Annotated in this window: 41 protein-coding genes and 3 pseudogenes (2 of these 44 running past the window's edge); 14 read left to right on the plus strand and 30 right to left on the minus strand. The window is 72.9% G+C overall.

Annotation, left to right across the window (positions count from 1 at the left end; translation table 11 throughout):
* From OG357_RS35615 to OG357_RS35655, 9 genes are all read right to left on the minus strand, one after another.
* On the minus strand, nucleotides 1-1,580 hold the 5' portion of the coding sequence (locus OG357_RS35615) for an MMPL family transporter (protein ID WP_329625031.1). Its footprint begins 661 nt before the window's first position; only the first 1,580 of its 2,241 coding nucleotides appear in the window; it begins with the start codon at nucleotides 1,578-1,580; the stop codon falls past the left edge of the window.
* Between the two features lie 124 nt (nucleotides 1,581-1,704).
* The gene (locus OG357_RS35620; RefSeq protein WP_329625032.1) at nucleotides 1,705-1,920 is read right to left on the minus strand and encodes a ferredoxin; all 216 of its coding nucleotides are present in this window, start codon (nucleotides 1,918-1,920) and stop codon (nucleotides 1,705-1,707) included.
* Between the two features lie 4 nt (nucleotides 1,921-1,924).
* Nucleotides 1,925-3,169, minus strand: coding sequence for a cytochrome P450 (locus OG357_RS35625; RefSeq protein ID WP_329625033.1), 1,245 nt, complete (start codon nucleotides 3,167-3,169; stop codon nucleotides 1,925-1,927).
* Between the two features lie 38 nt (nucleotides 3,170-3,207).
* A complete protein-coding gene (locus OG357_RS35630; RefSeq protein ID WP_329625034.1) occupies nucleotides 3,208-3,999 on the minus strand; it encodes an ABC transporter permease in 792 nt (263 codons plus the stop codon).
* Nucleotides 3,996-4,973, minus strand: coding sequence for an ATP-binding cassette domain-containing protein (locus OG357_RS35635; protein ID WP_329625035.1), 978 nt, complete (start codon nucleotides 4,971-4,973; stop codon nucleotides 3,996-3,998). Before OG357_RS35635 ends, OG357_RS35630 begins: the two co-directional genes overlap by 4 nt.
* A 115-nt stretch (nucleotides 4,974-5,088) precedes the next feature.
* Entirely contained in the window at nucleotides 5,089-5,925 is an 837-nt protein-coding gene (locus OG357_RS35640) for a DUF4097 family beta strand repeat-containing protein (protein ID WP_329625036.1), read from the minus strand.
* A 69-nt stretch (nucleotides 5,926-5,994) separates the two neighbouring features.
* Nucleotides 5,995-6,531 (minus strand): hypothetical protein, encoded by a 537-nt coding sequence (locus tag OG357_RS35645; RefSeq protein ID WP_329625037.1) that lies wholly within the window; start codon nucleotides 6,529-6,531, stop codon nucleotides 5,995-5,997.
* 120 nt (nucleotides 6,532-6,651) lie between these two features.
* Nucleotides 6,652-7,296 (minus strand): DNA alkylation repair protein, encoded by a 645-nt coding sequence (locus OG357_RS35650; RefSeq protein ID WP_329625801.1) that lies wholly within the window; start codon nucleotides 7,294-7,296, stop codon nucleotides 6,652-6,654.
* Nucleotides 7,297-7,416: 120 nt separating this feature from the next.
* Complete coding sequence (locus OG357_RS35655) at nucleotides 7,417-8,076, minus strand: CGNR zinc finger domain-containing protein (RefSeq protein ID WP_329625038.1); 660 nt, start codon at nucleotides 8,074-8,076, stop codon at nucleotides 7,417-7,419.
* 56 nt (nucleotides 8,077-8,132) lie between these two features.
* Here OG357_RS35655 and OG357_RS35660 point away from each other — a divergent pair, with 56 nt between their 5' ends.
* Complete coding sequence (locus OG357_RS35660) at nucleotides 8,133-8,897, plus strand: AzlC family ABC transporter permease (RefSeq protein WP_329625039.1); 765 nt, start codon at nucleotides 8,133-8,135, stop codon at nucleotides 8,895-8,897.
* The gene (locus OG357_RS35665) at nucleotides 8,894-9,205 is read left to right on the plus strand and encodes an AzlD domain-containing protein (protein ID WP_329625040.1); all 312 of its coding nucleotides are present in this window, start codon (nucleotides 8,894-8,896) and stop codon (nucleotides 9,203-9,205) included. The genes OG357_RS35660 and OG357_RS35665 overlap by 4 nt, the downstream gene beginning before the upstream one ends.
* A gap of 78 nt (nucleotides 9,206-9,283) precedes the next feature.
* On the opposite strand, the gene OG357_RS35670 is transcribed toward OG357_RS35665, so the two are convergent.
* Nucleotides 9,284-9,766 (minus strand): peptidase inhibitor family I36 protein, encoded by a 483-nt coding sequence (locus tag OG357_RS35670; RefSeq protein WP_329625041.1) that lies wholly within the window; start codon nucleotides 9,764-9,766, stop codon nucleotides 9,284-9,286.
* Nucleotides 9,767-9,872: 106 nt separating this feature from the next.
* Nucleotides 9,873-10,808, minus strand: a complete 936-nt coding sequence (locus OG357_RS35675; protein ID WP_329625042.1) for a hypothetical protein — start codon at nucleotides 10,806-10,808, stop codon at nucleotides 9,873-9,875.
* Nucleotides 10,809-11,251: 443 nt separating this feature from the next.
* Between OG357_RS35675 and OG357_RS35680 the strand changes: the two genes are divergently transcribed.
* Nucleotides 11,252-12,751, plus strand: a complete 1,500-nt coding sequence (locus OG357_RS35680) for a family 43 glycosylhydrolase (protein ID WP_329625043.1) — start codon at nucleotides 11,252-11,254, stop codon at nucleotides 12,749-12,751.
* A gap of 24 nt (nucleotides 12,752-12,775) precedes the next feature.
* Here the strand turns inward: OG357_RS35680 and OG357_RS35685 are convergent, their stop codons facing one another.
* Both OG357_RS35685 and OG357_RS35690 read right to left on the minus strand, forming a co-directional pair.
* On the minus strand, nucleotides 12,776-13,774 hold the full coding sequence (locus OG357_RS35685) for a helix-turn-helix domain-containing protein (protein ID WP_329625044.1): 999 nt from the start codon (nucleotides 13,772-13,774) through the stop codon (nucleotides 12,776-12,778).
* 248 nt (nucleotides 13,775-14,022) lie between these two features.
* Entirely contained in the window at nucleotides 14,023-14,373 is a 351-nt protein-coding gene (locus OG357_RS35690) for a winged helix-turn-helix transcriptional regulator (protein WP_329625045.1), read from the minus strand.
* Nucleotides 14,374-14,442: 69 nt separating this feature from the next.
* On the opposite strand from OG357_RS35690, the gene OG357_RS35695 reads away from it, so the two are divergent.
* Nucleotides 14,443-15,339 carry an NAD(P)-dependent oxidoreductase gene (locus tag OG357_RS35695; RefSeq protein WP_329625046.1) on the plus strand — a complete coding sequence of 299 codons (897 nt, stop codon included), beginning with the start codon at nucleotides 14,443-14,445 and terminating at the stop codon, nucleotides 15,337-15,339.
* Here the strand turns inward: OG357_RS35695 and OG357_RS35700 are convergent.
* The 3 genes from OG357_RS35700 to OG357_RS35710 all read right to left on the minus strand — a co-directional run bounded on the left by OG357_RS35700 (nucleotide 15,326) and on the right by OG357_RS35710 (nucleotide 18,261).
* Nucleotides 15,326-16,405 carry a winged helix DNA-binding protein gene (locus OG357_RS35700; RefSeq protein WP_329625047.1) on the minus strand — a complete coding sequence of 360 codons (1,080 nt, stop codon included), beginning with the start codon at nucleotides 16,403-16,405 and terminating at the stop codon, nucleotides 15,326-15,328. The two genes, OG357_RS35695 and OG357_RS35700, sit on opposite strands and share 14 nt — an antisense overlap.
* A 75-nt stretch (nucleotides 16,406-16,480) precedes the next feature.
* A complete protein-coding gene (ddaH, locus tag OG357_RS35705) occupies nucleotides 16,481-17,296 on the minus strand; it encodes a dimethylargininase (RefSeq protein WP_329625048.1) in 816 nt (271 codons plus the stop codon).
* Between the two features lie 17 nt (nucleotides 17,297-17,313).
* Nucleotides 17,314-18,261, minus strand: a complete 948-nt coding sequence (locus OG357_RS35710) for a methionyl-tRNA formyltransferase (protein ID WP_329625049.1) — start codon at nucleotides 18,259-18,261, stop codon at nucleotides 17,314-17,316.
* Between the two features lie 248 nt (nucleotides 18,262-18,509).
* Here OG357_RS35710 and OG357_RS35715 point away from each other — a divergent pair, with 248 nt between their 5' ends.
* From OG357_RS35715 to OG357_RS35730, 4 genes are all read left to right on the plus strand, one after another.
* On the plus strand, nucleotides 18,510-19,922 hold the full coding sequence (locus OG357_RS35715) for a lysine N(6)-hydroxylase/L-ornithine N(5)-oxygenase family protein (RefSeq protein ID WP_329625050.1): 1,413 nt from the start codon (nucleotides 18,510-18,512) through the stop codon (nucleotides 19,920-19,922).
* 137 nt (nucleotides 19,923-20,059) lie between these two features.
* Nucleotides 20,060-21,142: an iron-siderophore ABC transporter substrate-binding protein gene (locus tag OG357_RS35720; RefSeq protein WP_329625051.1), complete on the plus strand. Its 1,083-nt coding sequence runs from the start codon at nucleotides 20,060-20,062 to the stop codon at nucleotides 21,140-21,142.
* 180 nt (nucleotides 21,143-21,322) lie between these two features.
* Nucleotides 21,323-35,725: a non-ribosomal peptide synthetase gene (locus tag OG357_RS35725; protein ID WP_329625052.1), complete on the plus strand. Its 14,403-nt coding sequence runs from the start codon at nucleotides 21,323-21,325 to the stop codon at nucleotides 35,723-35,725.
* Nucleotides 35,722-35,931: an MbtH family protein gene (locus tag OG357_RS35730; RefSeq protein ID WP_317593256.1), complete on the plus strand. Its 210-nt coding sequence runs from the start codon at nucleotides 35,722-35,724 to the stop codon at nucleotides 35,929-35,931. Before OG357_RS35725 ends, OG357_RS35730 begins: the two co-directional genes overlap by 4 nt.
* 59 nt (nucleotides 35,932-35,990) lie before the next feature.
* On the opposite strand, the gene OG357_RS35735 is transcribed toward OG357_RS35730, so the two are convergent.
* Both OG357_RS35735 and OG357_RS35740 read right to left on the minus strand, forming a co-directional pair.
* Nucleotides 35,991-37,826 carry an ABC transporter ATP-binding protein gene (locus tag OG357_RS35735; protein WP_329625053.1) on the minus strand — a complete coding sequence of 612 codons (1,836 nt, stop codon included), beginning with the start codon at nucleotides 37,824-37,826 and terminating at the stop codon, nucleotides 35,991-35,993.
* Between the two features lie 74 nt (nucleotides 37,827-37,900).
* Nucleotides 37,901-39,598 carry an ABC transporter ATP-binding protein gene (locus OG357_RS35740; RefSeq protein ID WP_329625054.1) on the minus strand — a complete coding sequence of 566 codons (1,698 nt, stop codon included), beginning with the start codon at nucleotides 39,596-39,598 and terminating at the stop codon, nucleotides 37,901-37,903.
* Nucleotides 39,599-39,759: 161 nt separating this feature from the next.
* Between OG357_RS35740 and OG357_RS35745 the strand changes: the two genes are divergently transcribed.
* The 4 genes from OG357_RS35745 to OG357_RS35760 are packed head-to-tail and all read left to right on the plus strand — an operon-like array spanning nucleotide 39,760 to nucleotide 44,451.
* Nucleotides 39,760-40,827, plus strand: coding sequence for a FecCD family ABC transporter permease (locus OG357_RS35745; RefSeq protein ID WP_443066838.1), 1,068 nt, complete (start codon nucleotides 39,760-39,762; stop codon nucleotides 40,825-40,827).
* A complete protein-coding gene (locus OG357_RS35750; RefSeq protein WP_329625056.1) occupies nucleotides 40,824-41,936 on the plus strand; it encodes a FecCD family ABC transporter permease in 1,113 nt (370 codons plus the stop codon). The genes OG357_RS35745 and OG357_RS35750 overlap by 4 nt, the downstream gene beginning before the upstream one ends.
* Entirely contained in the window at nucleotides 41,933-42,838 is a 906-nt protein-coding gene (locus tag OG357_RS35755) for an ABC transporter ATP-binding protein (RefSeq protein WP_329625057.1), read from the plus strand. Before OG357_RS35750 ends, OG357_RS35755 begins: the two co-directional genes overlap by 4 nt.
* A 38-nt stretch (nucleotides 42,839-42,876) precedes the next feature.
* Entirely contained in the window at nucleotides 42,877-44,451 is a 1,575-nt protein-coding gene (locus tag OG357_RS35760; protein WP_329625058.1) for an amidohydrolase, read from the plus strand.
* Here OG357_RS35760 and OG357_RS35765 read toward each other — a convergent pair.
* From OG357_RS35765 to OG357_RS35775, 3 genes are read right to left on the minus strand one after another with little or no spacing between them, the layout of a single operon-like run.
* Nucleotides 44,448-45,536, minus strand: coding sequence for a sensor histidine kinase (locus OG357_RS35765; protein WP_329625059.1), 1,089 nt, complete (start codon nucleotides 45,534-45,536; stop codon nucleotides 44,448-44,450). The two genes, OG357_RS35760 and OG357_RS35765, sit on opposite strands and share 4 nt — an antisense overlap.
* Nucleotides 45,529-46,224: a response regulator transcription factor gene (locus OG357_RS35770; protein ID WP_329625060.1), complete on the minus strand. Its 696-nt coding sequence runs from the start codon at nucleotides 46,222-46,224 to the stop codon at nucleotides 45,529-45,531. The genes OG357_RS35765 and OG357_RS35770 overlap by 8 nt, the downstream gene beginning before the upstream one ends.
* A gap of 9 nt (nucleotides 46,225-46,233) precedes the next feature.
* Complete coding sequence (locus OG357_RS35775; RefSeq protein ID WP_329625061.1) at nucleotides 46,234-46,932, minus strand: VanZ family protein; 699 nt, start codon at nucleotides 46,930-46,932, stop codon at nucleotides 46,234-46,236.
* A gap of 225 nt (nucleotides 46,933-47,157) precedes the next feature.
* Between OG357_RS35775 and OG357_RS35780 the strand changes: the two genes are divergently transcribed.
* Complete coding sequence (locus tag OG357_RS35780) at nucleotides 47,158-48,510, plus strand: cytochrome P450 (protein ID WP_329625062.1); 1,353 nt, start codon at nucleotides 47,158-47,160, stop codon at nucleotides 48,508-48,510.
* Here the strand turns inward: OG357_RS35780 and OG357_RS35785 are convergent.
* Genes OG357_RS35785 through OG357_RS35805 form a run of 5 tightly spaced genes read right to left on the minus strand, consistent with a single transcriptional unit; the run spans nucleotide 48,507 to nucleotide 54,013 of the window.
* On the minus strand, nucleotides 48,507-49,421 hold the full coding sequence (locus OG357_RS35785) for an adenosine kinase (RefSeq protein WP_329625063.1): 915 nt from the start codon (nucleotides 49,419-49,421) through the stop codon (nucleotides 48,507-48,509). The two genes, OG357_RS35780 and OG357_RS35785, sit on opposite strands and share 4 nt — an antisense overlap.
* 59 nt (nucleotides 49,422-49,480) lie before the next feature.
* Nucleotides 49,481-50,362 (minus strand): amidohydrolase family protein, encoded by an 882-nt coding sequence (locus OG357_RS35790; RefSeq protein ID WP_443066777.1) that lies wholly within the window; start codon nucleotides 50,360-50,362, stop codon nucleotides 49,481-49,483.
* An 8-nt stretch (nucleotides 50,363-50,370) separates the two neighbouring features.
* Nucleotides 50,371-51,255 (minus strand): 3-hydroxyacyl-CoA dehydrogenase NAD-binding domain-containing protein, encoded by an 885-nt coding sequence (locus OG357_RS35795; RefSeq protein ID WP_329625064.1) that lies wholly within the window; start codon nucleotides 51,253-51,255, stop codon nucleotides 50,371-50,373.
* The gene (locus OG357_RS35800) at nucleotides 51,252-53,252 is read right to left on the minus strand and encodes an acetoacetate--CoA ligase (RefSeq protein WP_329625065.1); all 2,001 of its coding nucleotides are present in this window, start codon (nucleotides 53,250-53,252) and stop codon (nucleotides 51,252-51,254) included. The genes OG357_RS35795 and OG357_RS35800 overlap by 4 nt, the downstream gene beginning before the upstream one ends.
* The gene (locus OG357_RS35805; RefSeq protein ID WP_329625066.1) at nucleotides 53,249-54,013 is read right to left on the minus strand and encodes a crotonase/enoyl-CoA hydratase family protein; all 765 of its coding nucleotides are present in this window, start codon (nucleotides 54,011-54,013) and stop codon (nucleotides 53,249-53,251) included. Before OG357_RS35805 ends, OG357_RS35800 begins: the two co-directional genes overlap by 4 nt.
* Nucleotides 54,014-54,131: 118 nt before the next feature.
* Between OG357_RS35805 and OG357_RS35810 the strand changes: the two genes are divergently transcribed.
* Entirely contained in the window at nucleotides 54,132-54,557 is a 426-nt protein-coding gene (locus OG357_RS35810) for a MarR family winged helix-turn-helix transcriptional regulator (protein ID WP_329625067.1), read from the plus strand.
* 3 nt (nucleotides 54,558-54,560) lie between these two features.
* Here the strand turns inward: OG357_RS35810 and OG357_RS35815 are convergent, their stop codons facing one another.
* The 4 genes and pseudogenes from OG357_RS35815 to OG357_RS35830 all read right to left on the minus strand — a co-directional run.
* Nucleotides 54,561-54,998, minus strand: coding sequence for a nitroreductase family deazaflavin-dependent oxidoreductase (locus OG357_RS35815; RefSeq protein ID WP_329625068.1), 438 nt, complete (start codon nucleotides 54,996-54,998; stop codon nucleotides 54,561-54,563).
* Nucleotides 54,999-55,066: 68 nt separating this feature from the next.
* Nucleotides 55,067-55,991: pseudogene (locus tag OG357_RS35820) on the minus strand (LysR family transcriptional regulator).
* 1 nt (nucleotide 55,992) lies between these two features.
* Nucleotides 55,993-56,226 (minus strand): annotated as a pseudogene (locus tag OG357_RS35825) (formate dehydrogenase accessory sulfurtransferase FdhD); the annotation flags it as partial.
* Nucleotides 56,226-57,671, minus strand: a pseudogene (locus OG357_RS35830) (FdhF/YdeP family oxidoreductase); its annotated part runs 729 nt beyond the window's last position; the annotation flags it as partial. The pseudogenes OG357_RS35830 and OG357_RS35825, both read right to left, overlap by 1 nt.

Consider the following 57,671-nt stretch of genomic DNA (forward strand, 5'->3'; position numbering starts at 1 on the left):
GAGAAGTCGATGAACATCGCGGTCTGCCCGGCGACCAGGATCTCCGAGGCGCCCGACCGGGACTCCAGACCGTCCGTCATCCCGCGGAGGGCGTGCACCAGGTCCTCGGTCCGGCTGTCGGTGGGGCCGGTGGCGGGGACGACGGTGACGAGGGCGGTGTCGCCCGACGTGTTGACGGTGGCGGGGGTCACGGCGTCGACACCCCGGACTCCTTCCAGGGCCGTGCGGACCTTCTCCGCCGCGGTCTTCGCGTCCGTGGCCTCGACGGTGACCGTCAGCGGCCCGTTGAACCCGGGTCCGAACGCATCGGACAGCAGGTCGTACGCCTTGCGCTGGGTGGTGTGCGGGGCCATCGAGCCCTCGCCCGGCAGGCCCAGTTCGAGGCTCGCGGCGGGTACGGCGACGGCGCCGAGGCTCATGACGCCGAGGAGCAGTACGGCGACGGGGTGCCGCAGCACGAACGCGGCCCAGCGGGCGCCGAGGTTGGGCTTGCGGCGGGCCGCGCGCTCGGCGGCCTTGCGCTGCTGACGCTTCGACAGCGGCTTGCCGGTGTACTGCTTGCGGTCCCTGCGGGCCAGCACCCTTACGGGGGCGAAGGCGAGGAGCGCGGGCACGAGGGTGATCGCGACGAGTACGGCGATGGCGACCGTGCCGGCCGCGGTGAGGCCCATCTTGGTGAGCATCGGGACGTTCACCACGGCGAGCCCCGCCAGGGCGATGATCACGGTGAGGCCCGCGAAGACGACCGCCGAACCGGCGGTTCCCACGGCACGGGAGGCGGCCTCCGCGCGTTCACGCCCCTCGGCGATCTCGGAGCGGTAGCGGGAGACGATGAACAGGGCGTAGTCGATGCCGACGGCGAGTCCGATCATCATCGCGAGCATCGAGGTCGTGGACGACAGGCCGAGCGTGCTGCCCAGTGCGGCGATGCCGCTGACGCCGATGCCGACACCGATCACGGCCGTCAGCAGGGGCATTCCGGCGGCGACGAGGGAGCCGAAGGTGAGGAGCAGGACGACGGCGGAGACGAGGATGCCGATCTTCTCGCCCGTACCGCTCATGGCCTGCTCGATCTTGACGGCGTCGCCGCCCGCCTCGACGGCGAGGCCCGCGTCCCGGGCCTCTTCCAGAGCGTCGGCGAGACCGTCGTGCGCCGCGTCGGTCAGCTCGGTCGCACGTGCCGTGTACGTGACGTACGCGTACGCGGTCGTACCGTCACCGCTCACGGCGTTCGCCTCGAACGGACCCGCCACGCGCGCTACTTGGGGCGCGCCGGACAGATCCTTGACGAGCCGCTCGACCTGCGTCTTGCGGGCGGGGGAGGTGATCTTCTCGGCGCCGGGGGCGCGGATGACGACGCGGGCGGCGGCGCCGTCCGCGCGGGCGTCCGGGAACTTCTCCTGGAGGAGGTCGAACGCCTTCTGGGACTCCGTGCCGGGCATCGAGAAGGTGTCCGCGGGCGGGGCGGCGGCGGTGGAGGCCGCGACGCCGGCGCCGACGAGGGCGAGGAGCCACAGGAGGACGACCAGGCCCCGCCGTCGGAAGGCGAAGCGGCCGAGTCTGGAGAGGAAGGTGGCCACGGGAGGAATCCTGTCGGTGAGGTGGTCCGAGGGTCTGGTGGTGGGGAGGTCCGCCGCCGAGGGCATGCCGAGGGCATGCCGAAGGCGCCGTCGGCGGCGGACGGGGGTCGTGCGGTGGGTGTGGTTACGCGGCGGGGGTGGAGCCGTGCCGCGTGAGGGTGATGGCGGAGGCCGGGCAGACGCCGGCGGCGACGCGGACCGCGGCGTGCAGGTCCTGCGGCGGCCGGGCGTCCAGCAGGACGACCAGGCCCTCGTCATCGTCCTGGTCGAAGACCTGAGGAGCGGTCAGGGCGCACATGCCGGCGCCGAGGCAGCGGTCGCGGTCGACACGGATGTCCACGGGATCAGTTCTCGTCCCAGGTGACCGGCAGCCGGTGCACGCCGTAGATGTTCATGTCCGTCCGCAGGGGCACGTCCTCGGCCGGCACGTCGAGCCGCAGCGTGGGGAACCGCCTCAGCAGCGCCGGCAGGGCCACCGTCAGCTCGACGCGGGCCAGTTGCTGGCCCAGGCACTGGTGGATGCCGTGTCCGAAGCCCAGGTGTCCCGTGGCCTTGCGGTGCAGGTCGAGGACGTCGGGGTCGGGGAACCGGGCCGGGTCCCGGTTGGCGGCCTCCATCGAGAGGGTGACGCTCTCGCCCGCCCTGACGATCCGGCCTTCCAGCTCGACGTCCTCCAGCGCGGACTTCACGCCGGTGTGGGCGATGGTCAGGTAGCGCATGAGTTCTTCGACGGCCTGGGGGGCGAGCTCCGGGTCCGTCCGCAGGGCGTCGGCCTGCGCGGGATCGAGGAGGAGCGCGAACGTTCCGTGGGCGATCATGTTGGCGGTGGTGTCGAGCCCGGCGGCGAGCAGGAAGCCCCCGATGCCCACGAGTTCCTCGTCGGTGAGGTCGGAGTCCCGGGCCAGGTCACCGAGCAGGTCGTCGGCGGGTGCGGCGCGCTTGGCGGCGACCAGCTCGGCCATGTACTCCTGGAGTCCGGTGTAGGCGGCGTACCGGTCCTCGGGTGTCACGTCGATGGACATGATCGTGTGGGCGTGGCCCTGGAAGCGGTCGCGGTCGGCGTAGGGCACGCCGAGCAGCTCGCAGATCATCAGTGCGGGGAGGGGGCGGGCGAACGCCTCGACCAGGTCGGTGCCGGGGCCGCCTCGTTCCATCGCGTCCAGGTGCTCGGTGGTGATCTCCGCGACCCGGTCGGACAGCTGCCGCATCCGGCGGACGGTGAACTTGCCCGTCAGGATGCGCCGTAAGCGGGTGTGCTCGGGGGCGTCCATCCCGGTCATGTCGCCGACCGGGGCCGGCGGCAGCGGGCCCTCCGGACCCCCGGGGAAGGGGTAGTGCAGCAGCTCGTACCGTGAGCTGAAGCGGCTGTCCGCCATGATCGCGCGGACCGTGGAGTAGCCGGTGGCCAGCCAGCCGACGTGCCCGTCGGGGTACGTCATCCGGGCGAGCGGGCTCTGCTCGCGCAGCCCCGCCAGCGCGGCGGGCGGGTCGAAGGGGCAGCCGGGGGTGCGCCGCGTGGCGAGGGTGACGGGCTCGGTGGTCCCCGGGTTCTCCGTGGAGTCGGGACCGGTCGACGGTTCGTGCTGCATCGTGTCCTCCGTGGTGAGTGTCGTGCGGTGGCGGGGGGTCAGAGCGTGGCCGTGCGGCCGAAGGCGGATCGCGCCCAGAGGTAGCCGGCGCACGTGAGACCGACGCACCAGGCGAGGGCGAGGTATCCGCTGTTGCCGATGCCGGTTCCCATGAGCAGGCCGCGCAGGGTCTCGATGACCGGGGTGAAGGGCTGGTACTCGGCGAACCAGCGCAGCCCGGCAGGCATGGAGTCGGTCGGCACGATCGCGCTGCCGAGGAAGGGCAGGAAGGCCAGCGGCAGGGGCGCGTTGCTCGCCGATTCGGGGGTCTTGGCCACCAGGCCCATGCCGGCCGACAGCCAGGTCAGCGCCAGTGTGAGGAAGCCGAGGAGGCCGAGGGCGGCGACCCACTCGACGGCGGAGGCGTCGGGGCGGAAGCCGATGGCGAGCGCGATGCCGATCACCAGGGCGATGGCGATCATGGTCTGGATGACGCGGCCGACGACGTGCCCGGTGAGGAACGCGGCACGCGAGATCGACATCGTTCGGAACCGGTTGACGATGCCCTCGGTCATGTCGACACAGACGCCGACCGCCGTCGCCACCGCGCCGGCCGTCGCGGCCATCAGGATGATGCCGGGAGCGACGTAGTCGATGTAGGCGCCGCCGCCGGTGGGCGCGCCGGCGATGCCGCTGCCGAGCGCGCCGCCGAAGGCGTAGTTGAACAGCAGCAGCATCATCACGGGCATGATGACGGTGGACAGGGTCATCGACGGGTAGCGCAGGGCGTGCTTGAGACTGCGCCGCAGCATGGTCATCGAGTCGCGGGCGGCGTACGAGAGGGAGCTCATCGGGCCATCTCCGTAGGGTTGTCGGGGGTGCCGTGACCGGTGAGGGTGAGGAAGACGTCGTCGAGGTCCGGTGTGTGCACGGTCAGCGACTCGGCCCGGACGCCCGTGCTGCCGAGAACGTCGAGTACGGCCTGCAGGGCGGGGATGCCGCCGTCGCCGGGGATGCGCAGCGTGAGCTCTTCGAGGTCGCGTGCCGCCGTACCGAAGTGGAGTGCCCCGGCGTCGAGTTCGCCGCGTGTGGCGAAGCGGAGGCGGATGTGGCCGCCGGGGATGAGGCGCTTGAGCTCGTCGGAGGTGCCCTCGGCGACGAGCCGGCCCTGGTCGAGGACGGCGATGCGGTCGGCGAGCTGGTCGGCCTCCTCCAGGTACTGCGTGGTGAGGAAGATCGTCACGCCCTGGTCGGCGACCAGCTCGCGGATGATCTCCCACATGGTGCGGCGGCTGCGGGGGTCGAGCCCGGTGGTCGGTTCGTCGAGGAAGATGATCTCGGGGTCGCCGACCAGGGTCATCGCGAGGTCGAGTTTGCGGCGCATGCCGCCGGAGAGGGTGCTCACGGGCTTGCGGGCGGCCTCGGTCAGGTCGAACCGCCGCAGGAGCTCGGCGGCGCGCCGCCTGCCCTCGGCGCGGGGCAGGTGCCGGAGGTCGGCCATGAGGAGCAGGTTCTCCTCGGCGGTGAGGAGGTTGTCGACGGCGGCGAACTGGCCGGTCACCCCGATGGCGTCCCGGACGCCCTCGGGCCGCTCGGCGAGGTCGTGACCGGCGACCTGCGCCCGGCCGCCGTCGGGGGCGATGAGCGTGGAGAGGATCTGGACGGTCGTGGTCTTGCCGGCTCCGTTGGGGCCGAGGAGGGCGAAGATCGTGCCCTCGGGGATGGTCAGGTCGATGCCGTCGAGGACGACCTTGTCGCCGTAGGACTTGCGCAGCCCGAGGGCGGAGATCGCCGGGGCGGCGGTGGTGAGGGACGTCGCGGGCATGGGATCCGCCTCCAAGCCATGTGATGTGACATGACACGTGTGAAATTGCACGTGTGAAATGGTGTACCTGTCTGCGGGTCGCCGCCGCGAGGGTGGCGACAGCGGCCCGGGGAGGTCAGGCGCGACGGATCACGATGTCGCCGACTCCGGTGCGGGCGTGGATCTCGACGGTCTCCTCGGACGTTTCGGGACCCTGGGCGGCGCCGAGCGCGTTGCGCACGGTCCCGACCCGGGTGTTGACGTCCAGCCACGCCGCGGTGGACTCCCGTACGCCGATCTCCACGTCGTGCGCGGCGGCCTGGAGGCGGATCACGCCCCGGACCACCTCGTCGATGCGGATGGCGCCGTTGGCGGACCTGGCGTCCACGGAGTCGTGGGCGAGGCCGACCGAGATGCGGCCGTTGGAGGAGTTGGCCTTGAGGTCGCCGGTGATCTCGCCGACCGTGATCTCGCCGTTGCCGTTCTTGATGACGGCCGTGCCGGTGACCTCGCCGAGCTCGATCCGGCCCTGCCCGTGGATCTCGGCGTTGCCGGTCGCGCGGTGGACGCGGATGTCGCCGTGGCCGGTCCGCAGGTGGGTGACGCCCGCCTCGTCGAGCCGGATGTCGCCGAGCGAGACCTTCACCCGGCACTCGCCGAGCGTCCCCTCGCTGGTGAAGTCGCCCATGGCGGTGGTGCCGTTGAGGCGCGAGCCCGCCGGGAGTCCGACGGTGATGTCGATCGACCCGTGCTTGCCGAACGGCGAGCGCTTTCGCGGCCCCTTCACGGTCAGGGTGCCGTTGGCGTACGTGACCTTGGTCTGCTGGGCGACGCGTACGTCGACGTCCTCGGCTCCGTTGCTCGGCAGCACCTCGACGACCGTGTCCGTACGCTCGCTCGCCGTGAGGCGCACGTTGCCGACCTCGAAGTCCAGGATCGCGGTGATGGGCTCGGGCGTTTCGAAAGAAGGCATGGCTGTCCCGTCCTCTTGGCTCTCGTGTGTGTTTGCGCAGGTGGTGCGGGTGATGAGGGGGTGGATCGGTTAGCGGACCCAGCCCCGGTAGCTCTGGCCCACCGGGCTCGGCGGCGGGGCGGGCTGGGCCGAGCCGCCCGGTTCCAGGGCGATGGCGACCGCCCGTACGAGCCAGGCGTTGACCGACAGGCTCTCCTGGCCGGCGGCGTCCTCCACGCGGGACTTGAGGTGGGCCGGGAGCCGGAAGTTGATGCGCGCGGTGCCCCCTTCGTCGCCGTCCCCGACCGGTGGTGCCACCGGCGCTGTGCGTGGCGCCATCGGTGCCGCCATGGTGGCGGGGCCGTCGTTCGGCGCCTCGGTGGAGAGCGGTGACGTCACCACGAACTCGGGGTCCGTCCCCCGCAGTCGCACGTCCACCGAGCCCGGTGCCAGCTCGCGGGTGATCTCCTCGGAGGCGGCGGACAGGGCGTTGAGGAGGGTCAGGCGAGCGGCCGATTCCAGGGGGGCGGTCAGCCGCTCGGCCAGGGCCCGTGCTTCGTCACCGCCGGCGTTGGCGGCGACCGCGAGCTCGCTGCGGAGGTGGTCGACGTAGGGGGTCAGGTCCATGAGGAGATAGTGGCACCACTTTGGCGCCATTGCAAGTCTCTGTGGCGCCAAGTGGCACCGCCGGGCGCCATACGGTGCCATGCAGCGCCATGAGGCGCCTCTGTGGCGCCATGCCACGTGCTACTCGGCGTCCTGCCGCCGCACCATCTCCGTGATCCAGGCCGGTGCGAACGGCGACGTGCAGCCCGGGGGAGTCGGGTAGTCCTTCAGTACCTGCAACCGCTCGCCGATGCCGATCGCGCGGGTGCGGAGCTCGGGGTGCTCGATCCCGATCTGGGCCAGGCAGTGGTTCATCGCCCACTGCAGCCGGTCCGGGGCGTCCTTCATCTCCGCCTCGATGACGTCGAGCAGGCCCGCGAGGTCGAGACCCTCGGGCCTCTTCGCCACGCGTTCGGTGGTCAGCGCCCAGCCGGCGCTCGCGACCACGGGATCCGGATCGGCGGTCCAGGCCAGGCGCAGCTCTTCTGCGTGCGGGTTCTTCTTCACGGCATAGTTCACGAGCCAGTCGTGCACCTTGGGCGTGCGCGCCCCGCGCAGCATGGCGTCCAGCTCGTCCCGCCGGAACGCCTTCGGGCGGCAGATCAGGAGCGCGAGCAGTTTCGCCGCCGTGTCGTCCGTCTCCCACAGCCGGTACGCGAGGTCCTGCTGGGTCTTCAGCCGCTTCGCGACCGCGCGCAGCTTGCCGAGGTTCACACCGTGATCGTCACCGTGCCTCTCGTTCACCGCGCGTGCCTTCGGGTCCTCGAGTCCGGCCAGCTCGGCCATCACCTCGGCCACCGTCTGCTCGGTCACCGCCGCCTGGGCCGCCTTCGTCTCGCTCACCTCGGACCTCCCGTCCCGCTCGACCGGATGCCGGCCTATGGCGCGGACCGGCCTCCTCGTCCGTCACGACGTCTGCTTGGCGCGGGCGTAGTGGCGGCGGGCGCGGTCGCGGTTGCCGCAGTCGCCCGAGCTGCACCACCGTCGGGTGCCGCTGCGGCTGCGGTCGAGGAAGAACCATCCGCAGCCGGGCCCTCCGCAGCGCCGGATCCGGTCGAGGCCGGGGCCGGCAAGGAGTGCTTCGGCGTGCAGCGCGAGGGTGTGGCCCAGATCGGCGAGCCGGTCCGTGCCGGGCTGCCAGCGCAGCGGGAAAGCCGGCGGCAGCTCCGCGCTCTCGTGGGCCAGCAGGATCGCCCGCCGGAGCCCGTTCCACTGGTCCGGCGGCGGGGGATCGCCGTCCGTGAGCGCGTCCAGGACGGGCCAGAGCAGGGCGCGGAGGTGGTGCAGCGCGGCCAGCTGGCGCTGTGTCTCCTCGGCCTCGGCCGCAGCCAGGGTCTCCTGGAGATCGGCGGACTGCCGTGACGTGAGCAGTCCGGCGGTGACCGCCCACCTCGCCCACGCCGTGGCGCCCTTGACCCGCTCGGCGCGGCGCGCGGGGTCCGTCCGCCAGGCGACGGTGTTGACGAAGTCGAGCACCGGGTGTCCGCCCACGAGCGACACACCCGTGGACGCGCCCGTGGCCATGCCTGCCGCCGGGACGTCGGATCCGTTCTTTTCCACTACCACCCCGCCAGTCTATCCATCTAACAGGCATAAGGCATTAAGCCTGTTAGGTTGTGGCCATGGAAAGTTCCCTGCCGGCGACGCGAGGCGTCGCCACACCCCGTGAGCGCTTCCGCTCCGGTCTCCACGTCGGATCAGGACTGGCAGCGGCCTCGTTCCTGCTCGCCACCAGCTTCGGCGCGCTGACACAGGCGCAGGGCTGGGGCACCCTCGCGCCGATCCTGTGCTCCGTGGTCGTCTTCTCCGGCTCGGCCCAGTTCGCCCTGGCGGCTGCCCTGGGCTCTGGTGGTGGCATAGCCTCCGCCGTCACCGCCGCGGCGCTGATCAACAGCCGGTTCCTTCCGATGGGCATGGCCGTCGCGGGTGACCTGCGCGGCGGCAGACTGCGCCGCGCCCTGGAAGGCCAGGCGGTGGTCGACGGCTCGTGGGCGGCGGCCCACCTCGGCGGCGGACGGTTCGACCGGTACGTGCTCTTCGGAGCGACCGTGGTCCAGTGGCCGGCCTGGGTCGCCGGAACCGCGCTGGGCGTCGTCATCGCCCCCGACCCGCGACTCCTGCACACGCTCGGGCTCGACGTCCTCACCCCCGCCCTGTTCGTGACGTTCCTCATCGACGAGCTCCGCAAAGAGCGGGCCAACCGGCTGCCCGCCCTGCTCGGCGCGGCCATCGCGGCGGGACTGGTCCTCTTCCTCCCCACCGGACCGGCCCTGGTCGGTGCGGCAGCCGCCGCCCTGATCGCCCTCGTCAGACCTGTCGCGCAGCCGGTCACCCGACCCGCTCCCGCCGGTACGCCCGCCAACTCCGCGACCGAGGTGGCCGGATGACTCTCTGGATCGCCATCGGTGCCGTCGCCCTGGTCAGCTTCGCCTTCAAAGCCATCGGGCCGGCCGTCCTGGGCGGCGGCCGTGAACTGCCCGTACGCGCACGGTCCGTGATCGCCCTCGTGGCCCCGGCGCTGCTCGCCGGCTTCATCGTGACGGCCGTCGCCGGCCCGGCCTGGAGCGGCCTCGACCCCACCCTGCTCGCCGGCCTCGCGACCGTGGTCGTCCTGCGCCACTACCGGGCGCCGATGCCGGTGGCGCTCCTGGGCGCGGTGGCCGTCACCGCACTCCTCCGGCTCTGGACCGCGTGACACGGCCGCGCACCGGCCGTACGCGGGACGCCGGCCCGGCGGGGATGTCCCGTCGGGCCGGCGTCGAGCGGGGTGACGTCAGCAGGCGTCGACCCAGTCGTGCGACGAGACGTTGTCGTTGACGAGCTGGCCCTGGCCCGCACCGGCACTGAAGAACCTCAGACCGGAGGCGCCGAGGTCGGGGAGGGAGTGGGACTGGTGGAGGCAGACCCAGGAGCCGGTCCAGTTCAGGCCGTAGAAGAGCCGCACGTCCTCGGCGCGTCCCGGGAATCCGTTGTTCCAGACGTCCGAGACCTTGTTGCGGCAACCGGCCCAGTTGGCGTTGTCCGCGTTCCACTTGCAGTGGGATCCGCCCGCGTGGGGGTGCTCCCAGGCGTAGAGGTAGTCGTCCGAGGCCGGAAGCGAGGCCGGAAGCCCTGCCGGGGCGACGGCCGCGGGGGCCGTCACGGACGGGGGTGCGGCGGCCTCGGGGACGGCGACCCCGGCGTCGGCCACCGGGGTGGTCAGCAGAGTGAGGGCTCCGACGGTGAGCGCGGTCGCGAGGGCACGCTTGATGCGCATGGTGTGTCTCCTTCTGAGGGGTGGTGGCCGTACCGCCGTTCGCGGCGCGGCCGTCGGGGCCGCCGTGCGCCAGGTGGCACGCGGCGGAGTCATGGGGGTGGGGTGGTCAGTCCCGGGGGCCGTCGCCGAGGATCCGTCGGGCCCGGGGCAGCGCGGCCGACCTGAGCCGCTCCCGCGCCTCGACGTCCGCGCGGTACTCGCGGTCCAGGACCCGGCCGTGGTGCGCGTCGAGGTCCCGGGCCGTGCGGGCAAGCCCCGATTCCCCGGCGCACCGGACCTCCGCCAGGGCCAGCGCCACCTCGGGGTCCTTGCCCAGGGGCTGTACGGGGGAGAGGGCGGCGGCCCGGGCGTCGGCCGGCGTCGCGAACGCGTGCCCGGCGCGCCGCATGCAGTCCCGCCACACGGCGAGCCGCTCCCGGTAGCCCGTGTCGGCCGTGACACGGCTCCGGCGGATCCGGACCAGCGCGTCGACGCGGGTCGAGGCACGGAACCAGGCGCCGAGGTCTCCGAACAGCCCGCGCTGGGCCTCCGCGACGCAGCCGTGATCGCTGCGCTGTACGGTTCCGCCGCCGGGGAGGGCGACGGTCAGCCCGTCGGGCGAGGTGCCGTTGGCCGCGGCCAGCGCCTCGGCCTTCCGATCCGCCGGGAGTGCGGCGAAGTAGGCGCGGTTCGGGTCGCTCGCGGTGCGGGCCGTCCGCTGCCGGCGCAGCTCGGAGCCGTAGCCGTGCCGCCGGGCCCGGTCCGCGTCGTCGAGGACGTACACGAAGGCAGTGGCCTCGGTGTCCTCGTCGAGCGGGAAGACGCGGTACGTGAATCCGTGCCGGCCCATGCAGTCGCGCAGCAGCCGTTGCTCGGCGTCGTGGAGGAGCCGGTCGTCCTCGGTGACGGCCCCCGGGGAGCCGGCTCGCACGGGAGGTGGCCGTTCGCCGGAGGCCGGTTCACCGAGGCCGGCGAGCAGGGTCGAGGCGAGGGCGATCGTGACGCCCGTGACCGCCGCGGTCATGGCGAGGGGGGAGTGGTGGGCATGGCTGCGCCGGGGCATGGGGGATCTCCTGCGGTGGTCGTGGACGAGCGGGGCGACGAGACCTGGGACCTGGGACCGACCCGGGGAGGTCTCCGGTGAGGGCCAGGAGGTGGCGTCGGAAGGCGTCGGTGTGGGTGCGGCCGAGTGAGGCGGCCACGGGGCTCCGCCGCACGGCGCGGGGTGCGCACCGGAGCGGGCCGTCCGGTCGGGGCGCCGCCGGTGAGCGGCGCCGCGGTCGGACAACCGAAGTCTGCGCCGGGCGGGAAGCGGCCCGCAAGCGTGTCCCGCCCGGTTCGGCGAAGTCGGGATCCCCACCCCGCTGACCTGCGGGGACTCTTCTGTCCCGGGACAGGGAGGACCCCGGGACACGGGTCGGGACCGGCGCAACGCGACGGCGGCAGTGTCGTTCTCGTGGTGTGCCCCGCGCACCGAGGCGCGGGAGGAACCGAGGGAGCGGATCAGTGGACCACCCGAACGATCGAAGGGGCGGACCTCCCCGCCACGCGGACGCGAGACGCCACCAGGCGCACGGGCAGACCGGCCGGGCACGGGGCCTGACCCACCGGACACGGGCCGCGTTCCGCCGGGGGTTCGTCGCGGCCATGGTGCTGGGCGCGGCCGCCTGGCTCGCCGCGCCGGCTCCCGCCCCCGGAGCCGCACCCTTCGCACTCGCCCCGGCCGTGGTCCAGGCCCCCGCGCCGGTGGCGCCCGTCCTCGACCAGGACTTCGCCGACCCGGACGTCGTGCGGGTGGGCCGGGTCTTCCACGCCTACGCCACCAACGCCCACGGCAGGAACATCCAGCACGCCACCTCCACCGACCTGGTCCACTGGACGGTCGACGGGACGGACGTGCTGCCCGAGGTCGGCGCGTGGGTCACGCTCGATCCCCCGGGCCATGTCTGGGCGCCGGAGGTCTTCGACAACGGCGACGGATTCACGCTCCACTACACGGCCCGCGACCGGGCCGGCGGCCGTCAGTGCATCGGCGTCGCGCTCGCGTCCTCGCCCGACGGCCCGTTCCGGCCGGTCGGCGACCGCCCGCTGGTCTGCCCGACCGAGCAGGGCGGGGCGATCGACGCGTCGAGCTACACCGAGAACGGCACCCGCCACCTCCTCTGGAAGAGCGACGGGAACTGCTGCCAGTTGGACACCTGGCTCCATCTCCAGCCCGTCTCGTGGGACGGCACCCGCGTCACCGGGGACCCGGTCCGGCTCATCAAGCAGGACGATCCCCACAGCTGGGAACAGGGCCTCGTCGAAGCGCCGACCCTGGTGAAGCGGGACGGCCGCTACGTCCTCCTGTACTCGGCCGGCGACTACCGCACCAACGCGTACGCGGCGGGCTGGGCGACGGCCGACACCCTCACCGGGCCGTACGTGAAGGGGAGCGGGCCGTTCATGACCACGGGGACCTTCGCGGGCGCGATCGGCGGACCGGGCGGTCAGGACGTCGTGACCGGCCCCGGCGGCCAGGACCGCATCCTCTTCCACGGCCGTGGCGCCGACGGCGTACGACGGGTGCTGTACGCCGCCGACCTCGGCTTCGCCGACGGCCGTCCGGTCGTACGCGGCAGCACGACGGGGTACGAGGCGGAGCTAGCCCGGGTGCACAAGGCGGCCGTCCGTGACGCGCGGAAGGCCTGGGGTGACCGGGCCGTCGGGCACATCGACGAACCCGACAGCTTCGTGGAGTTCCGGGTCTTCGCCGCCTCCCCGGGCCGCCACACCCTGGCCGTGCGCTACGGCAACGGCTCACTGGACGCCTCGGGCGCCCCGGCCGCCGCGTCGCACACCCTGACGGTCAACGGCACGGCCGCGGGCGACGTCGTCTACCCGTACACCCTGTGGGACGAGTGGGCGTCGACAGAGGTCCCGGTGGACCTGCGCGAGGGGTGGAACACCCTCCGCCTCACGAAGGGGGACCGCTACACCGAGCTGGACGCCGTGGAAGTGGCGTAGCCGCCGGTTTCCCGACTCGCCGCGTCAGGCCCACTTCTGACGTGCCGTCCCGTCGCACGGCGACATCCGCAGACCGCCCGCGCTGTCGGCCAGGCAGCGCCGGGCCGTCGTGCTCCTGATCTCGACGGCCGCGTCGTCCCCCGCGCCGACGGTCCACCGCTGGGAGGCGGACGGGCCGCAGGGCGTGGTGGACAGACCGCCGGGGAGATGGTCCAGGCACTCTCCCGTCGCGTGGTTCCTGAGCTGGGTGCCGCCGTCCTGCGTCGTGCGGACCGTCCAGCGCTGGTACGACATGCCGTTGCACGCGAAGGACCGGGTGCCCCTGTCGAGGCTGTCGTCGAGGCAGGCGCCCGTCGCACGGCTCACGAAGATCCTGGGGTCGTCCGGCCTCGCGGCGGACGCGCCCTGCGCACCGTGTGTGCTGTGCGGGGCCGTCGGGGTATCGACGCCGGATGCCGGGGAGCGCGGCTGGACGAGTGCGGTGCACACGGCTCCGATCACCAGGCCGATCACGGCTCCGGCGAGGGCCCAGACCGTGGGCCCGTTCCGCACCGACAGCCGCCGCCGCACGGGCCCGGGCAGGGCCGCCGCCGCCGCTCCGCCGCTCTCCTCGGGCGCGGACGCCGCTTCGGGCCCGGTGTCCTGGACCGGATCGCCCTGGACCAGCTCGCCCTGGGGCGGTTCGCTCGGCGGCGGGTCGTCCGGGACCGGCTTTCCGTCCCCCTGGACCGGTTCACCGCCCTGGACCTGCTGTCGCCTGACGGGCTTGCGCTGGCTCCGGTCGGCGGCCTCCCACAGATGCCGGTACTCGGAGGGGTCGCCGTCGAGCGCCTCGCACACGTCGCGCACCGTCCCCCACGGGGGAACGGTGATGCCGAGGAAGTACCGCGACAGCGACGAGTCGCTGATGCGCACGCTCGTCTCGAGGTCCCGCAGCGTGCGTCCGGAGCGCCGTTGGAGGTCGCGCAGCGCCCTGCCCAGCGCGCGGGCCGGTTCCTGGTCGTCAGGCCGGTCGGCAGCCATGATGGCGCCCTTCGCCGCAGGGACAAATGGTGTTCCAGCAGGTCAGAACCCTAGGGGGCGACAGATCTTGGGGGCAAACAGGACCACTCTCCCGAAGGACGCCGAGGCCGCCGGTTGACGTGGTGCCGGCCGCTGGCCGGCGGAGTACCGGCACACCCACCTTTTTGTGGGTACTTGTCGGGGGAGCGGCGCGGGGAGAACCTGGTGGTGGCCGAGGGAACGGAGACGGAAAGGAGACGGTCGAACGGTCAGGACGCGGCGCGCTCCTCGGCGAGCCGGTCCAGCCTGCGGTGGCCCCAGTCGGAGAGGGGCGCCAGCGCATCGGAGAGCTCGCGGCCGATGCCGGTCAGGGAGTAGACGGTCTTCGGCGGCACCACGTCATGCACCTCGCGGTGCACGAGCCCGTCCGACTCCATCTCCCGCAGGGCCTGGGTCAGCACCTTCTCGCTGATCGCCGGGATCCGCCGGCGCAGCTCACCGGGCCGGTGCGGGCCGGATTCGAGCATCCAGAGCAGCAGGGTCTTCCACTTGCCGTCGATCACGGCGACCGCGGCGGTCACGCCGCAGACCTCCGTGTCGTGGGCCCGGCCACGCGTCATCGTGCTCGTCCCTGTCCTCGTACCCCGGTCATGCCTTTCTTCTTACCTCATATACAAGGGAGTTCCTCCATGTCTTCTTCCCCGACCTCATCCGAGGTGCCGTCCGTCACGGTCATCGGACTCGGCCCCATGGGCCGTGCGCTGGCGGGTGCGTTCGTGGCCGCCGGGGTCCGCACCACCGTGTGGAACCGCACCCCGGGCCGGGACCGTGAGCTGGTCGCGCGGGGCGCGATCGGGGCGGCGACCGTCGAGGAAGCGGTCGGCGCGAGTCCGCTCAGCGTCGTCTGCCTGGTCAATTACGACGCGACGGACGCCGTACTCCGTCAGGTGGCCGTCACGGCCGCGCTGAAGGGCCGCACCCTGGTGAACCTCACCGCCGACACCCCGGACCGGGCCCGGGACACCGGCCGCTGGGCCGGCGACCACGGCATCCGGTATCTCGACGGCGCCATCATGACGCCCACCCCGACCATCGGGACGCCGCAGGCCGTGTTCCTGCACAGCGGCCCGGAGGAGGTCTACGCCGAACACCGGCCGGTGCTCGACGTCCTGGGCGGCACCCACACCCACCTCGGCGAGGACATCGCCCGGGCGGCGGCGTACGACATCGCGCTGCTCGACATCTTCTGGACGTCGATGGCGGGGTACGTCCACGCCGTCGCCCTGGCGGGGGCGGAGGGCGTCTCGCCGAGCGAACTGGCCCCGTTCGCCCAGGGCATCGGCACGATCCTGCCGCCGCTGTTCCAGGCGCTGGCCGAGGACCTGGAGAGCGGCTCCTACTCGGGCGAGGGCAATCCGCTGACGTCCGTGGTGTCGTCGATGGCGCACATCGTCCAGGCCTCCGAGGCCCATGGCATCGACGCGGGCGTGATGCGGGCGGCCGAGGGGCTCGCGCGCCGCACGGTGGGCCTGGGGCACGGCGCCGAGGGTTTCACCCGGATCGCCGAAGTCCTCACCCGTCGCTGAGAGTTCGGTGCTCGTCGGCAGGCTCCGGGTCCGCCGCCCCGAAGTATTCCTCGGGGGCGATCTCCCGGCCGTCCTCGGTACGGAGGCGGGTCAGGGCGAGGGCGTGGTTGCGGCCCGTGTGGGCGGCGGCTCCGGTGACGATGACGACGCCCTCGTCCTCGGTGTGGAGGACCAGGCCGGGCGTCCCCGCGTAGGTGTGGCGGGTGACCTCGGCCGCGAGGATCTCCAGTCGTCGGCCGTGGTGGTGGGTGTACGCGGCGGGGTAGGCACCCCGCCGGGCGTCGACGAACCGCGCGAGGGACTTCGCCGGCAGCGACCAGTCGATCCGGCCGTCCTCGGCGGAGTGGGTCCGGACGGAGGGGCCGGTGCCCTGCCCCCGGTGGTGGGTGCCGCTCGGGGCTTCGTGCACCACGCCGGCCGGTGCCGGTTCGAGATGGCGGTGCACGCGCCGTAACAGGGAGCCCAGTTGGTCGCGTTCCGCCGGGCTGAGCGGGGCGAGGATGTCGTCGTCCGCCGACGCGATGTCCGCGCTGAGCTCGGCCAGCGCGGTCCTGCCCTCGGCGGTCAGGGCGACCACGACGCGGCGCCGGTCGGCGGTGTCCCGGACGCAGTCGACGTGTCCGGCCCTCTCCAGATCGTTGACGATCTTCACGAGGTCGCTGGCGTTCATGTCGAGGCGCGCTGCCAGGGCCGTCTTCATCTGCGGGCCGAGGTCGCCGAGGAGCGCCATAACGGTGAGGTGCCACAGGCGGAGCCCCCGTGCGGCCAGCCTGTCGGTCAGGCGGCGGCGCGCGGCCTTGCCGATCGCGGTCAGGAGGTACGCGTGGAGGTCGAGGACGCTCGGTGGCGTCATGCGCGTCGGCGCCGCCGGGGCGGGTGGGGTGAGCGCAGGGGCGGTGGCCGGTGTCGCCGGTGCCTCGCCAGGGAGTGCGACGAGTGTCAGGCCTGCGCCGGAGAGCGCCGCGAGCACCCGCCCCCAGTCGGTCGGCGCGTTCGAGATGCCGACGAAGGCGAACCGCACGCCCTCCGGGCCGTGTTCCGTTCCCGGGACGACCGGCTGCTCCATCAACTCTTCCTTAGGTGAGGCGAACCTAATATGTATCCACTGATGTGCCCCGGGACCGTCCGGGGCACATCAGGGCTATGCGGTGGCCGTGCGCAGCTCCAGGGTGCAGCACTTGACGCTGCCGCCGGCCTTGAGGAGCTCCGAGAGGTCCACGCCGATGGGGTTGAAGCCCCGGGCGCGCAACTGCTCGGTCAGACCGGTGGCGTTGTGCGGCAGCACCACGTTGAGGCCGTCCGACGTCGCGTTGAGTCCGAAGACCGCCGCGTCCTCGGCCGTGGCGATGAGGGCATCGGGGAACAGACGCCGCAGCACGGCGAGGCTGCCCGGCGAGAAGGCCGCCGGGTAGTACGCGATCGTCTGCTCGTCGAGCACCGTCAGCGCGGTGTCGAGGTGGTAGTACTGCGGGTCCACGAGCGTCAGCCCGATGACGGGGCGGCCGAAGAACTCCTGGGCCTCGTCGTGCGAGCGCGGGTCGCTGCGGAAGCCCGTACCGGCGAGCAGCCACTCACCGGTCAACAGGTAGTCCCCCTCGCCCTCGTTGACGACGTGGGCGGTGCGGAGGTCGGGGAATCCGTTGTCGCGCAGCCAGTCGTGATAGGCGGGGCCCTCCGCTATGCGCTCGGCGTCGCGGAACCTCGCCACGAGCGCCCGGCCGTCGATCACCGTCGCGCCGTTGGCGGCGAAGACCATGTCGGGGAGGCCGGGGACGGGGTCGATCGTGTCGACGGTGTGCCCGAGGCTCAGGTAGACCTCGCGCAGCTTCTCCCACTGGGTGATGGCCAGTTGGGTGTCGACGGGCTTCGCCGGGTCCATCCAGGGGTTGATGGAGTAGACCACGTCGAAATGGGTGGGCCGGCACATGAGGTAGTGCCGAGGCCGTGCGGTACGCATGGTGAGGGTCCTCGTGGTCAGGGGCGGCTGGTGAGATAGCCGCCCATGGAAGTGAAGTACTCGGACGCGGGGAGCTCGAGGCCGTCATCGGTCCGTACGCGGGTGACGGCGAGGCCGTGGTTGCGTCCGGTGCGCGCGTCGGCTCCGGCGACGATGACGACGCCGTCGCCCTCGCGGTAGAAGATCCGGCCAGGAGTGCCACCGTACCGGCCAGTGGAGACCACGGCGGAGACGATTTCCAGCCGCCTGCCCCGGTGGAACGCGAAGGAGGCCGGATACGGGTCGGACTGGGCGCGGACCAGGCGCTCAAGGGCCTCGGCGGGCCAGCTCCAGTCGATCCGGATGTCCTCTTCGGCCCGCTTGTGGAAGAAACTGGCCTGTGACCGATTCTGCTTGGTGAACTCGGTCTGCCCGGAGGCGATCAGGCCGAGGGCGCCGATCGTGACCGGGGCGATGAGGTCCACCGTTTTGTGGAAGAGGTCCGTCGCCGTGTCGGCCGGCTCGACGGCGACCGCGTCCTGCCGGACGATGTCGCCGGCGTCGAGCACCTCGTCCATCATGTGGGCGGTGACGCCCACTTCCGGTTCGCCGTTGATCAGCGCCCAGATCAGGGGCGAGAAGCCGGCGTACTTCGGCAGCAGCGAATCGTGGATGTTCAGCGTGCCGTGGCGCGGCAGGGTGTAGATGCGCGGCGGGATCCACGTACGCCAGTTGTTGGCCACGATGATGTCCGGATCGGCTTCCTTGAGCCGCTCGAACAGCTCCTCGTCGTCGGGCCGGTTGCGGATGACGACGGGGACGCCGTGCTCCGCCGCCAGATCGGCGACCGAGTCGCTCCAGATCTTCTCGTAGGCGTGCTCGCTCTTGGGGTGTGTCACGACCAACACCACGTCGTGCTCGGAGTCCAGGAGCGCTTGCAGGGTGCGATGGCCCCAGGTCTGATAACCGAACATGACGACCCGCATGGGCTTCCTCCCAGGAAGAGCGATTGATCGACGCTCAGTAAAGCAAGGCTTACCTAACATGACAACTAGGCCATGTTTCAAGGTTGTTCACGGCCCATGTTTCGTCATCGATCGCCGCAGCCCGTCGACAGGCAGCGCCAGATCAGGTTAGCTTTACCTAAGTTCTGCTCGGGTCGCCCTCTCCGGTGTGCCCCGAAGCCCTGTTCCAAGCCACGCCCCCCACAGGCGGCACGCACGATGGGAGTGACATGTCTCAGGTTCTTCCTGGTGACACACCTCTGGTCCACGACCTCATTGGAATCGGCTTCGGGCCGTCCAACGTGGCCATGGCGCTGGCGCTCAGCGAGCACAACGCCCGCGTCGGCAGGGAGGAGGCGGTGACCGCGCACTTCTTCGAGCGGCAGCCGTGCTTCGGCTGGCACCGCGGCATGCTGATCGACGACGCGACCATGCAGGTGTCCTTCCTCAAGGACCTCGTGACGCTGCGGAACCCGTCCAGCGAGTACAGCTTCCTCTGCTACCTGCAGAGCAAGGGCCGGCTGATCGACTTCGTCAACCACAAGAACCTCTTCCCGCTGCGCGTGGAGTTCCACGACTACTTCGAGTGGGCGGCGGCGAAGGTCGACGACATGGTCTCGTACGGCCACGAGATCATCGCCGTCGAACCCGTCGTCCAGGACGGCGTCGTGGAGTACCTGGAGGTCACCGCCCGCGCCGGCACGGAGCTCGTCGTCCACCGCGCCCGCAACCTCGTCCTCGGCACCGGACTGCGCCCCCGCATGCCGGAGGGCATCGAGCGGAGCGAACGGGTCTGGCACAACTCCGACCTGCTGGCCAAGGTGGACAGCCTGGAGGGCGCCGCCCCCGAGCGGTTCGTCGTCGTGGGCGCCGGGCAGAGCGCCGCCGAGAACGTGGCCTACCTGCACCGCCGGTTCCCCGACGCCGAGATCTGCGCCGTCTTCTCCCGCTACGGCTACAGTCCCGCCGACGACAGCGCCTTCGCCAACCGCATCTTCGACCCCGAAGCGGTCGACGAGTACTTCACCGCGCCCGACGACATCAAGCGCAAGCTGATGGAGTACCACGGCAACACCAACTACTCCGTGGTGGACATCGACCTCATCGACGATCTCTACCGGCAGTCGTACCAGGAGAAGGTCCTCGGCACCGAGCGGCTGCGCTTCCTGAACATCTCCCGGCTCGTCGGCGTCGAGGACGGTCCGGACGGGGCCCGCGCCCACGTCAGGTCCCTGGTCAGCGGCGAGGAGACCACGCTCGACGCCGACGTGGTCGTGCTCGCCACCGGCTACAGCCCCGCCGACCCGCTCGGCCTCCTGGGCGACGTCGCCCAGCGCTGCCACCGCGACGAGCAGGGCCGCATCCGCGTCGAACGCGACTACCGCGTCGCCACCGACCCCGAACTGCGGTGCGGCATCTACCTCCAGGGCGGTACGGAACACACTCACGGCATCACGTCGTCGCTGCTCTCCAACACCGCGATCAGGGTCGGGGAGATCCTCGACTCGGTCGTCGGCCACCGCCCGGCCTCCGCCCCGTCCCCGGCCACCGCCACGCCCCTGGCCACCGTCGCCGTCCCCGCCCCTGCCTCCGCCTCCGGTGAGGGCCGGCCGGTCGTCGACGGTGTGGGTACGGCCCGCTGACGCGGGTCCGCACACCCTCCCGCCCGTACCACTCCGCGACCCCCCCCCACGTACGACCCGCCACACTCCCCGCCGGGCAGCGTTCCCGTGTCCGGCGGACGTGGCACGCATGGAAGATCCCCCTGAAAGGAACGTCTGTGTCCACTGGTGCACGTCCCGCCCTCGCGCGGTTCGCCAGATCCGCTCCCCGTGTAGCCGTCCTCGCGGTGGCGGCGCTCGCACTCGCCGCCTGTGGGGGCGGGACGGAGAAGTCCGGCTCGACCTCCTCGCCTTCCGGCTCGACCTCCTCGCCTTCCGGCTCGGCTTCGGCGGACGGAGCGGCCAAGCCCGCCGCGTTCCCCGTCACCGTCGCTCACAAGTACGGCAGCACGACGATCGACAAGGAGCCGAAGACGATCGTCACGCTCGGCCTCTCCGACCAGGACGCGGTGCTCGCGCTCGGCATCAAGCCGGCCGGCTCGGTCGACTGGTTCAAGGAGCAGCCGTACGGCAAGTGGCCGTGGACGAAGGACAAGTGGGGCTCCACGAAGCCGGCGATCGTCGGCGAGCGCGACGAGTACAACATCGAGAAGATCGCCGCGCTGAAGCCGGACCTGGTCATCGCCCAGTACTCGGGGATGAAGAAGGAGCAGTACGACACGCTCTCCAAGTTCACCAAGGTCGTCGCCCAGCCCAAGGAGCACCCCGACTACGGCGCTCCGTGGCAGGTCATGACCCGCCAGATCGGCAAGGCGCTCGGCAAGGACGCCGAGACCGAGAAGCTGATCACGGACATCGACACCCGCTTCAAGGCCGTCCGTGAGAAGAACCCCGAGTTCGCGACGAAGACGCTGGCCGTCGCCGACTCCTTCGAGGCCGGCAAGTACTCGGCGTTCACCAAGACCGACCCCAAGGCGATCTTCTTCTCCGAGCTCGGCTTCAAGCTGAAGCCGGAGATCGACGGCCTGGCCAAGCCGGGCTGGAACGTCGCCGAACTCAGCGCCGAGAAGCTGAACATCCTCGACGTCGACCGGCTGGTCTGGGTCACCTCCAGCACCGAGGCCAACGACCGCATCAAGGCCGAGCCGCTCTACAAGAAGCTGAAGGTCAACCAGGAGAAGCGCGACCTGTTCGTGCCCTACCAGGACCCGGACATCGGCGCCGCGTTCTCCTTCAACACCGTTCTGTCGATCCCGTACGCCATCGACGAGATCACGCCGCTGCTCGCGGCCGTCAAGTGACGACGCACCGCTGCCCCACCCGCCGCTGACGCGGCGACAGGGGGCGTCGATCGAACCGACGGCGTGGCGGTCCCGCCACGCCGTCGGCGTTCGAGGCGCACCCCGCGCACGGAGGGGTGCCGAGCCACGCCCGGGACCACCCCACACCGACGCACCTCCAGGGAAAGGCCACTTCGTACGATGTTTGACGTCGAGTCGGACCGGACGTCCGCTTCCGGGATCCCCCTCACCGGCGGGCAATCCGGTATCTGGCTGGCCCAGCAACTGGAGCCGGACAGCTCTGCCTACAACATCGTGTTCGCGCTCGACCTCCGCGGCGACCCCGACCTCGACCGGCTCACCGCGGCCGTCCGCCGGGCCGTCGAGGAGGCCGAGTGCCTGCGGGTGAACATCGTCACCGGGAGCGACGGACCACGCCAGACGCTCCGGGACCTTCCCGCCGACACCGCCGACGTTATCGACGTCGCCGACATCGCTGATGTCAAGGTCGTGGACCTGCGCGCCGCCGCCGACCCCGAGGAGGCCGCCGCCGCGTGGACCGCCGCGGACCGGGACCGGCCCGTCGACCTCGCCCACGGACCGCTCACCGGCCACGCGCTGCTGCGGCTCGCCGACGACCACGTCCTGTGGGTCCAGCGCTACCACCACATCGTCATCGACGGCATGGGCGTCGCCCTCGTCACCCGGCGCGCCGGCGAGCTCTACACGGCGGCGTCGGCGGGGGAGCAGGCACCGGCGCCCGGCGACCGCTCCCTCGCCCGCCTGGTCGCCGCCGACCGCGCGTACCGCACGTCGGAACAGCACGCGAAGGACCGCGCCTGGTGGGCCGACCGGATGGCCGGTCGGACCGAGCCCGTACGCCTCGTCGAGCGCGGCGCGTCCCCGATGACCCGCCGCCTGCGGCGTACGACGGAACTCGACCCGCGCGACGTCGACCGGCTGCACGCCGCCGCCCGGAGCGCGGGCGTCCGCCCGTCCCGTGTCCTTCTCGCTGCCGTCGCCGCCTACCTCCACCGTGTCAGCGGCGAGCAGGACCTCGTCCTCGGCCTGCCGATCGCCGCCCGCCAGGACGAGATCTCCGCGACCGTCCCCGGCATGGTGTCCAACATCGTCCCGCTGCGCCTCGCCGTCGGACCCGCCGTCACCGGCGCCGCGCTCGTGGCGCACGTGCGTGACGCGGTCGCCGACGCGGTCGCCCACGGCCGCTACCGCGCCGAGGACCTGGCCAGGGACCTCGGCCTCGTCGACGGCGTACCGGAGCTCGTCGGCCCCACCGTCAACATCCTGCCGCGCCCCGAGGGCCTGCTCTTCGCGGCCGAAGGAACCGAGCACGCGGCCGAGCTGCGCCCGGAATGGCTCGGGCCCGTCAGCGACCTCGCCGTCAACTTCGCCGAGACCCGGCACGGCCAGGGCCTCGCCGTCCACCTCGACGCCGACGCGGACGTCTGCGACGAGGCCGCGCTCGCCGGCCACGAGCGCCGCTTCCTCGCCCTGCTGCACGCCTTCACAGGGGACCTCGGCCGCCCCATCGGCCACCTCGACCTCACGTCGGCCGCCGAACGCACCCTGGTGCTCGACGAGTTCGGTGTGGCACCGTGCGAGTCGCCGGAACTCTCCTGGCCCGCCGCCTTCGAGCGGCAGGTCCGCCGGGGGCCCGACGCCGTCGCCCTCGTCTGCGAGGACCGCGAGCTGACGTACGCCGAGCTCAACGCCTCCGCCAACCGCCTCGCCCGCCTCCTCGCCGCCCGTGGAGTGGGCGCCGAGGACGTCGTCGGCGTGGCCCTGCCCCGCTCGCCGGAGCTCGTCGTCGCCCTGCTCGCCGTGATGAAGGCGGGCGCCGCCTACCTGCCGCTGGACGCGGACCACCCCCGCGACCGCATCGCCTACATGCTGTCCGACGCCGGGGCGCGGACCGTCCTCACCGTGCGCGACCTCGCCGGTGAACTCCCCGCGTCGGAAGGCGTCACGCACCTCCTGCTCGACGATCCGGCGACCGCGGACGCCCTCGCCGCCCAGGCCGCCGGCGACCCGGGCGTCCCGGTCGTCCTCGACCAGGCCGCGTACGTCATCTACACCTCCGGCTCGACCGGCCGCCCCAAGGGCGTCGTCGTCCCGCACGACGGCGTCGGCAGCCTCATCGCCACGGCGACCGAGCGGATCGGCATCACCGCCGACAGCCGGGTCGTGCAGTTCGCCTCCGTCGGCTTCGACGTCACGGTCTGGGACCTGATCATGTCGCTGTGCGTCGGCGGCCGGATCATCGTCGTCCCCGCCGAGCGCCGCGTCGCCGGCCCCGCGCTCACCGACTACATCGCCCACCACCGCGCCACCCACATGATCCTGCCGCCGTCGCTCGTCTCCGCGCTGCCGCAGGAGTGCGAACTCCCCGCAGGCGCCGTGCTCGTCGTCGGCACCGAGGCGGTCCCGAGCGAACTCATCGCCCGCTGGGACGGCAGGCTCCGGGTCGTCGTCGCCTACGGCCTCACCGAGGCGAGCGTCAACTCCACGCTCTGGATCGCCGAACCCGACCGGCCCGGCCCCGCTCCCATCGGCCGGCCCGACCCCAACACCCGCGCCTACGTGCTCGACACGGCACTCCGCCCGACACCCGCCGGCGCGGAGGGCGAGCTGTACGTGGCCGGGCGCGGCCTCGCCCGCGGCTACCTGGGCCGCCACGGACTGACCTCGGAGCGGTTCGTCGCCGATCCGTACGGAGAGCCCGGCACCCGGATGTACCGCACGGGCGACCGCGTCCGCTGGGGCGCCGACGGCAACCTGGAGTTCCTCGGCCGCGCGGACGGCCAGATCAAGATCCGCGGCCACCGGATCGAACCCGGCGAGATCGAGAGCGCCCTGATGGCCTGCCCGGGCATCGCCCAGGCCGCCGTCCTCGCCCGCGAGGACCACCGCGGCGTGAAGCGCCTCGTCGCCTACCTGGTCGCGGAGGCGGACGGCGCCGAGGCCGAGGCCGCCGTGACGGCCGCCCGCGCCCAGGTGACCGACGAGCTGCCCGACCACATGGTCCCGTCGGCCGTCGTGCTCCTGGACGGCCCGCTCCCGCTCACCCCCAACGGCAAGCTCGACAGCAAGGCCCTCCCCGAGCCCCGGTGGACGGCCATGACCGGCGCCGACACCCCCGGCACCCCGGCCGAGACCGCGCTCGCCGCGCTGTTCGCCGAGGTCCTCGGCCTGCCGTCGGTGGGCGTCCACGACAGCTTCTTCGAACTGGGCGGCGACAGCATCGTCGCCATCCAGCTCGTCAACCGCGCCCGCGAGGCCGGCCTCACCATCACCCCGCGCGAGGTGTTCCGGAACAGGACCGTGGCCGCGCTCGCCCGGATCGCCGGCGAGACGGCCACTGCCACGGCTCCCCGGGTGGAGCTCGACGCGGCCGCGCTGCCCGTCTCCCCGCTCCAGGAAGGTTTCTTCTTCCACGCGGAGTTCGACGACCGCGCCGCCGACCTCTACGTTGTCCAGGAACTCCTCGACCTCTCCGGCCCCGTCGACCCCGAACGGCTGCGCCGCTCCCTCCAACTCCTCCTCGACCGGCACCCGTTGCTGCGCGCGTCGTTCCGCCAGCTGCCCGGCGGCGAGATCGTCCAGCGGCTCGACGACCACGTGACCCTGCCGTGGCGGGAGGCCGACACCGCGACCACCGGACTCGACGCGCTCCTGCGCGCCGACCGCGCCGAGCGGTTCGCCCTCGACCGGCCGCCGCTGCTGCGCGCCACCCTCATCAGGGACGGCCGGCGCCACCGGCTCCTCCTCACCCTGCACCACATCGTCGCCGACGGCTGGTCCGTCTCCGTCCTGCTCCGCGAGCTGACCGCCGCGTACGAGGGCGTCGCGCTCCCGGAGCCGGTCGCCCCGGAGCCGTACCTCTCCTGGCTGGCGGGCCGGGACCGGGACGCCGCGCGTGCGGCGTGGGCCGAGGCCCTCGCCGGGCTCGCGGGACCCACGCGTCTGCCGGAACTCTCCACCATGGGAACCGCCGAGGCACCCGCCCGGCCCGAGCACGTCGACACCCGCCTTCCCCAGGACCTCGCCGACGAGCTGACCGCCTACGCCCGCACCCACGGCCTCACCCTGAGCACCGTCCTCAACGGCGCCTGGGGTCTCCTCCTCGGCGCGCTGACCGGCACCGACGACGTCGTCTTCGGCACCACCGTGTCCGGGCGCACCACCGAGGTCGCGGGCCTCGACTCCGCCGTCGGCCTCTTCATCAACACGATCCCGGCCCGGGTGACCCTGCGCGCCGACGAGACGCTCACCGACCTCCTGCGGCGCGTCCAGGACGAGCACACGGCCCTCCTCGACCACCAGCACCTCGGCCTCACCGACATCCAGCGGGTCGCGGGCGGCGGCGAACTCTTCGACACCCTTGTGGTCATGGAGAACTACCCGACCGGCGACCGGCCGGCCGGCCAGGGGCCCGACGACCTGCGCATCACCGGCGCCGAGGTCCTCGACGCCGTGCACTACCCGCTCGCGCTCGTCGTCGAGCCGGCCGACGGCGGACTGCTGCTGCGGTTCAAGCACGACGCGGTACGCCTCGACCAGGTGGCCGTCGCGGTCCTCGCCGGCCGGTACACGGCCCTGCTGCGGACCCTCGTCGCCGAACCCTCCCGCCTCGTCGGCCGGACCGGCCTGCTCTCCCTCCGCGAGCGGGAACACCTCACGGAACTCAACGCCACCGGGCACCTGGTTCCCGAGACGACCCTCGACGCGCTCATCGCCGCGCGGGTGGCGGACACCCCGGACGCCCCGGCCGTCGTCTTCGAGGACACCACCCTCACCTACGCGGAACTCGACCGGCGCGCCGAGGCCCTGGCCGCCCGGCTCCGCACCCGCGGCGCGGGCCCCGAGCAGTACGTCGCCGTCGCGGTGCCGCGCTCGGCCGAGCTGATGGTCGCGCTCCTCGGCGTCCTCAGGACGGGCGCCGCCTACCTGCCCGTCGACCTCGACTACCCGGCCGACCGCGTCGCGTTCATGCTCACCGACTCGGGCGCCCGCACCGTCGTGACGACCGGGGAGGCCGCCGGCCGGCTGCCCGCGGTCCCCGGCCTCGAACACGTCGTCATCGGCGCGGACGACCCGGCCGCGACCGTCCCGGCAGCAGCGGCCGGGACCGCCGGACCCGACCACCCCGCCTACCTGATCTACACCTCGGGCTCCACCGGCCGCCCCAAGGGCGTCGCCGTCACCCACCGGGCCATCGTCAACCGGCTCGCCTGGATGCAGCACGCGTACGGTCTCACCGCCGACGACCGGGTCCTCCAGAAAACCCCGTCCAGCTTCGACGTGTCGGTGTGGGAGTTCTTCTGGGCCCTGACCGAGGGCGCGACCGTCGTCCTCGCCCGCCCCGACGGCCACCGCGACCCGGCCTACCTGGCCGGCCTGATCCACGAACAGGCCGTCACCACCGCCCACTTCGTGCCGTCGATGCTCGCCGCGTTCGTCCAGGTCCTGGAGACCGCCAGAGACCTTCCCGACTGGGCGGCGAGCCTGCGCCGGGTGTTCTGCAGCGGCGAGGCGCTCACCGGCGCCGCCGCCCGCCGCTGGCGGGACCTCACGTCCGGGACCTCCCGCGACGGGCGGGGACCCGTACCCCTCCACAACCTCTACGGCCCCACCGAAGCCGCCGTGGACGTCACGTACTTCCCGTACGAGGGCGGCGACGAGCCGGCCGTGCCGATCGGCCGGCCCGTGTGGAACACCCGGCTCCACGTCCTGGACCCGTTCCTGCGCCAGGTGCCCGACGGGGTGCCCGGCGAGCTGTACCTCGCGGGCGTCCAGCTGGCGCGGGCCTACCACGACCGGCCGGGGCTGACCGCCGAGCGGTTCGTCGCCGACCCGTTCGGCGAACCCGGCACCCGGATGTACCGCACCGGCGACCTGGTGCGGCGGCGTGCCGACGGGGCGGTCGAGTACCTCGGACGCACCGACCGCCAGGTCAAGATCCGCGGCAACCGCATCGAGCTGGGCGAGATCGAGACCGCCCTGGCCGCGCTCCCCGGCGTCGCCCGGGCGGCCGTGGTCGTCCGCGACGGCGCCCTTGTCGGCTACGCCGTCCCGGCCCCCGGCGCCGCCCCGGACTCCGCGGCCCTGCACACCGGTCTCGCCGACGCGCTCCCCGCCCCGATGGTGCCCGGCGCCGTCGTCCTCCTCGCCGAACTGCCGCTGACGCCCAGCGGGAAGCTCGACCAGAACGCCCTGCCGGCCCCCGAGGCCGCACCCCGGGCGGACGGACGCGCGCCCCGCGACGACCGCGAGCGCGCCCTGTGCGCGATCTTCGCCGACGTCCTCGGCGTCCCGGGAATCGGCGTCGACGACGACTTCTTCGTCCTGGGCGGCGACAGCCTGACCTCGATCACCGTCGCCACCCGCGCCCGCGAGCAGGGGCTGACGCTCAGCCCGCGTGACGTGTTCGCCTGCCGCACCCCCGCCGCCCTCGCCGAGACGGCCGCGCACGCGGCCCCGGCCGAGGCTCCGGCCGATCCCACCGCACCCCAGACACCCGAGGTACCCGTGCACTCAGACGGCGTGACCGTCTCCGCCACCGACGCCGGACAGGCCGCCGCCGCCCTCCAGGCCGTCCTGGCCCTCCAGCAGCAGTCCGGCGCTGCCGTCGACCCGGCCCTGAAGGCCCTGCTCGACCAGCTGACCGCCGCCGCGCCCCCGTCGCCCCCGGCCCCGGCCCCCGCCCCGGCCCCGCTGGGCGGGCTCGTACTCACCCCCGAGGAGACCGAGCGCGTCCACGCCGCCGCCGGGCTCCCCGTCGCGGACATCTGGCCGCTCTCCCCGCTCCAGGAGGGCATGTACTTCCACGCCACCTACGACGCGGGAGACGCCCTCGACGTCTACCAGTCCCAGGAGGCCCTGGACTTCGACCGCCGGGTCGACGCCGACCGGCTGCGGGCCGCCTGCCGCGCCCTCCTCGACCGCAACGCGAGCCTCCGCGCCGGATTCACCAGCGACGGCCTGCCGCGGCCCGTGCAGTTCATCGCGGACGGCGCCGAGATCCCGCTCGTCGAGGAGGACCTGACCCACCTCTCCGAGGAGGAGCAGCGGACCCGCGTGGAGGAGCTGCTCGCCGCCGACCGACGGCAGCGCTTCGACCTGTCCGCCGCGCCGCTCTGCCGCCTGCTGCTCATCCGCCTCGGCGACGGCCGCGACCGGCTCGTCGTCACCCACCACCTCATCCTCTGGGACGGCTGGTCCGCCTGGCTGTTCCTGGAGGAGCTGTTCACGCTGTACGAGCGGGCCGGCGACGCCACCGGCCTGCCGCTGCCCGGCTCGTACCGCGACTACCTGGCCTGGCTCGACGCCCAGGACACCACCGCCGCCCTGGACGCCTGGCGCGGGACGCTCGCCGGATTCGACGAACCGACGCTCGTCGCCCCGTCCGGACGCGACGCAGGACCGGTCATCCCGGCCGACTTCGACGCCCACCTCACCCAGGAGAGCAGCGACCGGCTCCGCACCCTCGCCCGGCGCCACGGACTCACCCTGAACACCGTCCTGAACGCCGCCTGGGGCCTGGTGCTCTCGGCGATGACGGGCCGCGGGGACGTCGCCTTCGGCACGGCGGTCGCCGGCCGCCCGGCGGACGTACCGAACGTGGCCGGCATCATCGGCATGTTCCTCAACACCGTCCCCGCCCGCGTCGCCTTCGCCCCGGACGAGCCGCTGCTCGACCTGCTGCGGCGGATGCAGACCGAGCGCGCCTCCGTCATGCCGTACGAGTACGTCGGCCTGGGCACGCTCCAGCAGGAGACCGGCCACCGCCGCCTCTTCGACACCCTCTTCGTACTCCGCTCGACCGACGGCGAGGACCGGGCGGCGGAGCTCCGGGCGCGGCACGGCATCACCGGCGTCGCCAACGTCGACGGCACCCACTTCCCGCTGACCCTGATCGTCACGCCCGGCGCGCGGCTGCGGGTGACCCTGGCGGCCAGGCCCGACCTCTTCGACGCCGAGGCGGCCGCCACGATCCTCGCCCGCTTCACGACGGTCCTCGACCGCCTCGGCGAAGCCCTCGAAGCCGGGACGTCCAGCGGTACCGCCGGTGTCGACCTGCTGCTGCCGGAGGAGCGCCTCGCGCTGGAATCCGGCCGGGCGGCCACCCGCGAGGACGTGCCGGACGAGACCGTCGCCGACATGCTGACGGCCCAGGTCGCCCGTACCCCGGACGCCGTGGCGCTCGTCTTCGGCGACGTCGCCCTGACCTACGCCGAACTCGACGGGCGGATCAACCGGCTCGCCCGCCTCCTCCTCGCCCGCGGGGCCGGACCCGAGACCGTCGTGGCGCTCGCGCTGCCCCGGTCCATCGAGATGGTCGCCGCGCTCTTCGCCGTCCTGCGGACGGGCGCCGCCTACCTGCCGCTCGACCTCGACCACCCCGCCGACCGGCTGCGCCTGATGGCCGAGGACACGGGACCGCTGTGCCTGCTGTCCACGACCGCCGTCGCCCCGACGCTGCGCGGCGAGGACGGGCCCGTCGCCCCCGAACTCCTCCTCGACGACCCGGCGGTGACGGCCGGGCTGGCCGCGCTGTCCGGCGACGACATCACCGACACAGAGCGGCCCGCGTTCGCCCGCGGCGTGCCGGACCGCCTGGAACACCCCGCGTACGTCATCTACACCTCCGGCTCCACCGGCCGCCCCAAGGGCGTCGTCACCCCCTACCGGGGTCTGACGAACATGCAGCTCAACCACCAGAAGGAGATCTTCGACCCGGCCATCGCCTCGGCCGGCGGACGACGCCTGCGCATCGCGCACACCGTCTCCTTCGCCTTCGACATGTCCTGGGAGGAGCTGCTCTGGCTCGTCGAGGGCCATGAGGTCCACGTCTGCGACGAGGAGCTCCGCCGCGACGCCGAGGCCCTGGTCGCGTACTGCGACGAGCACCGCGTCGACGTCGTCAACGTGACGCCCACCTACGCCCAGCTCCTCATCGAGGAGGGCCTCCTCGACCGCGACGAGACCACGGGCTGCGCGACGGGCAGTGCCACGGGCAGGGCGACGGGCAGGCACCGGCCGGCCCTGGTCCTGCTCGGTGGCGAGGCCGTCTCCGACACCGTCTGGACGCGCCTGCGCGACACCGACGACACGTACGGCTACAACCTGTACGGCCCGACCGAGTACACGATCAACACCCTCGGCGGCTCCACCACCGACAGCGCGACGCCGACCGTCGGCATGCCCATCCGCAACACCCGGGCCCACGTCCTCGACACGATGCTGCGGCCCGTACCGCCGGGCTGCCCCGGCGAGCTGTACATCGCCGGAACGGGCCTCGCCCGCGGCTACCACGACCGCGCCGGCCTCACGGCCGAGCGGTTCGTCGCCGACCCGTTCGGCGAGCCCGGCGAACGCATGTACCGCACGGGCGACCTCGTACGGCAGCGCCCCGACGGCCTGCTCGACTTCCTCGGCCGCACCGACGACCAGGTGAAGATCCGCGGCTACCGCATCGAACTCGGCGAGATCTCCACGGCCCTGTCCGCGCACCCGGAGGTCGCCCACGCCGCCGTGGTCGTCCACGAGGCCGCCGGCACCAAGCGCCTGGTGGGTTATGTCGTACGGGAGGAGGGCGCCGATCCCGTCGACGAGACCCTCGTCCAGCGGCTGCGCGAGCACCTGAAGGCCGGCCTGCCCGACTACATGGTCCCGTCCGCGCTGGTCACCGTGGCCACCCTGCCGCTGACCGTCAACGGCAAGCTGGACGTCAAGGCCCTGCCCGCACCCGACTTTGCCGGCACGGGCGAGACCCGGGCGCCGCGCACCCCGCAGGAGGAGACGCTCTGCGCGCTGTTCGCGGAGGTCCTCGGCCTCGCCGAGGGCAGCGTCGGCATCGACAGCGACTTCTTCGAGCTGGGCGGGCACTCGCTCCTCGCCACCCGGCTCGTCAGCCGCGCCCGCACCGCGCTCGACGCAGAGCTCGCGATCCGCGACCTCTTCGAGGCGCCCACCGTCGCCGAGCTCGTGGAGCGCGCGGCCGCCTCGCGCGGCGCCGCCCGCCCGGCCCTGACGGCGCTCACCGGGGCCGAGCGGCCGGACGAACTGCCGCTGTCCCACGCCCAGCAGCGCCTGTGGGTCATCCAGCAGATCGAGTGCACCTCGGCCGCGTACAACTTCCCGCTCGTCATGCGCCTGCGCGGCGCCTTCGACCGCGAGGCGTGGTGCGCCGCCCTCGCCGATGTGACCGCCCGCCACGAGGCGCTCCGCACGGTCTTCGCCGAGCGCGAGGGCCAGGCGTTCCAGCGGGTCCTGCCCGCCGGCGTCCTGCCGGCCGTGGAGCACCTGCGCGCCACCGAGGACGAGGTACCCGGCATCGTCGACGCCGCCGTCCGGCGGCCCTTCGACCTCTCCGGCGAACTGCCGATCCGCGCCACGATCGTGGAGGTCGCGCCCGACGACCACGTCGTCGCCCTGGTCCTGCACCACATCACCACCGACGAGTGGTCCGACCGGCCCTTCCTGCGGGACCTGACCACCGCCTACACGGCCCGCCTCGGCGGCGCCGCCCCCGACTGGGAGCCGCTGCCCGTCCAGTACGCCGACTACGCCCTCTGGCAGCGGCGCCTCCTCGGCGACCCGGCCGACCCGGCCGGCCTCGCGGCCCGGCAGCTGGAGCACTGGAGCACGACCCTCGCCGGCGCCCCCGAGGAGCTGGAGCTGCCCACCGACCGGCCGCGGCCCGCCCGCCCGGCGTTCACCGGGGGCGAGCTGGACATCACCTTCGACGGGACGGTCCACGAGGGACTCAAGCGGCTCGCCCGCGAGACCGGCGCCAGCATGTTCATGGTGGCCCACGCGGCCGTCGCCGCCCTGCTGCACCGGCTCGGCGCGGGCACCGACATCCCCCTCGGCGCACCCATCGCCGGACGGGGCGACGAGGCCCTGGACGAGCTCGTCGGCTTCTTCGTCAACACGCTGGTGCTGCGGACCGACCTCGCGGGAGACCCCACCTTCACCGAGCTGCTCGCCCGGGTCCGGGAGACCGACCTGGCCGCGTTCTCCCACGCCGACGTCCCCTTCGAGTCGGTCGTGGAGAAGCTCAACCCCACCCGCTCCCTCTCCCGGAACCCGCTGTTCCAGGTGATGGTCGGCTACCACGCCCGCACCGACGACGAGCTGCGGCTGCCCGGCCTCCGCGCCGACTACGTCCCGTACGGGATCGGCACCGCCAAGTTCGACCTGGTGTTCAGCTTCACGGAGCGGACGTCCGTCGAGGGCGCCGGCGGTTCCGACTCCCTCGGCTGCCGCCTGGAGTTCGCCACCGAACTCTTCGACCGGGAGACCGCCGAGCTCGTCGCCGACCGCCTCCGCAGGCTGGTCGCTGCCCTCGTCGCGGCACCCGACCAGCCCGTGTCACGGGCCGAGATCCTCTCCGCCGAGGAACGCCGACTGGTCCTCGAAGGCTTCAACGGCGCTCCCCGCGACGTCGACGAGGAGACCCTGCCGGCGCTCTTCGCCCGATGGGTCGCCGAGCGCCCGGACGCCGTTGCCGTCGTCGAGCGCTCCCGGTCGGTGACGTACGCCCAGCTCGACGCCCGCGCCGACCGCGTCGCCCGGCTGCTCGCCGCCCGCGGCGTCGGCGCCGAGAGCGTCGTCGGCGTCGCCGTGCCGCGCTCGGTCGACATGATCGCGACGGTCCTCGCCGCGCTGAAGCTGGGCGCCGCGTTCCTGCCGCTCGACCTCGTCCACCCGGGCGACCGCCTCACGTACATGATCGAGAACTCGCGTGCGGCCGTCGTCGTCGGCACCGAGCCCGTCGCCGGGAAGATCCCCGACGTCCCGGGCGTCCCGGTGCTCCTGCTCGACGCCCCGGACATCGCGGCCGAACTGGACGCGCTGCCCGCGACGCCGCCGCCCGGCGGACCGGTGGGGCTGCACCAGGCCGCGTACGTCATCTACACCTCCGGCTCCACCGGCCGGCCCAAGGGCGTCGTCGTCCCGCACGAGGGCATCGCCAGCCTCGTCGCCACCGCCGTCGACCGGATGGGCCTCGCCCACGACAGCCGCGTCCTCCAGTTCGCGTCCATCGGCTTCGACGTCTTCGCCTTCGAGCTCGCCATGGCGCTCTGCCACGGCGGACGGCTCGTCCTCATCACCGACGAGGCCAGGGTCGCGGGCCCCGCGCTCACCGACTTCCTCACCGACCAGCGGATCACCCACATGATCCTGCCGCCGTCGCTCGTCTCGGCGCTGCCCCCGGGCTGCGCCCTGCCGGAGGGCTCGACCGTCCTCGTCGGCACCGAGACCGTGCCGCCGGACCTCTTCGAGCGGTTCGGCGCCACCGCGCACCTGATCTGCGCGTACGGACTCACCGAGGCGACGGTCAACTCGACGCTGTGGCCCGCCCGCGAGCACGGCGGCCGGGCCTCCGGCCGGGTGCCGATCGGCCGCCCCGACCCCAACACCCGCTGCTACGTCCTCGACGAGCACCTGCGGCCGGTGCCGCCCGGTGTCGTCGGCGAGCTGTACGTCGCCGGGCGCGGCCTCGCCCGGGGCTACCTCGGGCAGGCGGGGCTCACCTCGGAGCGGTTCGTCGCCGACCCGTTCGGCGCGCCCGGCAGCCGCATGTACCGCACGGGCGACCGCGCCCGCTGGCGCGCCGACGGCAACCTCGACTTCCTCGGCCGGGTCGACACCCAGGTGAAGATCCGCGGCTTCCGCATCGAACTGGGCGAGATCGAGGCCGCCCTCGCCGGCCACCCGTCCGTCGCCCAGGCCGCCGTCCTGCCCGACCGCGACGGCGACATCGTCCGGCTCGTCGGCTACGCCGTACCCGAGACCGGGGACGGCACGCCCGGCGAACTCGACCCGCAGGAACTGCGCGCCCATGTCGCCGGGCAGCTCCCCGAGTACATGGTCCCCGCCCTGGTCATCGCGCTGGACGGCCCGCTGCCGCTCACGCCCAACGGCAAGCTCGACCACAAAGCGCTGCCTGCGCCGCAATGGTCCGCGATGACCGGCGACGCCCACCCGGCGACCCCGACCCAGGCCCGGCTCGCCGAGCTGTTCTGCGAGATCCTCAAGCTGGACGCCGTCGGCGTCCACGACAGCTTCTTCGCGCTCGGCGGCCACTCCATGGCGTCGATGCGGCTCCTGGGCCGGATCCGCGCCGAGTTCGGCGTCGAGCTGAGCATCCGGGACGTCTTCGACGCCCTGACCGTCGCCGGCATCGCCGGCAAGCTGGACGGCGCGACCGCCGCCCGCCCGGCCCTGCGCCCCGCGCCGGACGCCGATCGCGACGGCGGCCTTCAGGTGGCCCCCGTCCAGCAGTGGCAGTGGGACGCGTACCGGCGGAGCCCCGGCTTCGACCACGCGCTCGTGCTGCGCTCGCCCGGCGGACTCGACGCCGACGCCCTCGCCGCCGCGCTCGCCGACGTGACGGCCCGCCACGAGCCGCTGCGCACGGCCTTCGCCGCGCAGCCCGACGGGACGGTGCTCCGGCGGGCCGCCGAGGTACCGCTCCTCACCTCGGAGCGCTGCGCCGACCTGGACGCCCGACTGGCCGAACTGGCCGGTCAGGCACCGGACCTGGAGCGGGAACCCGCCCTGCGCGTCCGGCTGCTCACCGGCCCCGACGGGGCCCAGGCGGTCCTGCTGACCATGCACTACCTGGCCGTGGACGAATGGTCCGTGGTCCCGCTCCTCCGCGACCTCACCACGGCCTACGGAGCGCGGACCGCCGGCCGGGCGCCCGACTGGGAGCCGCTCCCCGTCACGTACGCCGACTACACCCGCTGGGCGCGCGAAGTCCTCGGCGACCTCGACGACCCGGACAGCCGGGGCGGCCGCCAACTGGCGTACTGGCGTCGGACGCTCAGGGAGGCACCGCGCGAACTGGCCCTGCCGGCCGACGTACCCGCGCCCCGGACCGAGGGGCACACCGGCCGCGGGCCGGCGGCCGGGATCGTCGAGTTCGTCCTCGACGAGCAGCTCCACGCCGACGTGGACCGGCTCGCGCAGGCCACCGGCACCAGCATGTTCATGGTCCTGCACTCGGCGCTCGCCGCCGTGCTCACCGCCCACGGCGCGGGCACCGACCTGCCCATCGGCACCATGGTCGCCGGGCGCACCGACGACCGGCTCGCCGACCTGGTCGGCTGCTTCTTCAACACGGTGCTGCTGCGCACCGACACGGCGGGCGACCCGACCTTCGCCGAACTGCTCGGCCGCGTACGGGAGACCACGCTCAGCGCCCTCGACCGGCAGGACGTCCCCTTCGACGCGGTCGTCCGGACGGCCGGCCTGAGGCCGGAGGGCCCGCAGGTGATGGTGATCCACCACGAGCAGGCCGATCTCGACCGACTGGAGGGCGGCGTGGGCACCCTCCAGGCCGTCCCGACCGGCTCGGCACGGGCGGAGCTGACGCTCTCCTTCTACGAGCCGCGCGGCGACGGGCCCGTGCACTGCGGGATCATCCACGCCCACCAGCGGATCGGCGCCGCCAAGGCCCGCCGGCTCGCCGAAGAACTCCGGACCCTGCTGCGCACGGTGACAGCCGACTCCGAGCAGCCGCTGTCCGAACTGTTCCACGTCACATCCACGAGGAGTGAGAACGCATGACGACCAACCCCTTCGAGGACCCGCAGGGCCGCTTCTGGGTCCTGGCCAACGAGGAGAACCAGCACTCGCTGTGGCCCTCCTTCGCCGCCGTACCCGCCGGCTGGCGGACCGTCTTCGGCGAGGACACCCGGGAGGCGTGCCTGGCGTACGTGGAGGCCCACTGGACCGACCTCCGCCCGGCGAGCCTCGTGGCGCGGCAGGGCTGAGCAACGAAAGGAGGGGCGTCACGACGATCCGTCGTGACGCCCCTCCTGCGTTCTCCCTGTCAGAGGGACGGCGAGACCGGCACCGCGGATTCGGCGTCGGAGGCCGGCCTCGGGACCTTGTCCGCGGGCTGCCGGCGGCTGTCGGACCACGCGGCCCACAGGTCGGCGTACCGCCCGCCCGCGGCGATCAGCTCCTCGTGGGTGCCGTTCTCCACGACCCGCCCCTTGTCCAGGACGACGACGCGGTCGGCGGTCGCGGCCTGCGGAAGACGGTGGGCCACCACCATCCCCGTACGCCCCTCAAGGGCTTGCGCCGCGGCGTCCTCCAGGACGCGCGCGCCCGCGCTGCCCGCGTCGGCCGTCGCCTCGTCGAGGATGGCGATCGGCGGATCGGCGAGCACCAGCCGGGCCAGCGCGAGATGCTGCGCCTGCGTCACCGTCAGCCGGTGCCCGCCCTCGCCGACGACCGTGGCCAGGCCCTCCGGCAGCGCCTCCGCCCACTCCAGGGCATCCACCCGGTCCAGGGCCGCGCGCAGCTCCTCGTCACCGGCGCCGGGCCGGGCGAGCCGCAGGTCCTCGGCGAGCGGCCCGGCGAAGACGTGCACCTCCTGGCTGATGAGCGTCACCGCGCGCCGGACCCCGGCCGGGCCCAGCTTCCCCACGGGCACCCCGCCGAGGGTGATCGAGCCCGACGTCGGCTGGTGGACCCCGGCGATGACCTTGGCGAGGGTCGTCTTGCCCGCCCCGCTCGCGCCGACCAGGGCGACCCGCTCCCCGCTGCGCACGGTGAGGTCGACGTCGTGCAGCACCGGAGCCCCGGTGCCGTACGCGTGACCGAGCGCCGACACCGTGACGGAACCGTCCACGGGGGCGTCGGCCTCCTCCGGCTCGGACTCCGCGGGAAGGGCCGAGACCCCCACCAGGCGGGCGAAGCTCGCGCCCGCGGACTGCGCGTCGTCCAGGAGGTACAGCGTGGCGTTGATCGGGTTGAAGAGGCTGTGGAAGTACAGCGCGGCCGCGGTGGCCGTACCGATGCTGACCGAGCCGCCGTCGACCAGCACGAAGCCGGTGGCGAGCATCGCGGCGAGGCCGATGAACTCGGCGAGGTTCAGCCGGGAGAAGAAGCCCGTGACGAGGTGGATGCCCCGCAGGCCGAGGTCGCGCGCGGCCCCCGACCGGTCCTCCAGGAGCCTGGTGTGCGTGGAGCCGAGCCGGAAGGCGCGCACGGTCCGCGCGCCGCCGACGCTGTCGAGCAGCTGGTGCTGCAATGCCCCGGTGGCGATGCGGTGCTCGCCGTACACGGGGGAGGAGCGGCGCATGTACCAGCGGACGGAGAACACCTGCACCGGCGCGGCGATGAGCGCGGCGAGCAGGAACCGCCAGTCGAGCACGGCGAGTCCCGCGAAGGTCAGCACGATGGTGAGCGCGGACCGGCTGAACTCGGGAAGGGCCTGCCGCACCGACTTCGCGATCATGCCGACATCGCTCGTCACCCGGGACACGAGGTCGCCGGAGCCGGCCGCCTCGACCCGCTCCAGCGGCAGCCGCAGCGCCCGCTCGATGAACTGCTCGCGCAGCGCGGCGAGCACGGTCTCGCCGAGCCGGGCGACGAGCGTGCTGCCGACGGCGGCGGCGGCGCCGCGCGCCACGGCGACGGCGATGAGCAGGACGAGCGGCAGCGTCAGGGCCTGGGACCCCCGCTGATCGACCACCAGGTCGACGATGTGGCCGAGCAGGGGTGCCGTCAGCAGCCCGATGGCCGTCCCGGCGACCAGGACGGTGATCGCGGCCACGGCCAGGAGCCGGTGGCCGTGGAGCATGGTGCGGAGCGCCGCCATGGACTCGGCGCCGGTGGCGGTCGGCAGGAGCGCGCGGTCCGGGCTGCTTCCGGTCATGGTCTGTTCCGTCTCCTCGGGCGGTGTCGTACCCGGTGTCGTTCCCGGTGTGGTGCGCGGTGCCTCGTCGGCCGTCATGCGAGCACCGCCGCGCGGTACGTCTCGTCGGCGGCGAGGAGGTCGTTGTGCCGGCCGTCGGCCCGTACGGCGCCGTCCTCCAGGACCACCACCCGGTCGGTCACCGCGAGGAGCGCGGGACTGGTGGTGACGAGGACGGTCGTACGGCCCCGGCGGACCTCCCGCAGCTCGCGCGCGATCCGCGACTCGGTGACGGTGTCGACGGCGGTGGTCGGATCGTGCAGGACGAGGACGGGCCGGTCGGCGGCGAGGGCCCGGGCGAGCGCCACGCGCTGGCGCTGGCCGCCGGAGAGGGACCGGCCGCGCTCGGCGAGGAGGGTGTCCACGCCGTCCGGGAGCAGCTGGGCGACGTCGTCGGCGGCCGAGGCCGCGAGGGCGCTCTCGACCGCCGCCGTGTCGCCGTCGGCCCCGGACCGTACGTTCTCGATCAGGGTGCTCTCGAACAGGTCCGCGTCGTGGTGGGCGACCAGGACGGCCCGGCGCAGCGCGTCGGGGTCGAGCCCGGTCAGCGGTACGCCGTCGAGCTCGACCGTGCCCTCGGCGGGGTCCTTCTCCCGGGCCAGGCACAGCAGCAGGTCGGCGGCGGCCGCCGGGTCCCTGGTGACGATGCCGGTCAAACCCCCGGCAGGAAGGTCGAGGTCCACCCCGCGCAGGGCGCCGAGCGACACGCCGCGCAGGGCGATGTGCCCGGCGGCAGGGTGGGCCGGGACCGCCTCGCCGCCGTCGACGGAGACGGGCGAGGCCAGCACCTCCGCGATGCGCTTGGCGGAGGCCCGCCCCTGGGCGAGTTCGGCGTTGACGTAGGTGAGCAGCTGGAACGGTCCGAGGAGGAACTGCGCCAGGCCCACGGCCGCCACCAGTTCGCCGACGCTGATGCTGCCGTCCATGGCGAGATAGGCGCCCACGAGGCCGATCACGGCGATGAAGACGCCGGTCAGGGCGAGGACCGCGCCCTCGTGCCCGGCCCGGCTGCGGGCCGCGCGCAGGGCGGCGGCCAGCGAGTCCTGGCTCGTGGTGCGGTAGCGGGCGACGGCCGCCGACTCGGCGCCCATGCCCTTGAGGACCCGCAGCCCGGCGACGAGGTCGGCGGCGACGCCCGAGGCGTGGGCGGCGCGCTCCTGCTCGGTCTCGCTGCGCCGTTCCAGCGGCCGGCTGATGCGGTGCCCGAGCCAGAGCAGGGGCGGGATGCCGAGCAGGACGAGCAGGCCCAGCGGCACGGAGATCCTGAGCAGCGCGACGGCGCTGATCACGAGGGCCGCGACCGCCGACACCCCGTAGGCGATGGCGCCCGCCACCGAGCCCACCCGGCGGGCGTCGTTGGTGGCGATGCTGGTCAGGGCGCCGGGAAGCCGGTTCGTCTCGGAGCCGCCCCTCGGGTCGAGGACGCGCCCGGCCAGCTCCATGCGGAGCCGGTGCGCGGCGTGCTCGCCCGCGCCCTCGGTGATCCGCGCGCTCGTGCGGTAGCACGTCGAGAGGACGAGGAAGAGGACCGCGAGCACGACGAGCCAGCGCAGCAGGGACGCGGAGGAGCCGGTCGCCACCGCCGAGTCGATGATGACGCCGATGACCACCGGGATCAGGGCCTCGCAGCCTTGATGGGTCATGCCGAGCAGGGACGCCGCGATGATGCGCGGGCGCTGCCCTCTGATCGCTCGACCGAGGACAACTGCCCCTGTCGGTACGCCCGTTGGCATGTGACTCCTCCACGGAGACGTAGATAATGGTTAGGTAAGCCTACTCTGACCGTACGGCGCGTTGACCGGCCGTTTGCGTTCGGGTTAGCCTCACCTAAGTATCGACTCGCCAGTCCGTGTGTCGAGGGGCTCGCCCCACGCGCCAACTGCCGTCAGGGGAGCTGTCGTTGTCCGTCCAGTCCCGCGAACACGTCGGGAAGGCCGTCGACGCGGCACCCCGGTCGGGCCGCACCGGGGCGACGATCCGGAGCCTCGGCCTGCTGGCCGGCGTCGCCGCACTCGTCCTCGTCTCCCTCCTCAGCATCTGGGTCGGCACCCGGGGCATCCCCTTCACCGCCACCTGGAACGTCCTGTGGAACCCCGACGGGTCGGAGACGTCGGTGATCATCCATGACTACCGCATCCCCCGGACCCTCCTCGGCATGCTCGTCGGCATGGCACTCGGCCTCGCCGGCGCCCTCATGCAGGCCCTGACCCGCAATCCGCTCGCCGACCCCGGCATGCTCGGCGTCAACCTCGGGGCCTCCGCCGGCGTGGTGGTCGCCATCGCGTTCTTCGGCATCGCGGCACCGCTCGGCTACGTGTGGTTCGCCCTGGCGGGCGCCGCCGCCGCGTCCGTCGGGGTCTTCCTGCTCGGCTCGTCCGGCCGCAAGCTCGCCTCACCCGAGCGGCTCGTCGTCGCCGGAGCCGCCGTCACCGCCGTGCTGTACGCCTTCAACTGGGCGATCCTGCTGCTCAACCCCCGGGCCTTCGACCAGTTCCGCTTCTGGACCGTGGGCTCCCTCGCGGGCCGCTACTACGACGTCGTCCTGATGGCCCTGCCGTTCATCGCGGTCGGCCTGGTCGTCGCCCTCGTCCTCGCGCCCTCGCTCAACGCCCTGGCCATGGGCGACCAGATGGGGCGGGCCCTCGGCGTGAACGTCGGCCGGACCCGCGCCCTCGGCGCCGTCGCCGTGATGCTTCTGTGCGGCGCCGCGACCGCCGCCGCCGGACCGATCGGTTTCGTGGGGCTCGCCGTCCCGCACGTCGCCCGCTTCGTCGTCGGACCCGACCAGCGGTGGGTGTTCGCGTACTCGATGCTCATCGCCCCCGTCCTCCTGATCGGCTCCGACGTCCTCGGCCGGATCCTCGGCGCCCCCGGCGAGGTCCAGGTCGGCATCGTCACCGCCTTCATCGGAGCCCCCCTCTTCATCGCCCTGTGCCGCCGCCGAAAGCTGGTCATGCTGTGACTGCCGTACGGGAGGCGAAGGCCTCCGGACCCCCGACCGGCTCCAAGGGCGGGCCCGCCCCGTCCCGCGTCGTCAGCGGCCGGGTCGTCCGTACGCCCTCGGGGGCCGTCTCCGTGCTCGTCCGGGGCCGGACCGTCGCCGTCACCGCCGCGCTCCTCGCCGCGCTCCTCGCCGTCGCGGGCGTCACCCTCACCACCGGCGACTTCGACCTCACCGTCGGGGAGGTCCTCCAGGCGCTCACCGGCAACGGAACGGGCATCGCCGACTTCGTCGTCAACACCCTGCGCATGCCCCGGCTCCTGACCGCCCTGTTCGTCGGCGCCGCCCTCGCCGTCAGCGGGGCCATCCTCCAGAGCATCACGGGCAATCCCCTCGGCAGCCCCGACATCATCGGCTTCACCAACGGCTCCGCCGTGGGCGCGCTCGTCGTCATCGTCGTCCTCCACGGCAGCATGATGCAGATCGCGCTCGGCGCGCTGATCGGCGGACTCGCCACCGCCCTCGCCGTCCACCTCCTCATGCTCGGCCGGGGCATCCAGGGATTCCGGCTGGTCGTCGTCGGCATCGGCGTCAGCGCCCTGCTCCTCGCCGTCAACTCGTACCTGATCACCCGGGCGACCTTCCAGGAGGCCCTGGAGGCCCAGGCCTGGCTCATCGGCAGCCTGGGCAACCGGCTCTGGACGCACGCCAACGCCATCGGCATCGCCGTCGCCGTCCTGCTGCCGCTCGCCTTCCTCCTCTCCCGCCGCCTCTCCATGGTGGAGATGGGCGACACCACCGCCGTGGCCCTCGGCGTCGACGTGGCACGCACCCGCACCCTGCTCCTCGTCATCAGCGTCGCCCTCGCCGCCTTCGCCACCGCCGTCACCGGCCCCATCTGGTTCGTCGCCCTGGCCGCTCCCCAGGTGGCCCGCAAGCTCGCCCGTTCCTCCGGGCCCGCCCTGCTGCCGTCCGCCCTCATGGGCGCGGTCATGCTCGCCCTCAGCGACCTCGCCGTGCAGCGGCTCTTCGCCCCCGCGCTCCTGCCCGTGGGCACGGCGACCGGCTGCGTCGGCGGGCTCTACCTCATCTGGCTACTGGTCACCGAGTCGCGAAAGAGCCGCGCATGACGACAACAGCGAAGCGTCCGACAACAGAGAACCGTCCGACCACCGAGAACCGTCCGACGGACCGTCCGGCCTCCCGCCTGCGCGCCGAGAACCTGACCCTCTCCTACGACCAGCGGACCGTGGCCACCGACCTCGGCGTCGACATCCCCGACCACTCGTTCACCGTGATCATCGGCCCGAACGCCTGCGGCAAGTCCACGCTCCTCACCGCCCTCGCCCGGATGCTCAAGCCCCGCACCGGACAGGTCTACCTCGACGGCCGCGCCATTGGTTCGTACCGCTCCCGCGAGGTCGCCCGCCGTCTCGGACTGCTCCCGCAGTCCTCCACCGCCCCCGGCGGCATCACCGTCGGCGACCTCGTCGCCCGCGGCCGGTACCCGCACCAGGGCATGCTCAAGCAGTGGTCCGCCGACGACGAGGCGGCCGTCGTCGAGGCGATGCGGCAGACCGGCGTCCTCGAACTCGCCGACCGGCCCGTCGACGACCTCTCCGGCGGCCAGCGCCAGCGCGTGTGGCTGTCCATGGTCCTGGCGCAGCAGACCTCGATCCTCCTCCTCGACGAGCCGACGACCTTCCTCGACATCGCCCACCAGGTCGAGGTCCTCGACCTGTGCGCCGAACTCCACGCCCGCGAGGGCCACACGATCGTGGCGGTCCTCCACGACCTCAACCAGGCCTGCCGCTACGCCACGCACCTCATCGTGATGCGGCCCGGGGGCGTCATCGCGGCCGAGGGCGACCCGTCGACCGTCATGACCGCCGAGCTGGTCGAGGACGTGTTCGGCCTGCCCTGCCGGATCATCGACGACCCGGAGACGGGAACGCCGCTGATGGTGCCGGCGGCCCCCAAGCGGTACGCGCCCACGACCACCGGCGCCAACGTCCTGGCCGAGACCTCCTGACTCCGACTGACTCCGACGACGAACCGGACGGACCGCCCATGCTCTGTACGAGGCTGACGAACGCGCACATCCTCACGATGGACCCGGACCACCCCGTCGCCCACGACCTCGGGATCTGGCGCGGCCGGATCGTCGGCCTCGACGAAGCCGTCACCTCGCTGCCCGCCCGCGAGGTCGTCGACCTCCAGGGCGCCACCGTGCTGCCCGGTTTCATCGACAGCCATGTGCACCTGGCATGGACCGGGCTGAAGGCGAACACCCCGAGCATCGCCCCCTGCGAGCGCGTCGAGGACGTGCTCGCCGTCGTCGAGGAAGCCGCCGCTTGGAAGGCGCCCGGGGCCTGGGTGGACATCGCCGGATACGACCAGCGGGCCCTCGGCCGCCACCTCACCGCCGCCGAGCTCGACCGGGTCACCCACGGGCGCAAGCTCTTCGTCATGCACGACTCCGGGCACGCGTGCGTGGTCAACAGCGCCGTCCTGGAGCTCCTCCCGGCCGACGTGCCGCACCAGGACGGCTTCCTCGTCGAGAGTGCCATGTCCGCCGTGCGCCGCCTCCGCCTGCCGTACTCCCAGGAGGAGCTCGCCGACGCCATCGAGCGCGCGGGCCGCGCCTGCCTCGCCGAGGGCATCACCGCCGTCGCCGAGGCGGGCATCGGCGGCGGCCTTCTCGGCCACAGCCCGGTCGAGCTCGGCGCCTACCAACTCCTCCGCGACCAGGGACGGCTGCCCCTGCGGGTCCAGCTCATGGCCGCGGGCGACACCCTGCGACCGCAGGGCGCACACCGCGACGACGGCATCCCGCGCGCCCTCGACCTCGGCCTGCGGACGGGCTTCGGCGACGACTGGCTGTCCCTGGGAGCACTCAAGATCTACACGGACGGCGGGATGATGGCCCGTACGGCCGCCCTCACCGCCCCGTACGAGGGCATGTCCCACACCGGCCAGCTCCAGGACGAGCCCGAGCGGCTCGCCGAGCTGATCGTCGACGGCCACCTCGCGGGCTGGCAGCTCGCCGTCCACGCCATTGGGGACCGTGCCGCCGACCTCGCCCTCGACGCCCTGGAACGCGCCCAGGAGCTGCGGCCCCGCCCCGACGCCCGGCACCGGATCGAGCACGCCGGGCTGATCCGCCCCGACCAGCTGCCCCGCCTCGGCCGCCTCGGCCTCAGCGCCGTGGTCCAGCCCAACTTCCTGCGGTACTTCGGCGACGACTACGCGGAGACCATGGGGGAGTCGCGGGCGCCGTGGATGTACCGCGGCCGGGGATTCCTGGACCACGGCGTCACCCTCGTCGGCAGCTCGGACCGTCCGGTCACGGACGGCTCGCCGCTGCGGGCCGTCCAGTTCATGGTCGAGCGCGCCTCCCTCTCCGGGCGTCGGATCGGCCCGGACGAGGCCGTCACCGTCGACGAGGCCCTGCACGCCTACACCGCCGCCGGCGCGTACGCCTGCCGCTGGGACGACACGGCGGGCAGCCTGAGCCCCGGCAAGCGCGCCGACCTCGTGGTCCTGGGAGACGACCCGCGCCGCGTCGACCCGTCCCGGATCGGGGACATCGAGATCGTGGCGACGTACGTGGACGGCCACCGCGCCCGGGAAGCAAAAGCCTAGGCCGCCTGTGGCGTGCCCGGAAGCCGGACCGTCACCAGGAGACCGCCGGTGGGGCGGGGGGTGAGGTCGAGGGTCCCGTCGTGGGCGCGGACGATGCTGTGCACGATGGCCAGGCCGAGGCCGACCCCCGCGTGCTCGTCGGTGCGTACGCGTTCCGTCCCGCGCCGGAAGGGTTCGGTGAGGGTCGGCATCAGCTCCGGTGGGAGCGGAGGGCCCGTGTTCTCGACCCGCAGCACGCTCGTGTCGCCGTGCGCCTCGGTATGGACCGTCACGGTGCCGCCGGCGGGGAGGTTGTGGACGACGGCGTTCTGGACGAGGTTCGTCATCATTCGCAGGAGGAGCTCCGTGGAGCCGCCGGTCCAGGCCGGCCCGCCGGTGACGTCGAGCGTGATCCGGCGCTGTTCCGCGAGGGGAAGCAGCGTCTCGGCGGCCTCCTCGGCGACGAGGGAGAGGTCGACGCTCTCGCGGGTGACGTTCCCGCGGTCGCCGCGGCTCAGCAGCAGGAGGGCCTCGGTGAGGTCGATCGCCCGCGCGTTGACGGCGTGCAGGCGTTCGACGAGTTCGACACGGTCCCGCGTGGGGTCCTTGCGGGCGACGTCGAGGAGCGTCTTCGAGATCGCCAGCGGGGTGCGCAGTTCGTGGGAGGCGTTCGCGGCGAACCGCTGTTGCTCGGCGACGTGCGAGTCGAGCTGTTCGAGCATCGAGTCGAACGCGTCGGAGAGTTCACGGAACTCGTCCTGCCGGCCCGTCATGCGGATCCGGTGGGAGAGCGATCCGCTTCCCGCTCTCCGTGCCGCAGCAGTGATCTGTGTCAGGGGTGCGAGCATCCGCCCGGCGAGGAGCCAGCCTCCCAGGAGGCCGAACACCAGCAGGAAGACCATCGCCACGGCCGCGGCGGGGGCGAAGGTGCGCACAAGGAGGTAGCGGTTGGGCGAGACCCCGAGCAGGCCCTGAGAGTTGTCGGGGACGTAGCGCAGCAGGTACATCCACACCACGGCCAGCAGGAGAGCGCCGGCGACGGCGAGGAATCCGGCGTAGCTGAGGGTGAGTTTCAGCCGGGCGCTGAGCCCTGGGCGTCTAGGCACGCGTGCCGCCGGGACGGGTGGTGTCGGGGCCGGTGTCGATCCGGTAGCCGACGCCGGGCACCGTGGCGATCAGCCAGGGTTCGCCGAGCCGTTTCCGGAGGGCGGAGACGGTGATGCGCACGGCGTTGGTGAGGGGGTCGGCGTTCTCGTCCCAGGCCCGTTCCAGCAGCTGTTCGGCGCTGACGACCCCGCCTTCGGCGGCCACGAGGACGTCGAGCACGGCGAACTGTTTGCGGGTGAGCGCGACGTACCGTCCGTCGCGGAAGACCTCCCGGCGGAAGGGGTCGAGCCGGAGTCCGCCGATCTCGCGGACCGGCGGCCGGACGTGCGCGCGTCTGCGGTCGAGCGCCCGCAGCCGCATGACGAGCTCCCGCAGCTCGAACGGCTTGGTGAGGTAGTCGTCGGCGCCGAGCCCGAACCCGGAGACCTTGTCGTCGATCCGGTCGGCAGCGGTGAGCATCAGGATCGGGATGCCGCTGCCGGAGGCGACGATGCGCCGGGCGACCTCGTCGCCGGACGGGCCGGGGATGTCGCGGTCGAGGACCGCGAGGTCGTAGGAGTTGACGCCGAGCAGTTCCAGGGCGGAGTCGCCGTCGCCGGCGATGTCGGCGGCGATCGCCTCCAGCCGGAGACCGTCACGGACGGCCTCCGCCAGGTAGGGCTCGTCCTCCACGATCAGTACGCGCATGCCCGAAGCCTAAGCAGCACGACGTATCGCCGACGTATGCAGGGACGCGCCCGCCGGACGCCGCCACCAGCGGCGCGACGCCAGTGCGGCCAGCAGGGCGCCGGTGGCGTTCACGAGGACGTCGTCCACGGAGGACACCCGGTCGAGCCGCAGGACGTACTGGGCGGTCTCGACCAGGACCGAGCAGCCCGCCCCGAGGGCCAGGACCCGCGGCACGGACGCCAGTGCCGCGAAGCGCATCGGGGCGAAGAACCCCAGCGCCGCGAAGACCAGCAGGTTGCCGCCGATCCCGAGGGGCCCCATCGTGACCAGGTCCCGCAGCGGTACCAGGCTCACCCGGGCCGGGACGAAGCCGGCCCCGCCGCCCGGCATCATCGTCATCCAGAGGAACGGCACCGTGCCGTGGACCATGCCCACCTCGGCCAGCGACATCCGCCACGCCCAGGTCACGCCCGCTGTACGCCGACGGTGCGCCAGAGCCCACACCACCAGCGCGGACACCGGCACTGCCACCAAGGTCATGAGTACGACACCGTTGAACGTGTCGAAGCAGCCGTGCCACCGCCCCGCCATGCACCTCGGAGCGGACATCAGGAGCGGGCCGCGGATGACGAAGAGGGCGCTCGCCACGCCGAGGAGCGCCAGACCGAGAAGCACGGTCCTGCGCGTGCGGTGGGGCGGTGCCGACAGGGACGCGTCGTGGTTCATGCCCTCATTGGAGCGGGAGGGCTGTTGCGGCGGCGTAGGCGTTTTTCGATACGTCCGCGATACGTACCTGGCTCGCCGCCGCAGGCCGTCAACCTGACAGTGATCCGGGTGACGGCCGCTGACCTGCCGCTTTCCGCGCCGGTCACATGTGGCGCCAAGAGGCTGGGCTAGATACGACGCGTGTACGGGCGAGACCGGGCGAGACAAGAGGAGCCGTAGCGCGTCATGAAGGACTTCCCCTCGATCCCCGTCGCTCCCCGTGCACTGCCCCTGATCGGGCACGTCGTGCCGCTGCTGCGGGATCCGCTGGCGTTCCTGAACTCGCTGCCCGCCCTCGGCGAGCTGGTCCGCATCCGGCTCGGCCCCCTCACCATGATCGTGATCTGCGATCCGGAACTGACCCGGCAAGCCCTGCTGGACGACCGCGTCTACGACAAGGGCGGCCCGCTGTACGACCGCCTGCGCGAAGTGATCGGCGACGGCGTGATCTCCTGCCGGCATCAAGCGCATCGCCGGCTGCGGCGGCTGTCCCAGCCTGCCTTCCACCAGGCCCGGCTCCCGGACTACGCACGGGCGATGACCACCTGCGTACAGGAGACGACCGACTCCTGGAGTCCCGGCCAGGTCCTTGACGTGCCCGCCGAGATGATGGCGACCAGCTCCAGGATCATCACCGCCACGCTGTTCTCCGACACCCTGCCCGCGGCCGCGCACGGCCGGCTCGTCGACGATGTCGCCACCGTGGTCAAGAGCCTCTATCAGCGGATGTTCCTGATCCCGCCGCTGGATCGACTGCCCACCCCCGGCAATCGCGCCCACCTCGCCGCCCGCGCCCGCCTCCACGACACCGTCGAGCGCGTCATCGCCCAGCGCCGCGCCGATGGCGCCGACTACGGTGACCTGCTCTCGGCCCTGGTGGCCGCCCACGACCCCGAGGACGACCGCCCGGGCATGACCGGCGCCGAGATCAGCGACACGGTCGTCTCGTTCATCCTGGCCGGTATCGAGAGCACCGCCGCCACACTGTCCTCGGCACTGGATCTGGTGGCGCGCCACCCCGAGATCGAGCAGCGGTTGCACGCCGAGGTCGACACCGTCCTGGGCGGCGCGCCGGCCGGCCACGCCGACCTGCCGCGCCTGCCACTGACCGAGCGCGTCGTCACCGAGACCCTCCGGCTGCGCCCGCCGGGCTGGTTCTTCACCCGCGTGGTCACCGCCGACACGCACCTCGGCGGGCACCTGCTCCCGGCCGGGACCAGCGTCGCCTACAGCCCCTACCTCATCCACCACCGGCCCGACCTCTACCCCGATCCCGAAACGTTCGCGCCCGACCGCTGGGCCTCCCCGCACCCCCGACCGCCGCGCCACGCCTTCCTCCCCTTCGCCGCGGGCGCCCGCAAGTGCATCGGCGACTCCTTCAGCATGGTCGAGGCCACCCTCGCCCTCGCGACCATCGCCGCCCGCTGGCGCCTGGAGCACGTGCCGGGCCACCGGGGCCGCCTTGCCGCAGCCGTGACACTCGAACTCCGCGACCTCCACATGCGGGCACGACCACGCACCGCGACGCCCGCCGGCTAGGGGCGGGGCGTCGGCTCGGTGGTCTCCCGGAGCAGGGTCGCGCGGTCGACGGCGTCGCTCCCGGTCGCCGGGACGGTGCAGGCGTACGCGCCGGCCACCGCGCCGAACAGCGCGCACCGGGACGGGGCCTCGCCCGTCAGCAGGCCGAAGAGGAAGCCGGCGGCGAAGGCGTCACCGGCGCCGTTGGAGTCGACCACCGGTGCGCGCGGCGCGACGGCCGGGACGTGCAAGAGACCGTCGCCGGTCAGCAGATACGCGCCCTCGGTCCCGGCGGTGGCGACCACGACCTCGGCCCGGCCCCGCTCCACGATCCGCCGCATGGTCTTCTCCGGGTCCACCAGGGCCGTGGTGGAGACGAAGACGATGTCCGCGCCGTAGGCGAACGGCTCGTGATACGGGTTCTCGCCGTCCCAGTCGTGCAGGTCCGTGGAGATCGTCGGACCCGCCTCGCGCAGCTGGGGAAGGGCGAAGGCGCACGGGTACGTGATCGAGACGTGCGCGTGGCGGCTCTTCGCGGCCAGGGAGCGGACCAGCTCCTCGGGGAGCCGGTCCGACGGGTGGGAGCGGCTGTCGTCGTAGAGCGAGAGCCGCCGCCCGTCGGGGCCGACGAGGTTGACGGCCCGCTTCGTCCCCCCGGGCAGCGGCACTTCGGTGAAGCCGATGCCTCGGTCGCGGTGGAAGGCGCGGACGAGGTCCCCTTGGGCGTCGTCGCCGATCATGTCGAGGTGGTGCGTCCGCAGGCCCAGGGAGCTCAGCCCCAGGGCGACGAAGTCCCCGGTCTGCCCCGCCCGGGTCTCGATGCCCGGACGGATCATGTAGCTGTCGGCGTACGGCAGGGGGAGCTCGGGGACGTACACGATCGTGTCGACGCCCGACCCTCCCAGGACGAGGACGTCGTACTCGCCGGTCATCGCTGCTCCTCTCGACGGGCAATACCTTGCTGACTGTTGCAGCAAGATATTGCATGACGTCAGAGGCCGAGAAGGCGTACGGCGTTCTCCTTGAGGATCAGCGGCCGGACCTCGGGCTTGATGTCGAGGGCGTCGAAGTCGGCCAGCCAGCGGTCCGGCGTCACCACGGGGAAGTCCGAGCCGAACAGCACCTTGTGGCGGAGGAACGAGCCGGCCGCCTTGACGAGCTGCGGCGGGAAGTACTTCGGCGACCAGCCCGACAGGTCGATGTGGACGTTCGCCTTGTGGGTGGCGATGGAGATCGCCTCGTCCTGCCACGGCACCGACGGGTGCGCCAGGACGATCGTCAGGCCGGGGAAGTCGGCGGCGACGTCGTCCAGGAGCATCGGGTCCGAGTAGCGCAGCTTGATGCCGCGCCCCCCGGGCAGACCCGCGCCGATGCCGGTCTGCCCGGTGTGGAACAGCGCAGGGACGCCCAGCTCCTGGAGCACCTCGTAGAGCGGGTAGTGCTCGGGCGCGTTCGGCGCGAACGCCTGGAGGCTCGGGTGGAACTTGAAGCCGCGGACGCCGTGGTCGAGGACGAGCGCGCGGGCCCGGTCGACGGCGTCCGGACGGTGCGGGTCCACCGAGCCGAACGGGATGAGGACGTCGGGGTGTTCGGCCGCGGCCGCGGCGATCTCCTCGCTGGACAGGGCCGGGTGGCCGAGACCCGTCGTGGCGTCCACCGTGAAGATCACGGCGGCCATCCGACGTTCGCGGTAGTGGGCCGCGAGACGCTCGACGGTCGGGGTGCGGTCCTGGCCGGACCTGAAGTACGCGGCCGAGGCGTCCATCAGCTCCGCGTCGAGCGCGAGATGGCCATGGGCGTCCTGCTCGACGTGGACGTGGAAGTCGATCGCGGTCAGAGCGTCGGGATTCAGTGAATTGAGAGGAGAGGTCATCGGGGTGCTCACAGGTGGTCGGTCCGGTTCTTGGCGTCGAGCAGGAGGGTCAGGAGGGCGTCGCGCGCGGCGACGACGTCGGCCTCGGCGGTCCCGTCCAGCTCCTCGGCGACGCCCTGGGTGATCTTGTGGGTCAGCTCGGGCGTGAGGCGCGGCGCTCCGAGGTCGGCCCACCACTCCTCCATGGGCGGGCCGAGATGCTCCAGTACGTGCGCGATGCCGCCCGCGCCGCCCGAGAGGTGCTGGTTGAGGAAGGGCCCGAGCAGCGCCCAGCGCAGACCGGGGCCGTGGGCGATGGCCGTGTCGATGTCGGCGACACTGGCCGCGCCCCGGTCGACCAGGGAGTACGCCTCGCGCCACAGCGCCGCCTGGAGCCGGTTCGCGACGTGCCCGGGCAGCTCCTGGCGCAGCCGGATCGGCCGCCGGCCGAGGCTTCGGTAGAACCGCATGGCCTCCTCCACCGCGGCCTCGCCCGTCCGCTCGCCCGGCACGACCTCGACCAGCGGGATGAGGTGGGGCGGGTTGAACGGGTGCCCGACGAGGACCCGTTCGGGGTGGGCCGTGCAGGCCCGCTGGATCCGCGACGGCAGCAGTCCGGAGGAACTGCTGGCCAGGACGGTCTCCGGCGGGGCGGCGGCGTCGAGTACGGCGAACAGCTCGTCCTTCAGGTCGGGGCGCTCGGGGCCGCTCTCCTGGACGAAGCCGGCGTCCGCGACGGCCTCGGCGAGGTCCGCGGTGAACGTCAGCCGGGTCTGGTCGGCGGTGACGGCCGCCCGGAGCCCGGCCTCCGCGCCGGGCGCGGGATCGGTGGCGACGACCTCGTGCCCGTACCGGAGGAAGAGAGTGGTCCAGGAGGCGCCGATGACGCCGGTTCCGACGACGGCGACCCTCATGACGCGCTCCCGGGCTTCGTCGTGCTCCCGGGCTTCGCCGCGCCGCCGCGCGTGGCGGCGTACGCCACGAAGGTGTCGAGCGAGCGGGGGTCGGCGAGGACGTCGGTGCTCGCGACGGATTCGGGGGCCGCGCCGAGGAGGATCCGCTTGACCGGCACCTCCAGCTTCTTGCCGGTGCGGTTGCGCGGGACGGCGGGCACCCGCTCGATCACGTCGGGGACGTGCCGAGGCGAGAGCGCCGACCGCAGCGTGCGGGCGATCTTCGTACGGAGGGCGTCGTCGAGTTCGACGGGGCCCGCGACGAAGAGCAGCAGCTCGCCGTTGCCGCCCTCGGGGTCCTCGATGTGGACGACGAGGCTGTCGTCGACCTCGGGCAGGTCCTCGACGACGGCGTAGAACTCGGCGGTGCCGAGCCGGACCCCGCCCCGGTTGAGCGTGGCGTCGGAGCGGCCGGCGACGACGCAGTGGCCCTCGGGCGAGAACCGCACCCAGTCGCCGTGCCGCCACACGCCCGGGTACTCCTCGAAGTACGCGGCCCGGTAGCGGGAGCCGTCCGTGTCGCCCCAGAAGCCGACGGGCATCGACGGCATCGGCTCGGTGATCACCAGCTCGCCCAGCTCGCCGACGACCCGCTTCCCCTCCCCGTCGTAGGCGTACGCGGCGACCCCGAGGCACGGGCCGGAGATCTCCCCGGCGCGCACGGACTGGAGCGGGCCGCCCTGGAGGATGCCGGTGCACACGTCGGTGCCGCCGCAGCCGACGTTCAGGAGCACCCGGTCGCCGAACTGCTCGGCCACCCAGCGGAAGCCGTCGGCGGCGAGCGGGCTGCCCGCCGCGCCGAGCTGCCGCAGCCGCGACAGGTCGAACTCCTCGGCGGGCCGGACCCCGGCCTTGCGGCAGGCCATCAGGTAGCCGGGGCTGACGCCCATGAGCGTCGCCCCCGTCTCCTCGGCGATCCGCCACTGTTCCCGCAGCTCCGGGTGGACCGGATTGCCGTCGATCATGACGATCGAGGCGCGCACGAGCAGTGCCGAGACCAGGGTGTTCCACAGCATCCACGCGGTGGTGCTGAACCAGAGCATCCGGTCGCCCGGCTTGAGGTCCCAGCTCAGCGCGTTGTTCTTGAGGTGCTCCAGGAGGATCCCGCCGTGGCGGTGGACGATCGCCTTGGGGATGCCTGTGGTGCCGGAGGAGAACAGCACGAACAGCGGATGGTCGAACGGCACGGGCTCGAAGGGCACCGGCCCGGGGGCCGGCTCCGCGAGCAGCGCCGCCCAGCCCAGCGCGTCGGGCAGCGCGTTCGGGCCGTACGGGACGTGGACGACCCGCTCCACGGTGGGGAGCAGCGCGGCGATCTCCGCCACTTCGGTACGGCGGTCGACGTCCCGCTCGCCGTAGCGGTAGCCGGCGACGGTGAGCAGCACCTTCGGTTCGAGCTGTGCGAACCGGTCGACGACGCTGCGCGGCCCGAACTCCGGCGCGCAGGCCGCCCAGACCGCCCCGATGCTCGCCGTGGCGAGGAACGCCACCAGGGTCTCGGGGATGTTCGGCAGATAGGCGACGACCCGGTCGCCCTTGCGGACGCCGAGGCGGAGGAGCCCGGCGCGGGCCCGGGCGACCTGGTCGCGGAGCTCGCCGAAGGTCAGCTCGACCGGCGCCCGGGTCTGGGAGTGGGCGACGACCGCGACGGCGTCGTCGTCGGACCCCTCCCGTCCGAGGAGGGCGTGCTCGGCGTAGTTGAGGGTCGCGCCCGGGAACCACTCGGTGTCCGGCATCGACCTGCGGCCCAGGGTGGCGGTGGGCGGGGTGTGCGGGCGGACGTCGAAGAACTCCCAGATGGAGGACCAGAAGCCGTCGAGGTCGGTGACGGACCACTGCCAGAGGCTTTCGTAGTCCGGGAACGACAGCTGCCGCTCCGACTCCAGCCAGCGGAGGTAGCGCCCGATCTCCGACTCGTCCCTGACCCGGGGGCCGGGGGTGCTGAGGATCTCGCTCATCGGGTGACCTTTCCGGCGCGGCCGTCGAGGAACGCCCGCATCCGCTCCTGGGCGTCGGAGCTGCCTGCGGCGACGGCCGCCATGAGGGATTCGAGCAGGAGGCCGCCGGCGGGCGAGGCCTCGGCGATCCGGGGGAGTGCCTGGAGGACGGCGAAGTTGGTCAGCGGCGCGTTGGCCGCGATCCGCTCCGCGAGCTCCAGGGCCTTGGCGCGCGCCCCGCCCTCGTCGGTCAGGTAGTGCGAGAGGCCGACGGCCTGGCCCTCGGCGGCGTCGAGGACGCGACCGGTGAGCATCATGTCCGCCATCCGGTGCGCGCCGATCAGCCGGGGGATCCGGACCGAGCCGCCACCGCCGACGAACAGCCCGCGCTGCCCCTCCGGCAGCGCGTAGAACGCGGACGGGTCGGCGACCCGGATGTGCGCGGAGGCCGCGAGCTCCAGGCCGCCGCCGATGACGGCGCCCTTCAGCGCGGCCACCACGGGGACCCGCCCGCCCTCGACGGTGTCGAAGACGCGGTGCCACATGAGCGAGTGCTCCAGAGCCTCCTCGGTGGACCGCTCCGTCAGCTCGCCGAGGTCGAGGCCGGCCGAGAAGTGGTCGCCCTCGGCGTCCAGGACGACGGCCCGGACGTCGGGTCCCGGCTTCCGGAAGAACTCCTCGATGCGCAGCACCGTGGCGTCGTCGAGGGCGTTGCGCTTGGCCGGGCGGCAGAGCGTCAGGACCGCCACTCCGTCGCGGCGGTCGATCGAAAGCGTGCTCAAGAAGGACTCCTCAATCATCAGGAATCCTGAGTATCGGAGGATGCCCCGCCGTCAGGCAAGGGGGGTTGCGCTAGAATTTTCGACAGGATTCCTGATGATGGTGAGAAGGGGAGGGGATGTGACGGACGCCGCTCCGCCGTCTCTGCTGTACTCGGTGAAACAGGTCGAGCTGGCGACCCGGGCCCGGCTCGACGAACTGCTCAGGCCCGCGGGCGTGACCGCCCTCCAGTACACGGCGCTGACCGTGCTCGAACGCCGGGACGGCATGTCCTCGGCGGAGCTCGCCCGCAACTCCTTCGTCACGCCCCAGTCGATGTCCGACCTGGTCGGCGCCCTGGAGCGGCGCGGCCTCATCACCCGGTCCCCGGACCCGGCGAGCCGGCGGCGCCATGTCATCAGCCTGACCGACGAGGGCCGCGCCCTGCTCGCCCTCCACGCGCCGGCCGTCCAGCACCTGGAGGACGAGATGCTCACGGGCTTCACCGCCCGCGAGCGCGCCACCTTCCGCGACCTCCTCAACCGCGCCCGCGCGGCGCTCGGATGATGGCTAGCTGATGGGCTCGACCACGAAGACCGGGATCTCGCGGTCCGTCTTCCGCTGGTAGCCCGCGTAGTCGGCGAAGGCCTCGACCGCCCGCTCCCACCACGCCTGCCGCTCCTCGCCCGTGACCAGACGGGCCTTCATGTCCCAGGTCCGCGGGCCGTCGCGCAGCTCGACCAGGGGAGTGGCGACCAGGTTGTGATACCAGACGGGGTGCTTCACCGCCCCGCCGTTCGACGCCACCAGCGCGTACGCGCCCTCGTGCTCCACGCGCATCAGCGGCGTCTTGCGGAGCTTGCCGCTCCGCGCGCCGACGTTCGTCACCAGGACCACGGGCATGCCCCGCATCGTGGTGCCCTTCGTGCCGCCGGAGGACTCGTACAGCTCGACCTGGTTGCGCACCCATGTCGTCGGGCTGGGTTCGTACTCACCTTCGAGGGGCATGGCTGTCCTTTCGTCCGCATCGTCCGCATCGTCCGCATACCGGCAGGCGCAGCCGGTATGCGAACAGGCTACGGCGCGGGGTCCCCCGGCAGCCGCTCCAAGGCCGCGGCGACATCCGTCCGGCGGGCGACCTCCGTGAGCGCCCGGGCCATGACCGAGCCCGGTTCCCGGGCGACGGTCACCAGGCCGACCGGCACCGTGCGCGCGGGCCCGGCCAGCGGCACCGCCCGCATCCCGTGCGGCACCGAAGACGTGCAGCCAGGTGTGCGGCACGACGCTCGCCCACCGGCCCGTCCGGACATGGGCGAAGAGGGCCGCGACCGAATCGGTCTCGACCCGCGGCGACGGCCGCACCCCGGCCTCCGCGAACACCTCGTCGAGCACCTGACGCCCCTGCATGGCCTCGGTCAGCAGACACAGCGGCAGCCGCGAGGCTTCCGCCCAGGTCGCCGTCGTCACATGGACGAGGCCGTCGGCGGCGTCGGTCAGCAGCACGTACCGCTCCTCGTACAGCGGGACCGACCGGAAGCCCTCGGCGAGCCCCTTGTGGAGGTACGTGATCCCGGCGTCGATCTCGAAGGACCGCAGCTGCCGGAGCACGTCCTCCGACTGGAGGTCCGCTATCACCTCCACCGTGACCAGCGGATGCGCCAGACAGAACGGCGCGGTCAGCTGGGCGACCGCCCCGGACGCGGTCGGCACCGCGCCGATCCGGATCCTGCCGCCGAGCCCGCTGCGCAGGGCACCGACCTCGCTCTTGAGGGCGTCGCGGTCGGCGAGGATCCGCTGCGCCCACACCACGATCCGTTCGCCCTCGGGCGTGAGGCCCTCGTACGTACGGCCGCGCAGGACCAGCGGGACGTCCAGCTCCTCCTCCAGCTTCCGTACGGCCTCGGAGAGCGCGGGCTGGGAGACGTGGCAAGCCTGGGCGGCGCGTGCGAAGTGACGCTCCCTGGAAAGGGCCACCAGATATTCGAGTTGACGGAACAGCACCTCACGGGTCTACCCGAGGTTCCGGCGGAACGCCAATCGGCGTCACCGCCCCGAGCCGCTGGGACCCGGTGTACACGTTCATCGACGCGCCCCGCAGGAACCCGATCAGGGTGAGACCGCTCTCCTCGGCCAGGTCCACGGCGAGCGACGAGGGCGCCGACACGGCCGCGAGCAGCGGGATCCCCGCCATCGCGGCCTTCTGCACGAGCTCGAACGACGCCCGTCCGCTCACCACGCCGCCGAACCGCGGGACGCGGGGTACGCGACGACCCGGAAGCCCTCCGCGCGGCGCTCCCTGCCGTCGTGCCAGACGCTCACCAGATCCACCGTGTCGCGGTCGGCGTGGCCGAGGGCCGCCAGATCGGCCGGGTTGACGAGGACGACCCGGCGCGCGTCGTGGATGCCCCGGTAGCGGTCGTTCGGCGCGTACCAGACGGTGTTCCACTGGTCGTGCGAGCGCAGCGTCTGCAACAGCAGGTGGCCCTCGGGGACGTGCGGCATCGTGAACGCGTTCCGGGTGAAGACCGCCTTGCCGCTCGGGGTGGGGAAGACCCGCGCGTTCACCGGGTTGGGCAGGGTGAAGCCGCCGGGCACGGCCACCCGGGCGTTGAAGTCCTCGAAGCCCGGTACGACCCGTGAGATCCGGTCGCGGATCGTGCCGTAGTCGGCCTCGAACTCCTCCCAGGGTATGGACGGTTCGTCACCGAGGGTCAGCCGGGCCAGCCGGCTGACGATCGCGACCTCGCTGAGGAGATGCGGGGAGGCGGGCGGCAGCTTCCCCCGGGAGGCGTGCACGTCGCTCATGGAGTCCTCGACGGTCACGAACCGCTCGCCGCCCGCCTGGACGTCCCGGTCGCTGCGGCCCAGGGTCGGCAGGATGAGGGCCGTGTCGCCGCAGACGGTGTGCGAGCGGTTGAGCTTGGTGGAGACGTGCGCCGTGAGCCGGCACTTCCGCATCGCCTCCTCGGTGACCGCGCTGTCGGGCGTGGCCCGGACGAAGTTCCCGGCGACACCGAGGAAGAGCCTGGCCCGGCCCTCGTACATGGCGCGGATGCCGTTGACCGCGTCGAGCCCGTGCCGGGTGGGCGGGGTGAAGCCGAACTCGCGCCCCAGGGCGTCGAGGAACGCCTGCGGCATGCGCTCCCACACACCCATCGTGCGGTCGCCCTGGACGTTGCTGTGGCCGCGTACGGGGCACACGCCGGCGCCGGGCCTGCCGATGTTTCCGCGTGCGAGGAGGAAGTTGACGACCTCCCGGATGGTGGGCACTCCGTGCTTGTGCTGGGTGAGCCCCATGGCCCAGCACACGATGATCCGCCCGCTCCGCAGGACCCGCTCGTGCACCTCCTCGATCTCCTCGCGGGTCAGCCCGGTCGCCCGCAGGACGTCGTCCCAGGACGTCTTCCGCGCGTGCTCGGCGAACTCGTCGAAGCCGGTGGTGTGGGCCCGGATGAAGTCGTGGTCGAGGACGGTCCCCGGCGCGGCGTCCTCGGCCTCCAGGAGCAGGAGGTTGAGGGCCTGGAAGAGCGCGAGGTCGCCGCCCGCGCGGATGTGCAGGAACTGATCGGCGATCGGCGTGCCCCGGCCGATGATCCCGCGGGCCTTCTGCGGGTGCTTGAAGCGCAGGAGACCGGCCTCGGGCAGGGTGTTCACCGCGACGACCCGCCCGCCGTTGCGCTT

It is taken from the genome of Streptomyces sp. NBC_01255 (genome assembly GCF_036226445.1).
Classification (GTDB): domain Bacteria; phylum Actinomycetota; class Actinomycetes; order Streptomycetales; family Streptomycetaceae; genus Streptomyces.

What these genes read in the sequence shown, in the direction of transcription:
- OG357_RS35650 (WP_329625801.1), bottom strand. Translation starts at nt 7,296, where the DNA reads ATGGCCGAGCTGGCCGGACTCGAGGACCCGAAGGCACGCGCGGTGAAC.
- OG357_RS35755 (WP_329625057.1), top strand. Translation starts at nt 41,933, where the DNA reads ATGACGACAACAGCGAAGCGTCCGACAACAGAGAACCGTCCGACCACC.
- OG357_RS35670 (WP_329625041.1), bottom strand. Translation starts at nt 9,766, where the DNA reads ATGCGCATCAAGCGTGCCCTCGCGACCGCGCTCACCGTCGGAGCCCTC.
- OG357_RS35800 (WP_329625065.1), bottom strand. Translation starts at nt 53,252, where the DNA reads ATGAGCGAGATCCTCAGCACCCCCGGCCCCCGGGTCAGGGACGAGTCG.
- OG357_RS35660 (WP_329625039.1), top strand. Translation starts at nt 8,133, where the DNA reads ATGGAAAGTTCCCTGCCGGCGACGCGAGGCGTCGCCACACCCCGTGAG.
- OG357_RS35740 (WP_329625054.1), bottom strand. Translation starts at nt 39,598, where the DNA reads ATGCCAACGGGCGTACCGACAGGGGCAGTTGTCCTCGGTCGAGCGATC.
- OG357_RS35625 (WP_329625033.1), bottom strand. Translation starts at nt 3,169, where the DNA reads ATGCAGCACGAACCGTCGACCGGTCCCGACTCCACGGAGAACCCGGGG.
- OG357_RS35795 (WP_329625064.1), bottom strand. Translation starts at nt 51,255, where the DNA reads ATGAGGGTCGCCGTCGTCGGAACCGGCGTCATCGGCGCCTCCTGGACC.
- OG357_RS35700 (WP_329625047.1), bottom strand. Translation starts at nt 16,405, where the DNA reads ATGGAGCAGCCGGTCGTCCCGGGAACGGAACACGGCCCGGAGGGCGTG.
- OG357_RS35645 (WP_329625037.1), bottom strand. Translation starts at nt 6,531, where the DNA reads ATGGACCTGACCCCCTACGTCGACCACCTCCGCAGCGAGCTCGCGGTC.
- OG357_RS35640 (WP_329625036.1), bottom strand. Translation starts at nt 5,925, where the DNA reads ATGCCTTCTTTCGAAACGCCCGAGCCCATCACCGCGATCCTGGACTTC.
- OG357_RS35730 (WP_317593256.1), top strand. Translation starts at nt 35,722, where the DNA reads ATGACGACCAACCCCTTCGAGGACCCGCAGGGCCGCTTCTGGGTCCTG.
- OG357_RS35775 (WP_329625061.1), bottom strand. Translation starts at nt 46,932, where the DNA reads ATGAACCACGACGCGTCCCTGTCGGCACCGCCCCACCGCACGCGCAGG.
- OG357_RS35710 (WP_329625049.1), bottom strand. Translation starts at nt 18,261, where the DNA reads ATGCGGGTCGTCATGTTCGGTTATCAGACCTGGGGCCATCGCACCCTG.
- OG357_RS35760 (WP_329625058.1), top strand. Translation starts at nt 42,877, where the DNA reads ATGCTCTGTACGAGGCTGACGAACGCGCACATCCTCACGATGGACCCG.
- OG357_RS35630 (WP_329625034.1), bottom strand. Translation starts at nt 3,999, where the DNA reads ATGAGCTCCCTCTCGTACGCCGCCCGCGACTCGATGACCATGCTGCGG.
- OG357_RS35725 (WP_329625052.1), top strand. Translation starts at nt 21,323, where the DNA reads ATGTTTGACGTCGAGTCGGACCGGACGTCCGCTTCCGGGATCCCCCTC.
- OG357_RS35675 (WP_329625042.1), bottom strand. Translation starts at nt 10,808, where the DNA reads ATGCCCCGGCGCAGCCATGCCCACCACTCCCCCCTCGCCATGACCGCG.
- OG357_RS35635 (WP_329625035.1), bottom strand. Translation starts at nt 4,973, where the DNA reads ATGCCCGCGACGTCCCTCACCACCGCCGCCCCGGCGATCTCCGCCCTC.
- OG357_RS35695 (WP_329625046.1), top strand. Translation starts at nt 14,443, where the DNA reads ATGTCTTCTTCCCCGACCTCATCCGAGGTGCCGTCCGTCACGGTCATC.
- OG357_RS35665 (WP_329625040.1), top strand. Translation starts at nt 8,894, where the DNA reads ATGACTCTCTGGATCGCCATCGGTGCCGTCGCCCTGGTCAGCTTCGCC.
- OG357_RS35785 (WP_329625063.1), bottom strand. Translation starts at nt 49,421, where the DNA reads ATGACCGGCGAGTACGACGTCCTCGTCCTGGGAGGGTCGGGCGTCGAC.
- ddaH (WP_329625048.1), bottom strand. Translation starts at nt 17,296, where the DNA reads ATGCGTACCGCACGGCCTCGGCACTACCTCATGTGCCGGCCCACCCAT.
- OG357_RS35715 (WP_329625050.1), top strand. Translation starts at nt 18,510, where the DNA reads ATGTCTCAGGTTCTTCCTGGTGACACACCTCTGGTCCACGACCTCATT.
- OG357_RS35790 (WP_443066777.1), bottom strand. Translation starts at nt 50,362, where the DNA reads ATGACCTCTCCTCTCAATTCACTGAATCCCGACGCTCTGACCGCGATC.
- OG357_RS35690 (WP_329625045.1), bottom strand. Translation starts at nt 14,373, where the DNA reads ATGACGCGTGGCCGGGCCCACGACACGGAGGTCTGCGGCGTGACCGCC.
- OG357_RS35770 (WP_329625060.1), bottom strand. Translation starts at nt 46,224, where the DNA reads ATGCGCGTACTGATCGTGGAGGACGAGCCCTACCTGGCGGAGGCCGTC.
- OG357_RS35815 (WP_329625068.1), bottom strand. Translation starts at nt 54,998, where the DNA reads ATGCCCCTCGAAGGTGAGTACGAACCCAGCCCGACGACATGGGTGCGC.
- OG357_RS35735 (WP_329625053.1), bottom strand. Translation starts at nt 37,826, where the DNA reads ATGACCGGAAGCAGCCCGGACCGCGCGCTCCTGCCGACCGCCACCGGC.
- OG357_RS35780 (WP_329625062.1), top strand. Translation starts at nt 47,158, where the DNA reads ATGAAGGACTTCCCCTCGATCCCCGTCGCTCCCCGTGCACTGCCCCTG.
- OG357_RS35685 (WP_329625044.1), bottom strand. Translation starts at nt 13,774, where the DNA reads ATGGCTGCCGACCGGCCTGACGACCAGGAACCGGCCCGCGCGCTGGGC.